This window comes from Paenibacillus sp. LHD-117, from assembly GCF_030929555.1.
Lineage (GTDB): Bacteria > Bacillota > Bacilli > Paenibacillales > Paenibacillaceae > Pristimantibacillus.
In genome coordinates, this window is record NZ_JAVFVT010000031.1 from 1 (window position 1) to 57,671 (window position 57,671).

Below are 57,671 nucleotides of genomic sequence, written 5' to 3' on the forward strand. Positions count from 1 at the left end.
GACGAGGTTGATAGGTTCGGGGTGGAAGCACAGCAATGTGTGGAGCTGACGAATACTAATCGGTCGAGGGCTTATCCTACACGCTTGATCCGCTCATACAAGCGACAAGCAACAGCTAACAAGGTTCAGCAAACCTTTCGTATCCAGTTTTCAGTGTGCAACCCTTGCATGCTACGTTTGGTGGCGATGGCGGAGGGGAACCACGCGTTCCCATACCGAACACGACCGTTAAGCCCTCCAGCGCCAATGGTACTTGGACCGCAGGGTCCTGGGAGAGTAGGACGTCGCCAAGCACAGATAACCTACCGTATTTGATACGGTAGGTTTTTTGTGCGTTCGGGGAACTTTAGGATTGACGTAGTCCTCCTTCCCAAAGTCCCCGGGCGACGTTCCTCTCCCGACTGGGAGAGTGTCTAACCCTTTTGATCGAAGCCATTCAACGAAGTGGGACCCGGCCTTTAGAGGTAGGGTTAGACGCCGACCGGGATGAACAGCTTCGAAGCTTAATCATCCCGGTGCGGAATGGACATCGCTACTCACGGAAGCCAAGATTCAAGAAAAGCTATACACAGAACAACGCTAAAGCAAACAGCAACGAGCCCTACGAATCAGTCGGTAGGGCTCGTTGATTTTTTCGCAGCTTAGTTTCACTCTCCCTTCGGGAGAGTATCTGACGCTCCGGCAGTTCTATTTTAACACCTAATAGGAGAGATTCTTCTACTATTTGGAATCGAAGTACTCCAGCAGGCGAATGATCAGCGTCAGAGCTTCGGCTCTTGTTGCCGTATCATTTGGCGCGAATCGATCATCTTTGCCTAGAATCAGGCCGGCTTTGACCGTGGCTGCGATTTCCTTCTGTGCCCAAGCCGGGATATCGGCCGAGTCGCTGAAGTCTACGGTTTCGCCTTCTGTGAGCTTCAAATTAGCGGCTCGCGCGATGATGACGGCGAGCTGCGCCCGGGTAAGCCTTTCGCCCGTACGGAAGGAGCTATCCTCGAATCCGGCCATCAAGCCGGCGGCGACCGTTCTTGCTATATGAGTTTCGGCCCAATCCGGAATGGCGTCGGCGTCGCTGAAGACGTAATCCGTATCCTCGCCTTCGAGCATAAGCGCGCGGCTAATCATTACCGCGAATTCGCCGCGCGATACGGTGTTGTCGGGACGGAAGCTGCCATCGGTGTAGCCATTGACAATCCCGAGCTTCACGGCGTTCTTGATAGCCGAATTTGCCCAATGATTGGCCGTGTCCGAAAATGAGATGGCTCCGTTCCCAGGAGACTGTTCATCATCGTCGGGATCACTGCCTTCCTCCGGTTGTTCGCTCTCCTCGTCCGTTTCACCAGGTTGTTCCGTATCCGGCACGTCATCCATGTCCATTCCCGGCGGCGCGCCTACGTTGCCGTTGCCCCCGGGTACAGACGGATTCTCGCCAGCATATGTAGCGGAGCTTTCGTTGAATTGGAATTGGATGTTGTAGTTGTGCACGTAGTTGATGGCCGGCCAGTTTACGTCCACCCATCCGGCGACTTTGGAGGAGAGGTCGGACAACGTAAAGGTGACGACGCGGGAATTGGCGCTCGGATTGCTGCTAGTGATGGAGCCGCTGCTTCCGTTTAAAGTTAGACTCACAATTTCTGTGCTTTGTTTGACTGTGAAGGAAACGGTCTTCGTCCCACCGGCGACTTTCACCAAAGCCGACGTCTCCACGTAGGAGTTCATAATGGAAGTCGTTTCCGTTCCGTCCTTCAGTACCCGGAACGACATGAGATAGTTGCCGTCCGCCGGATATTGGGGAGTCTGATTGCCGGGATTACCGGGATTGCCTGGGTTGCCCGGATTGCCCGGATTGCCTGGGTTACCAGCTACGGAAGAGGACTTAAACGTCACGAAAGAGCGCTCTAGAACCTGGTAAGCCGCAGATGTCGTCTCGTTCGTCGAAGGGAGACGAACCGCTTCTTTTTGAGCAGTGGTAATGGCCAGCAGAAACGCTGTTTTCGCGAATTCCGGATATTGCCCTTGGGCGGTGCCGACAACCGCCGCATCGTGCGCGGCTTTGGCCCCACGGATCAGCGCATACAGGCTGCTGTTATCGACGTTGTTGAAGTTCAGGCGAATAGTGTGCGTTCGGTCGTAATTTTGTTGCGGCACGACCGTTCGTACTTGGGCATCTACAAGCGCGGTTAAAGAATTGATTTCGAACGAAACGGTTCGCGTCTTGGCTGAGGCGTCTTCACTTACGACGTTAGCGGCTACGAATTGATCGCCCGACTTAATCTTAAACTCGGGTACGGAGGCGCTATTCAGAATCGTCAACGTGATTTGGCTGGTTGTTTCATTAACGTAAGTAATGACAGCCGGCTTCCGGAAGTAGCTTTCCATCGTCGAGAAAGCTTCGTCCGTCGCATGGGCGGCGCTAAAGTGGATCGTTCTCGTCACGCCGTTTTTGAAAGCGTTGATTGCGGCTTGCAGCGACGTCGTTGCCGTTAAAATCTTCGGCCTTGGCGCCGCCTTCCATCCCCCGGTCACTTCCGCGGAATCGATCGCGGCCTGGAGTTTATCGATGAGGGCTTGCGGGTATTGGCCGGTTTCGGTGCCCGCTGCTGCTCCGTCATGAAGCGCTTGAGCTTCCGCGATTAACGCGAGCAAAGCTTTATGCTGGGCCGCGTTGAAGCTGATGAAGATCTCTCTTGGCGCGACGCCTGGGATTTCTGTTAACATATTATTTTCGAATTTCATCGGATATTTAAGCTTCGTAATGCCTTGCCAGAGCATGTCGGTCTGCGGATAGGAGCTGTTATTGAGCCTGATTTTGGTTTGATACACTTTCTCGTTGTCCGTCGTACTTGACGTTACAGGTTTGGCAGGCGTGCTAGAATAACTTTTGTTGTAGAGTCCCGTGTTCGCGTTCAGCGAAGGCTGGGCAATGACCTGATCCGTGAAGATGATCGAGTCGTCGGGATTGTCGATGAACGTAATATTGGCGAAGGATTCGTAGTAGCCTGCTTGCTGCAGGACTTCCGCGGTGTCGCCGATTTCGCCGGCGTATACGGATTCCGTATCCGTGCCAGGAGCAACGGAATCCAGTACGTAAATTTCAACTTCGGAATGCAAGAATTGGCGTTTGGCAATTTCATTCCAATCATAGGCAGCCAATTGGTTAGCGTACATGGTATTGACTTGGCTCTGGGTCGCCAAAGGATCGGCTAACAAAGCTTCGGCGGCATCGATGTTTTTACGTACTTTGTCAGTGAGCCCCAGCAGCTTGCTGTTTTCATCATATTGAATCGTAGGGAAATCCGTGGGATACTCGCCTTCGGAGAAAGCGGCGCCGAAGGTAGCCGATGCAGCCGCTCCGCCCTCGGCAAAGCCAGCATCTTTGGGATCCGTGGCGAGCCATGCTTTGGCGCCCGAGATCCAAGTCGAGAGCGACGATCGGTTCACAATGATGCGAGACGCTTCGTATTTTTTGATCGCTTCATCCAAAATATGATAAGCCGCAATCAGCAGATTCTGGTTGCCGGGGTTACCCGCGACAATCGATTCGGCTAATGAGATCTGAGTTTGCAGCTCTTGTCTTGCGGCCGTGGGATAGGTACCGTCCGTGTCGCCTTCGGTCGTCGCGGCGTATACACTTTTGCCAACCGTCAGGCGTTCGTTAAACGCTTCGATCGTGACAGTGACATTGCCGCCATCGCCGCCACCGCCTGGAAGAGGCGTTAAGTCGATGCCATCCAGCTGGAGCTCCAGTTGAACGTTATACCAGTGGTTATAGTTGGTCGGCAAGCCGAAAATATTTTCCGTATCGTGAATATGCATCAAAATATCTTGTTTGGCGTAAACGTCTTCGATTTCTAGACGAAGAACGACGTTGTCTGTGTGAGGGGCTTCGGCGTCACGCGCGACCGCCGGCGTATATCCATCGATACCGCTAACGACTTCTTGATTGTTCACCGTCGAAATAACGGCTTTTGCCGCGCCCGGATTTCGCGCTCCGAAATAGGCGAAGGTCGCGTGATTGGCTTTGCTGACTTGATGCTCAAAAAAAACTTTGCCATTCTGGATGATCAACTTCGCGTTGTCTTTGACGACAAATTGATCTGCCGCGGATGATGAGGTCGATCCATCGGCCACGTAGCGGAACGGAATCGTGAATACGCCGTCGCGAACGGCGACAGCTGCCCCTGCAGGCACGATATGTACGCTGGCGAGCAGTAGCGCGAATGCGAGAAGCATCGCGAAGGTTTTTTTAATCGATACGTTCACTGAAATAACTCCCTTGGCTCAAATTTGAAAAGAGGAAGCGGCGATGAACAATCGACCGCTTCCTGCTTGATAAGAGATAGTGCGAGTTCTACTTAAATCCAGACCAGCGTCAGGTTATACCAGGCGGCATGAGGGCCGGCTACGACTTTCAACTCGAGCGGGATGTCCGCCGCCGCGCTGCCAGGGAATACGAACGTGGTCAGGTTCGTGCCGGAATTGTAGGAGCCGTAGTAGGACGTGCCGCCGACTTTGACTTCAGGGAAGTAGTTGCCCGTCAGCGTGATCGTCACTTGTCCTCCGTTTACGTCGGCTGGGCCGGCGATATAGGAGCTGGAATGCGAATGATAGCTGCCCGCGTAATGGAATTCATAGCTTTCGGAAGAAGCGAAGGCCGAAGCGGCCATAGCCATTACCAGCGTCATCACCAACAAAGTCAAGGTCAACGATTTTTTCAGAACTTTTGCCATCTTAAAGAACACTCCTTTTGGTTTGGTTTTTGGTTTCCCATTAACGGTCGAGCGAAATTGCGACATGCTATTGTGCCATCCATGATGTACGTACTCGTTATTTGCGGGCATTCGCCTCCTTCTCATCGGCCTGGCTGCTAATGTAAAAAGCGCTATATTAGTAAATGATTATCATTCTCAATGAACAATCAAAAAAATATAGCCTTTCGACCAAACCCAAAATTTGACTACGCCACGAATTGTACTCCCCGATTATGAACGGAGCATGAACTTTACATTACAAATTATTCGAAAAGGCGTCGAAGGAGAGCAGGAGGAAAACTGTAATCTGGAATTCATGCTCCGTTCACAATGGCGAAGTAAAATCCTCGTGAAGCAGTTATTGATAATCTCTCTCAGTAGTGGGGACACCGGAGGGTCAGCGTAGTGAAGGTTTCATTCCAACTAGAGTCATGGAAAAACGGGACAAACAAACGGCATATGGGGCTGTTGCTCGCGCTTGTCATTGCGGCATGCCTGGTGTCGGGCTGCGCGTCGGAAGAGGCAAGCGGAGGCGCGGGTATGGAGGCTGAGGCCGGGACAATCGTCATTACGGACTTTGCCGATCGGAAGGTAGCCTTCGCGGAAGCGCCGGAACGCATCGTGGCGCTTGGCAACGGCGAGGTCGATATCGTCTATGCGCTCGGGGGAACCGTCGCGGGAAGACCGGAGGATCATGGCGGACTTCTCGAAGACATAGTAAAGGACGTACCGGTCGTCGGCTCCGTCCATACGGTCGATCTGGAGAAAATCGCTTCGCTGAAGCCGGATGTCGTTCTGGGCAACAATCCGATCAATCGCAACGACGTTCCGCAGCTTGAGGCCATCGGGGCGAAGGTGGTGCTGACGCAGGCGAATTCCGTTGCGGACATCAAACGACAGATCGAGCTGTTCGGAAAGCTGCTGGAGAAGGAAGCGAAGGCGACCGAGCTGATCGCCAAGCTGGATGCCGACTTGGCTGCGCTAAACGCCAACATAGCGGAGAGCAAGCCGCGCGTCTTGATGGTATACGGGGCGCCCGGTAACTATCTCGCGGCGTTACCGAAATCGCTGGCGGGCAATCTGCTGGAGATGGCGGGAGGACTTAATATGGCCGCGGAGTTTCCTAGGCTGCAAAATTACCCGCATTATGCCCAGCTCAACACGGAACGCGTCGTAGAAGCGGATCCCGAAGCCATCCTGATCATGACGCACGGCAATTCGGATGAGGTCCAGCAAGGGTTCATCCGCGAGATGGAAGGCAATCCGGCCTGGAGCTCGCTTGAAGCCGTGCGCGATGGGCGCATTCATGTCCTTCCGGCGGAGCTGTTCGGAACGAATCCGGGCACCCGGGTCGCCGAAGCTGCGAAGCTGCTGGCGGAGCTGCTGAAGCCATGAGCGTGAAGACCCGAAACGCTCGCAGGCGATGGCTCGCCATCGCGGCCGCGCCGCTGCTGGTCGCGGCAATCCTTTATGGCATCGGCAGCGGTTCCGTATCGATCTCGGTCGCCGAGATATGGCATACCTTGTTCGGTACGGGGGATACGGCGCATGAAACGATCATTTGGGATTTGCGCCTGCCGCGGGTGTTGGTCGGATTGCTTGTCGGCGCCTGCCTGGCCGCATCCGGTGCGCTGCTGCAAGGCGTTATGCACAACCCTTTGGCCGATCCCGGCATCGTCGGCGTGTCGGCCGGAGGAGGCGTTGCGGCGGTCGTGGCGCTTATCTTATTCCCACAGTTTGCCTACTTGTTGCCGGGCTTCGCATTCGCGGGGGCGTTGCTGTCTTCCTTGGCCATCTATTTGCTAGCCTGGGACGGCAGCAGCTCGCCCGTGAAGATCGTGCTGGCGGGCATCGCGGTGAACGCGCTGCTCGGAGGCGTGATGAACGGCATCATGGTGCTGAACAGCGACCGGATCCAAAGCGTGCTGCCGTGGCTGGCAGGGGGGCTAAGCGGCAGAAGCTGGCCGCATCTGCAATTCATGCTGCCGTATGCGGCGATCGGACTACTGCTAGCGCCGTTCGCGGCAAAGACAACGAATGTGCTGATGCTGGGCGATCAGTCGGCTTCCTCGCTTGGCCAGCACGTGGAGCGCCAACGGTTTCTGATCGTCGCGCTAGCGTCCTTGCTTGCAGGAACGGCGGTCAGCGTAGCGGGCCTGGTAGGCTTCGTCGGTTTGATCGTGCCGCATGCCGTACGGCTGCTGATCGGGGAGGATTACCGCTATTTGCTCCCCTATTCGATCGTTGGCGGAGCCGCGCTAATGGTCGTCGCCGATACGGCGGCACGGAGCTGGTTCGATCCGCTCGAGCTGCCGGCCGGCATTTTGTTAGCGTGTCTGGGGGCGCCGTTTTTCCTAGTGCTGCTGAAGAGAAGGAGGCTGATCCGATAGATGGCTCATGCCAATACCACAAACCAGGGAGGAATCGACAATGGTAATTGTCACGAACGTATCGCAAATAACGAAGGGCAGCGGAGTGAAGCTGATCGAACGTTTCAACCGAGTAGGGAAAGTAGAGGGGATGAAAGGGTTTCTGGGCCTGGAGGTCATGCTGACTGAAAACACGAAGGAGTACGATGAGGTGACGGTCAGCACCCGCTGGGAGAGCAAGGAGGACTTCCAGGCTTGGACGCGCAGCGAAGCGTTCCGCGAATCCCATTCCCACCGGGAAACGCCGGAATACATCATTTCGAACAAAATCGCATTCTACGATGTCAAAATCGTTCGCCATCCGCTGCCTGAAGCCGAAGCACAAAGCGTATAAGGAAATTCCACGGGCTTTCGAGAGCCGGCTATCGGCTCTTGAAGCCCTTTTCCATGCAGGAAAGGCAGTTCGTTGGAAAAAAAGATTGACATCAAAAAGAAAATACTGGTAGGATACTGATGATAATAATTATCATTATCATATATAAGCGCGGATCGAAAGGATGGCATGGCATGAACATGAGAATAGGCGGCTTGATCGCCGCTTTGTGGATATGGATGATCGCATGGCCTGGAAGCGCGGAGGCGGCGGGGGAGCTCGCGGACGGAACGTATACCGCCGATTATTTGATCCTGAAGGCCGAGAACGACTCCGTCTCCATGGCGAACGACTATTGGGAGAAGCCGGCCACGGTTACGGTGAAGGGCGGCAAAGCCACGGTACGCGTCACGATCAACCACAGCTACTGGGTCACACAATTCAAGGTGCCGGGCGGCGGCGGGTACGTGGATACGAAAGTCATCAGCTCGAACAAAAAGGCGGATACCCGCCTGGTGGAGTTCGCAGCGGATATTACGAAGCCGATCGAGTCCAAAATTCACGTCACGGTCGAAGAGATCGACTACGACCACGACTATACGATACGATTCGTCTTCGATCCGGACAGCTTCAAGCTGGTGAAAGGGGCTGCGGCTACGACGAAGCCGACTGCCGCGCCTACACAGAAACCGACGAATGAATCGGCGTCGGCCGAGAATCCTAGCGCGAAGCCGGCGGAGACGACCAAGCCTTCGGCCGATGCGGCGGTGACCGAGAGGCCCGCAGCGTCCGTAGAAGCAGGAAGCGAGTCATCCGGAGGCGGCGCGGCAACGTCGAAACCTGCCGCGAACGGCGAAGCGGCGCCTCAGCCATCGGCGGCAAGCGCCGAGCCTTCCGCTTCGGCGACGGTCGGTCAAGCCGAGGAAGAAGCGAACGGCGATAGCGAAAGCAAGACGGGGGAGCATTCGGATGCAGGAGCGGTCGAATCCGGCTTTGGCGACGGCTCGGGCGGCGCCCAGCTCGCCGGCGCTTCCGGCCAAGCCGGCGAGGCGGCGGCAAGCGAAGGCGAGGCAGCGCCCGCATTGGCGGCCGGCGATACGGCCGAAATGCCGGCGGATAGCGGTAAGGGCAGCGGATTCGTATGGTGGACGCCGCTCGCCGCGCTGCTCATTCTAGCGATTGGCGGCGTTTATATCTGGAGAAGGAGAGCCGGCTAATCACGACGGACGGCCGGCTGCATGGGAGGATAGGGACGATGTGGAGAGGAAGCGTCAAGCTAGCGGTAGGGCTTGCGTTTGCCATGCTTGTTCTGACAGGCTGCGGCGATACGCCTGCCCCGGCGAATATGCAAGCGCCGTCTGAAACGGTCGGCACGAGCGGCGCGGAAAGCTCGGCTGGCATAAGCGGCGATGAAGCTGGAAAAGAGCCGTCCGCGGAGGAGACGGAGCGCCGCATCGTGTCGACGACGGTGGCCATAACGCAAATTATGGATAGGCTCGAGATCGATCTGGTCGGCATTCCGAAGAGCGTGAAGACGCTGCCGGAACGGTATGACAAGGTGACGAAGGTCGGCAATCCGATGAGCCCCGATATGGAGCTGGTCAAGTCGTTGAAACCGACCGAAGTGCTGTCCGTGACGACGCTCCAATACGATCTGGAACCCGTGTTCGAAAATGCGGGGATCGAGGCGACCTTCCTCGATTTGACCAGCTTGGAGAAGATGCAGGCGGAAATCGTGAAGCTCGGCGAGAAATACGGCAAGCAAAAGAAAGCGGCCGCGATCGTGAACGAATACGATGCGACGCTGGAACACATTCGCGAAGCTGCCGAAGGGAAGGAGAAGCCGACGGTGCTTATTTTGCTTGGCGTTCCCGGCAGCTATCTGGTCGCCACCGAACTCTCCTATATCGGGGATTTGGTGAGGCTGCTTGGCGGCATCAACATCGTGCAAGGCGAGAAGGTCGAGTTCCTCGCGTCGAACACGGAATATTTGCAGCAGGCGAACCCGGACGTCATCCTGCGCGCCGCGCACGGGATGCCGGAGGAAGTGGTCAAGATGTTCGACGAGGAGTTCAAGAAAAACGATATATGGCATCATTTCGATGCCGTGCAGGCGGGACGTGTCTACGACCTGGAAGAGAAGCTGTTCGGAACGACGAGCAATCTTGCCGTAGGGGAAGCGCTTGAAGCTTTGCTGCCCATGCTCTATCCGAATCAGCCATAAAGGATTGTGAACGATGACGAAGACAAAAGCGTACGGAATACTCCTCGTGACCGCAGCGCTGCTCGCGGCCCTCGCCTTGTTCTCCGCGATGACGGGAAGCATCAAGGTTTCGTTAGGGGAACTCGCGAACGGACTCATTAACGGCATGAACGAACAAGTTGATATCATTAAAGATTTGAGATTCCCGCGCATTCTGGTCTCGATGCTGTCCGGTGCGGCGTTAGCCGTGTCTGGGGCGCTCCTGCAGGCCGTCATGAAAAACGCGCTCGCCGAGCCCGGCATTATCGGGATTTCATCCGGAGCGGGACTCGTGTCCATCGCGGTCGTGACCGTATTCCCGATGCTCTACTTCTGGTCGCCGCTGTTCTCGGTGCTGGGCGGGGCGTTGGCATGTTACCTGGTCTATTCGATTTCTTGGCGAACGCAGCTGAATCCGCTTCGGCTAATTCTGGTCGGCATTGCCATTAACGCGACGTTCACCGGGCTCGGGCAATCGTTTAATTATCGCGGGAGCTACGCGGTGACGAGCGTAAATCAGGCTATTTCATCGATTTTTACCATGAAGACGTGGGAGGATGTCCATATTCTCGGCATTTTCGGCGGGATCGGCTTGCTCTTGGCGCTTACGCTCGGAGCCTGGTGCAATATGCTGGGCTTCCAAGACGAGACAGCTCGTAATCTCGGCCTGAGGGTCGTGCGGGTCAGGCTGCTCATCTCGGCGGTGGCCGTGCTGCTGGCGTCGGTTGCGACCGCGGTCGGCGGGCTTATCATGTTCGTCGGCTTGCTGGTACCCCATATCGGCCGAATGCTTATCGGCTCGAACTATAAGCTGCTTATTCCCTTCTCCGCATTGGGCGGCGCGCTTCTTATCCTGGCGGCGGACACGATCGGTAGAACGGTGCTCGCGCCGGCGGAAATTCCCGCGTCGATCATCATGGCGGTCATTGGGGGGCCGTTCCTCATTCTGATGTTGAAACGAAGCGATAAGTTCTACAAATAAAAGCGGTTGGCAGCGGGAACGGGAGGCGAGAGAGAAAACAATGAAACAATTGCTCATTACCGACGACGATTCCAACACCCGCACGTTGCTTGGCCATTACATGACCCGAGAAGGCTTCCGCGTATTGGAGGCGCAGAACGGACGTGAAGCGATGGCGGTGCTCGAGAAGCAGCCGGTCGATCTGGCGATCTTGGACGTCATGATGCCGGAAGTGGACGGATTGACTTTATGCGAATTCACCCGCAGAAATTACGACATTCCGATCATCCTGCTAACGGCCCGCGACCAGCTCAGCGACAAGGAGCAGGGGTATTTGAGCGGGACGGACGATTACGTGACGAAGCCGTTCGACTTGCCGGAGATCTTGTACCGGGTGAAGGCGTTGTTCCGTCGCTACTCCCTCGCCTCCAGCGACAAGATCAGGCTGAATCGGCTCGTCATCGACCGGAAGAATTACGAGATCGTCGACGGCGAAGAGGTGCTGCTTCTGCCGCTCAAGGAATTCGAGCTGCTTGCCCAGCTGGCGGAATATCCGGGGCGGGTATTCTCCAGAGACGAACTGATCCGCATGATCTGGGGCACGGACTACAACGGGGACGAAAGAACGGTGGACGTTCATATCAAAAGGCTGCGCAAAAGGTTCCCGGAGAGCGAGCGCGGCTTCGCGATCCATACGATTCGAGGGATCGGGTACAAGCTAGAGGTACCCACTACATGAGATCGCTGTACGTCCGCGTCCTGCTCGTGACCGTGTACTCCATCGCCATAAGCAGCTTCCTCGGGTATTACGTTGCGACAGCTTATTATCATGGATCCCAGAAGCCGGGCAACGATGCCAAGCTCATGCGTACGGCAGAGCAAATCCGCGATCATATCGAACAATATCCCGAGGCGATGGGCGATTATTTGTTCAGCACGGCTCAGCTCGGGTATCGAATCTATGTGTACGACGAAGAGGGCAACGATATTTATTTCGGCAGGCCGTTCGCGAAGAACGATCTGAGCGAGGATGCGAAGCGTCGGGTGCTTCGCGGAGAGGCGTACCACGGCGTCGCCGATTATCCGAACAAGGCGTTCGAGACCGGCTACTTCGATAATGCCCTCAGCAATACGGTAGGCGTATCCGTCTCGGCCGAAGCCGAAGGGTACGCCTTATTCCTGCGGCAAGACAGCCGGTTCCAGTTCGACGAGCTGCGGATGTTTTTCCTGGTTATGTTCGCGCTTACCGTACTGTTCAGCATACCGTATTTCCTGCTTAGTGCGCGTTATTTGGTTCAGCCCATTATCCGGCTGACGGAAGCGACCAAGAAAGTGGCGCAAGGACAATACAACTTCCGGATTCCGATGAAGCGCAAGGATGAGATCGGTCAGTTGGCCAACCATTTTCAGAAAATGAGCCTGGAGCTCGAGCGATCGGACCGGACGAAAAAAGAGTTCGTCGCGAACGTTTCCCACGAAATACAGTCGCCGCTCGCTTCCATCCAAGGATATGCGGATTCGCTTATCCGGGAAGACGCGGATCCCGAGCAAATTCGTTATTACGCCTCGATCATCGGTCAGGAAACGCGTCATCTTGCGGCGCTCAGCAGACAACTATTGCTTCTCTCGACGCTGGATCATTCCGGCTATACGCCGGGCAAGCAGTCCTTCCTGCTTCAGCCCCAGCTCCGCCAGGCGCTGCAGCTTCTGGAATGGCAGCTGGCCGAAAAGGAAGTGGCCGTCCGAATGCTCATTCCGGGGAAGCTTATGATTTACGGCGACGAAGTGCTGCTCATGCAAGTATGGTCGAATCTGCTTTCCAACGCGGTGAAACATATTCCCGCCGGCCGATCGATTCATGTACAGGCCGCGCAGGAAGAAGGGACATGCGTCGTCACGATCGCCGATACGGGACATGGCATCCCGGAGGAGCAGTTGCCTTACATCTATGACCGATTCTATCGCGGAGACAGCGCGAGAGACCGCCGGTCCGGCAGCACGGGACTCGGGCTGTCGATCGTGCAGAAGATCGTGCATTTGCACGGCGGCACGATCGAGGCGGAGAGCCGGCCGGGAGAGGGGACGACTTTTGCGGTGCGAATTCCGGACGAGACCGTTCGTTGAAGGGGTTCGATGATGCGGTTCGTTGATGATCGCTGCACATGTTGCTATAATGCCTACAAGAGTTGGCCGCTACGCTAGATGCGGCGATAGGGGAGGCAGGAGCATGTTGCGCAAATCATTATGGATCGACGGGCAATGGCGTGAGCCGGCTCACTACGTACAGCTGAGATCCCCGCATTCGAATGAGATGATCGCAGAAGTGCCGGCCGCTACGATCGAGGAAACTAACGATGCGATCGCGTCGGCATATGGGGCGCGTTCGCTTATGCGCGCGATGCCCGCTCATGAACGGGCGGCAATCTTGGAGCGTGTAGCCGCATTGCTGCATGGGCGCAGGGAAGAGGCGGCGAGGCTCATCGCGCTGGAAGCGGCGAAACCGCTCAAATACGCGCGGGCCGAAGTCGATCGGACCGTTCAAACCTACAAGTTCGCCGCGGAGGAGGCGAAGCGGCTATACGGCGAGACGATCCCGCTCGACGCGGCGCCGGGCGGCGAAGGCAGGCTGGCTTATACCGTCCGTGAACCGCTTGGCGTAATCGGCGCGATCACGCCGTTCAACTTCCCGATGAATCTCGTGGCGCATAAGGTAGGGCCGGCCGTCGCGGCAGGCAATACGGTCGTGCTGAAGCCGGCGGGTCAGACGCCGCTCTCCGCTTTTATGATCGCGGAGCTGTTCCATGAAGGGGGTCTTCCGCCCGGCGCGCTGAACGTGGTGACGGGAGCGGGAAGCATCGTCGGCGGAGGCATCGTGGAAGACGACCGCATCTCGATGGTGACGTTCACGGGCAGCCCGGAGGTCGGGAAAAGCCGGCGGGAGAGGGCCGGCCTAAAAAGAGTGACGCTCGAGCTAGGCTCCAATGCGGCGCTGATCGTCGACCGGGACGTGGAGCTGGAGAGGATCATTCCGCGCTGCGTCACGGGAGCGTTCTCGAATCAAGGCCAGGTATGCATCTCGCTGCAACGGATTTATGTGCATGAGGCCATATTCGATGACTTCGTGCGCCGATTCTGCCATGCCGCCGAACAATTGAAGGTTGGCGATCCGCTTGAACCGGATACCGACGTGTCCGCCATGATTGCGGTCTCCGAGACGGAGCGGGCATTAGCGTGGGTGCGGGAAGCGGCGGAAGGCGGCGCGAAGATCGTGACGGGAGGCAAGCTGAGCGGCGGCGCGCTTGCGCCGACGGTGCTGACCGACGCGGCTGCCCATATGAAGGTAAGCTGCATGGAGCTGTTCGCGCCGGTCGCGATGATCGGCAAGGTAAGTGGCTTGGAGGAGGCCATTGCGCTTGTGAACGATTCCAAATACGGGCTGCAGGCCGGCATTTATACGAACGACATTGGCAAAGCGCTTCAAGCGGCCGACGAGCTGCATGTCGGCGGCGTCATGATAAACGATATCCCGACCTTCCGCGTCGACCACATGCCTTATGGCGGAGTGAAGGAAAGCGGCACGGGCCGCGAAGGCGTAAAATACGCCGTGCAGGAGATGACGGAGCTTAAGCTGGTCGTCGTGAACCGAAGCATTTAAGGACAGGCCGGAAGGCGGGCCGCCATCACGCTCCGGGATCAAAAAACCGCGGCAAGAACGAACAGGCACGGGTATAAATAAAGCCGGAGCGCACCAAGCTAGAGGATATGGGGCGCTTCGGCTTTTTAAGTGCGGACTTCCAGTTATAACGGAGCTGGATTTGACGCCAAATCGAAATCGTCAGAAAATTTAAACTTTCCATCTTGACCCCCGGAATATTTTGAGTATAATGTAGTTAAAGTCAAAGAAAGTCAAAGTCAACAAGAGCTGCAACCTCGCTTGGGGTTTCCAGGCATTATGGCTTTCTGAAGGCGATACTCAGGGAGGTTGGTGATTTGCGTAACATTTCCGATCTCATTGAACAGTACCTCAAGCAAATGCTGGACGGCAGCGAAGAAGGCGCGGTGGAGATTCAGCGCAACGACTTGGCCGACCGCTTCTCCTGCGTTCCTTCCCAGATTAACTACGTGATCAGCACGAGGTTTACGCTGGAGAAGGGCTATATGGTCGAGAGCAAGCGGGGCGGGGGCGGATATATCCGCATTCAGCGCGTCGATCTTCCTGCATTGAAGACCCTTCAGTACCATATCGAGCGGACGGTAGGCAACAGCGTCGATCAAAGCGCCGCGGAAGGGCTGATCTATCAGCTTCAGGAAGCGGGCATGATTACGGCGCGCGAGTCCAATCTGCTGAGGGCGGCGATCCACCGGGATACGATCGCGCTCATGCTGCCGCTTCGGGACGAGATGCGCGCTAGGCTTTTGCGGTCCATGCTCATCTCGCTGCTCGTCAAATAGGGAATAGTGGAAGGAGGGACTGTGGCTTGTATTGCCAAGAATGCGGCAAGAAGCCGGCAACGCTTCATTTTACGAAAATCTTGAATGGCGAGAAGACGGAGTTCCACATCTGCGAAAGCTGCGCCCGAGAGCGGGGCGAGAGCATTCCGGGTTCTCCGAACAGCTTCTCCATCCACAGCCTGTTATCCGGCCTGCTGGACTTTAATGCCATAGGAAATTCCGCTTCGGCGCTGAACAATGCGCCTCAGCAGCCCGTGCGCTGCGAAGAATGCGGCTTGACGTACACGCAATTCAGCAAGATCGGCCGGTTCGGCTGCAGCTCCTGCTACCAAGCATTCGAAGGTAGGCTTGATCCGCTTCTGAAGCGCGTGCATAGCAGCACCATGCACAGCGGCAAAATTCCGAAACGTTCCGGCGGGCGAATCCAGTGCAGGAGAGAAATCGAACGATTGCGCAGAGACTTGCATACCCATATCGAACAAGAGGAATTCGAAAGCGCGGCCAAGCTTCGCGACGAAATCCGCGAACTCGAGCGCAAAATAGCGGAGCTATAAGAAATGGAAGTTCAAAACATTCGGTTGTCAGTACCGAGAAGGTTGAACGAAGACGAGGCACGAGTATCGGAGCGTAGCAGAGCTACGTGAGAAACGGAGGGACCGTCTGAGTTCAAGATTCGAAGTCGAATAAACATCTTGAGTAAGCATCGTAATGGCAAGCGGAGGTTTTGAATCTCCTCTTGAGGAAAGGAGTGATGGTGGTGTCAAAACATCGTTTCTCACAAGATGCGCTGAGCGATTGGATGAGGGGTCTCGGTCCAGATTCCGACGTCGTCATCAGCAGCCGTGTGCGGGTGGCCCGCAATTTGCGGCATCAGCCGTTCCCGATGCTGGCGACAGGCGCGCAAGCGACGGAAGTGCTGGATCAGCTTGCCGATGTGAGCAAGTCGGGGAAGCTGGACGAGATCGGATCATTCGAGACCATCCTCCTGTCCGAGCTTAGCGAGCTGGACAAACGGGTGCTGGTGGAGAAACATCTCATCAGTCCGAATCTGGCGAACGAGTCGCGAGGCGGCGCCGTCGTACTTAGCGAGAACGAAGCGGTTAGCATCATGATTAACGAAGAGGACCATTTGCGCATTCAATGTTTATATCCCGGTTTCCAAATCGGCGAAGCATGGGCATTGGCCAGCGGAATTGACGATATTTACGAAGAAGAGGCGGATTACGCGTTCGACGAGAAACGCGGGTACCTGACGACCTGTCCGACGAACGTCGGAACGGGCATCCGGGCATCAGTTATGATGCATTTGCCGGCACTCGTGTTAACGCAGCAAATCAACCGGATTTTGACGGCGGTCACGCAAGTTGGTCTGGCGGTCCGAGGCCTCTATGGGGAAGGCAGCGAAGCGCTCGGCAATCTGTTCCAAATTTCGAATCAGATTACGCTCGGCCAGTCCGAGACGGAAATCATCGATAACTTGCACGATGTCGCAAGACAAATTATCGAACATGAAAGAGCGGCGCGAAAGCGGCTCTTGGCGGATTCGAGATTGCGGACGGAAGACAGGGTGAAACGATCCTTCGGCATTCTGTCCCATGCGGTGATCATGGATTCGAAGGAAGCGGCGCAGCGCCTGTCGGACGTGCGGCTCGGCGTCGATCTGGACCTGCTGCCTGGCGTTACGCCTCAAGTGTTGAACGAGCTGCTTGTGATGACGCAGCCGGGATACCTGCAGCAAACGTTTAACGAGAAGATGAGTACCGAGCAACGCGACGTAAGGCGCGCGGAGCTCATTCGGGAGAAATTGAAGGTTGTTGAATCTGAATCCGAGATTGATCATGGGGGTGCAGGAATATGATGTTTGGAAGATTTACGGAACGTGCGCAGAAGGTGCTGGCACTTGCTCAAGAAGAAGCGGTACGCCTCGGCCATAACAATATCGGAACGGAGCATATCCTGCTCGGTTTGATCCGGGAAGGGGAAGGCATCGCGGCGAAAGCGCTGATCGGGCTCGGACTCGGTCTGGAGAAGATTCAAGACGAAGTCGAAGCGCTGATCGGACGCGGCCAAGAGCAGCCGAACAATATCGCATATACGCCACGGGCGAAAAAGGTCATCGAGCTGTCGATGGACGAAGCCCGGAAGCTCGGCCATACTTACGTCGGCACGGAGCATATCCTGCTTGGCCTGATCCGTGAAGGGGAAGGCGTGGCGGCACGCGTCTTGAACAACCTTGGCATCAGCCTGAACAAGGCGCGCCAGCAAGTGCTGCAGCTGCTGGGCAGCAGCGAAGCAGTGTCGAGCAACCACGGCACGCAGACGAACGTAAGCACGCCGACGCTGGACGGTCTCGCCAGGGACTTGACGGCTTACGCGAAGGAAGGGAACCTGGATCCGGTTATCGGCCGGAGCAAAGAAATCGAGCGCGTCATTCAAGTGCTCAGCCGCCGAACCAAAAACAATCCGGTGCTCATCGGGGAACCGGGCGTCGGCAAAACGGCGATCGCGGAAGGGCTCGCGCAAAAAATTATCGCGAACGAAATTCCGGAGACGCTTCGCGACAAACGCGTTATGACGCTGGATATGGGATCCGTCGTGGCCGGTACGAAGTACCGCGGCGAATTCGAGGACCGGCTGAAGAAGATCATGGATGAAATCCGCCAAGCGGGCAATATCATTCTGTTCATCGACGAGCTGCACACGCTCATCGGAGCGGGCGGCGCGGAAGGCGCGATCGACGCCTCCAACATTCTGAAGCCGGCGCTTGCTCGCGGCGAGCTGCAGTGCATAGGCGCGACGACGCTGGACGAATACCGTAAGTATATCGAGAAGGATGCCGCGCTGGAGCGCCGCTTCCAACCGATTACGGTCGACCAGCCTTCCGTCGACGAAGCGATTCAAATCCTGCACGGCCTGCGCGACCGTTACGAGGCGCATCACCGCGTGAAAATTACGGACGAATCGATCGAGCAAGCGGTGAAGCTGTCTGACCGTTACATTACGGACCGCTTCCTGCCGGACAAAGCGATCGACTTGATCGACGAGGCGAGCTCCAAGGTAAGGCTGAACTCCTATACGGTACCGCCGAATCTCAAGCAATTGGAGAACCGTCTGGAAGATATCCGCAAGGAGAAGGATGCCGCGGTTCAAAGCCAAGAGTTCGAGAAAGCGGCAGCGCTCCGCGATACGGAGCAGAAGATCCGCGAAGAGCTCGACGTAACCAAGAATCAATGGAAAGAGAAACAAGGCCGCACCGATTCCGAGGTGACGCCGGAGGATATCGCGCAGGTTGTTGCAAGCTGGACCGGCATTCCGGTCAGCAAGCTGGCCGAAGAAGAAACCGAGCGTCTTCTGAAAATGGAAGATATTCTGCATGACCGCGTCATCGGCCAGGAGGAAGCGGTCAAATCGGTCTCCCGCGCGATTCGTCGCGCAAGAGCGGGACTGAAGGATCCAAAACGTCCGATCGGCTCGTTCATCTTCCTTGGTCCTACCGGCGTCGGCAAAACCGAGCTGGCCCGCGCGCTCGCGGAAGCGATGTTCGGCGACGAAAACGCGGTTATCCGCATCGACATGTCGGAATACATGGAGAAACATTCGACATCCCGACTGGTCGGCGCTCCTCCGGGGTATGTCGGCTACGAAGAAGGCGGCCAACTGACCGAGAAGGTTCGCCGCAAGCCGTACTCTGTCGTCCTGCTAGACGAGATCGAGAAAGCCCATCCGGAAGTATTCAACATCCTGCTGCAAGTGCTGGAGGATGGACGACTGACCGATTCCAAAGGACGCGTCGTCGACTTCCGCAATACGCTGATCATCATGACGTCGAACGTCGGCGCGGATCAAATCAAGAAAAATTCGTCCCTCGGCTTCACGGCCGTGCAGGACGCGGGTCGCGACTTCGCCGTCATGAAGGATAAAGTCATGGCGGAGCTGAAGAAGAGCTTCCGTCCGGAGTTTCTGAACCGGATCGACGAGACGATCGTGTTCCATTCGCTCGGCGAAGAGCATATCGCCCAGATCGTCACTTTGATGTCCGACGAGCTGCGCAAACGCCTGAGAGAGCAGCAAGTCGACTTCACCTTGACGGATACGGCTAAGAGCTTCCTCGCGAAGGAAGGTTACGATCCGCAATACGGGGCACGTCCGCTGCGCCGCGCGATCCAGAAGCATATCGAGGACCGTCTTTCCGAAGACTTGCTGATGGGTCTGATCCAGAAGGGCGACTCCTTCGTCATCGACGAGAAGGACGGCACGCTCGTCGTCTCGAAGAACGTCAAGAAACCAACTGAAGCCGAGGAAGAATCGGCGGCGAAATAAAGGCGAGCAAAAGCAACGAATCGAGCAATAGAAAAAAAGCATCCTCCTGAGCGAGGATGCTTTTTTTTGCATAAATTAAACCTTCTGATTGAATAAAAACTGCTTTGTACTCGAATTTTAATCTCTTCATTTTGTCGATTTTCACTGAAAATCAATCCATTGGCAATCAAGTTGGATAGGAAGGAAATCATTCACAATTGAAGCCGATTCGACCGATAATGAATCTAACCGAAAGTCGGCATGCTAAAGCTACAATAATTTTCGTACAGGATACGCCTTTCTTGGATCGGCATATAATGGTAAACTTTGAAGACAAGTACCGTTATTGCGTGTTCAAAACGATCCGTTTTGAACAACCTCTGTTAGAAGGAGTTCGGCATGGCAAAGATAAAAACAAAGTTCGTATGCACCGAATGCGGCAACGAGTCGGCGAAGTGGCTGGGCAAGTGTCCGGGCTGCCACGCATGGAACACGATGGTGGAAGAGAAGGAAACCGTCGTAAAGACGAAAGGCGTCGGCTTATCGGGAATCCATACGAAAGAAAAACCCCAATCGATCATACATATAGAAAGCGGGCAAGAGCCGCGCATCGAAACGAGGATGGTAGAGCTTAACCGGGTGCTCGGAGGCGGCGTCGTGCCGGGTTCGCTCATTCTGGTCGGCGGAGATCCCGGCATCGGCAAGTCGACGCTTCTGCTGCAAACCTCCCATGCTTTGGCCGTCAAAGGACTCAAAGTGCTGTACATATCCGGCGAGGAATCCGTTCGCCAGACGAGACTGCGGGCGGACCGGCTGGGCGCGCTTACGGAAACGCTTTATGTACTGTGCGAGACGAATATGGAGCATATTAATGATGCGATTGAATCCATAGATCCGGATTTCCTGGTCATCGACTCCATCCAGACGGTATACGATCCAAGAGTCGAGTCTGCGCCGGGCAGCGTATCGCAGGTTCGCGAATGCACCGCGCACTTCATGCGGACGGCGAAGATCAAAGGCATCGCGACCGTGCTCGTCGGCCACGTGACGAAGGAAGGCGCGATTGCGGGTCCTCGCCTGCTTGAGCATATGGTCGACTGCGTGCTCTACTTCGAAGGAGAGCGTCACCATACATACCGGCTTCTGCGCGCGGTCAAGAACAGGTTCGGCTCGACGAACGAGATCGGCATTTTCGAAATGAACGAGGACGGCCTGCGCGAGGTATCCAATCCATCGGAGCTGTTCTTGTCCGAGCGGCCGCTCGGCGTATCCGGCTCTACCGTCGTCGCGAGCATGGAGGGCACAAGGCCCGTGCTCGTCGAGCTGCAGGCGCTCGTCGCCACGACCAACTTCCCGTCTCCGCGGCGGATGTCGACGGGCATCGATCATCACCGGATGGCGCTGATCATCGCGGTGCTGGAGAAACGCAACGGGATGTTTCTCCAGACGCAGGATGCCTACTTGAACGTAGCGGGAGGCGTCAAGCTTGATGAGCCAGCCGTAGATCTGGCGGCAGCGGTCAGTCTCGCGTCCAGCTTCAGGGATGCGCCGACGAAGCCTTACGACGTTATTTTCGGAGAAGTGGGGTTAACGGGCGAGGTTAGGGCGGTATCCAGGGCGGAGCAGCGCGTGAAGGAAGCGGAGAAGCTTGGCTTCAAGCGGGTCATCATGCCGGAGAAAAGCCTAAAGGGTTGGAAAGCGCCGGCGGGAATCGAAATCATCGGCGTGAATACGGTAGCGGAAGCGTTAAAGGCAGCGCTTGGATAGGGGGTATAGATTAGATGAAAGAACCGACGCATCAAGAAGTCATGAATCAGTTGCTGCAACTAGTGGCGCCAGGCACCCCATTTCGCGAAGGATTGGAGAACGTGCTGCGGGCGAAGACGGGCGCGCTGATCGTCGTGGGCTACAGCCCCGAGGTCATGGAAGTCGTCGATGGAGGTTTCTCCATTAATTGCGATTTCTCACCGAACTATCTCTATGAGCTGGCTAAGATGGACGGGGCCATCATCATGAGCGAGGATATGCGGCGCATTCTGTATGCGAACACGCAGCTGATTCCCAACAGCTCGATCCCGTCGATCGAGACGGGGATCCGGCACCGGACCGCGGAGCGCGTCGCGAAGCAAACCGGCAAGCTGGTCGTGTCGATCTCGCAGCGGCGCAACATAATCACCTTGTACCAAGGCAATTTGCGTTACTCGCTCAAGGATATGGGCGTCATCCTGACCAAGGCGAATCAAGCGATCCAGACGTTGGAGAAATACAAGGCCGTGCTTACCCAGTCGCTGACGAACTTGTCTGCGCTGGAGTTCGAGGAGCTTGTCACGCTCCAAGAGGTGGCGCATGTCATCCAACGGGCGGAGATGGTGCTTCGCGTCAAGCTGGAGATCAGCCGATATATTACCGAGCTTGGCACGGAAGGAAGGCTCGTCAGCATGCAGATGGATGAGCTCGTAGGAGGCGTCGAGGAAGATGCTTGGTACCTGCTCAAGGATTACGCGAAGGAAAATTCCGACGAGAAAATCCGAGAAATCCGTCTCGGCCTGAAGAAGCTGAGCTCCGACGAGCTGCTGGACGAATCGCCGATCGTACGGTTGATCGGATACCCGCATACGAATAATATGGCGGACGAATCCGTGCTACCGAGAGGTTACAGGCTGTTGAACAAGATCCCGCGTCTGCCTCTGATCATTATGAACAATTTGGTGGAACGGTTCGGGCGCCTGCCGCACATTCTAATGGCTACGATAGAAGAGCTGGACGAAGTTGACGGCATCGGCGAGGTTCGGGCGCGCGCAATCAAGGACGGACTGAAGCGGATTCAAGAGCAGATGTTCATTGACAGGCAAATCTAATTCCAATACAATGGATAGAATGTGTTCCAATTATTGATCGGCGGATAGGCGAAATTGTGGGGCATAGTAGAGAAGAGGTGGAATAGATGATCGCAAAATCGATACCGAGCCTTCTCACGGTGGGTAATTTATTTCTGGGCATTATAGCCATCATCATGGTGTTTAATGGAAAACCGGAGATGGCGGCGATGATGGTGTTGATCGCTATGCTGCTTGACGGCGTGGACGGTCGCGTCGCGCGCGCGCTGAACGCGCAGAGCGAATTCGGCAAGGAGTTGGATTCCTTATCCGACGTCATTTCGTTCGGGGTGGCGCCTGCTTTTATCATGTACGTGGTTGCATTCCAAGAGCTCAGTCCGGCCTTAGCCTGGATCGTGACTGCGCTGTTCCCGATATGCGGGGCGCTGCGCCTCGCGAGATTCAACGTCATTACAAGCTCCGTCGGCTACTTCATCGGACTTCCGATACCGGCGGCTGGCGGCGTGCTCGCTACGCTGGCTTTGTTTAAGGAAGATATTCCGGTGGGCGTTCTGCTCGCCAGCACGCTGCTGTTATCGTTCCTGATGGTCAGCACGATCCGGTACCCGAACTTCAAGAAGGTCGGCATTCCGCGTAGCGCAATCTGGGTCGTTCCGATCGTCGTTGCCGTATCCATCGCGCTGGGATTGCTATTCGAGAACCAGCTATCCAAAATCCTGTTCGTGCCGCTTCTGCTTTACGCGTTGTACGGCCTAAAAAAAAACGTTGATCGCAGACTTCCCAAGCTGCGCAAACGCCGCAAGCTGAAGGAAGAAGACGCCGAATCGGCGAAATCCGAGAAGCCTGCATAATGTCTAAAGTGGGCATGAATGAAGAAAGAGAGGGCGATCAGCCCTCTCTTTTTCGATTTTTGACACTATCGCGTAAAATAAGCTCTGTTTGCAGTTGGACATGATGTTCCGTCTCGCGATCTTCAAGCATTTCGATCAGAAGCTGCGCCGAATGAAAACCAAGCTCATATTTATGCTGATGAACAGTAGTGAGCGCGGGGCTACAATAGGCGGTCAGGTTTATATTGTCAAAGCCGATAATCGAAATATCGTCGGGCACGCTCGCTCCCGATTGCTTGACCGCGTTCAATGCGCCCAGCGCCATCAGATCGCTTGCGCAAAACAAAGCGGTCACATCGGGACGAGCTTTCAGAATAGCCATGGCTGCCTCGTAGCCGCCCTTTTCGGAAAACTGTCCGTCAAGGACAAGCGACTCGTCATAAGGAACGCCATGTTCACGCAACGCCTGTCGATAACCCGCAAGCCTCAACAAGCTTACATCAGCCTGTATATGACCGTTAATCATCGCGATATGGCGATGGCCGGATAAGATCAAATGGCTCACAGCGGAATATGCGCCGGCTGTATTGTCTGAAGTTACGTACCCTACGTTTGTCCCCTCCAGGGCAATATCAATCAGCACACAAGGAATATCCGACGATACGATCTCTTTCAGATAGGGATCGTCGAGACGTATCCCCATAATAATAACGCCGTCGACGCCTCTTTCCTGGCATAAGGTTTTGTACGATTTGAGCTTCTGTTTCTGAGGCGTTGTGCTGAACAGGACCAGATCGTAATCCAGTTCGCCCGCCCTGTCGTTAATGCCGCAAAGCACTTCGTATGCGATGTTGTCCTTGGAGCTGTCACGGGTTACGTTGGACAGCAGCAAGCCAAGCGTTTTTGTTTTTTTGGATATTAACGACCGAGCGGCCATATTCGGGCTATAGCCGAGCTGCTTCGCTATCGATTCGATCTTCCGACGCGTGTCTTCGTTGACGTCGAAATATCCGTTCAAGGCGCGAGATACGGTTGTGACGGACACTTGCGCAGCTTTGGCGATATCTTTAATCGTGACCATTAAAACGCTCCACCAATCCGAAAATTTATTTTTTTATTGGGTCTTGTAAATGCTTTCATGATGATCTATAATTCGATTATACCGCATCCGAAACGTTTTGGAAAGTTTGAGAATGCAGTTAAAAAGGCGAAAGCCATTTTTTTTATCCAATATCCAAAACGTTTCGGATATTGGAATGAAAGGAGCATGCGTCTTGAACGATTTAGTCATCAAAGAGAACGACCTATTCCTGACGACGGATAAGGGAGGGGATATTCCGGATGGAGATACGGCGGGGAGAGGCTTGTATACGAAGGATACCCGTTTCTTAAGCCGAATGGAAGCACGGATCAATGGAAAGAAGCCGGTGCTGCTGTCTTCTTCGGCAGATGAAAATTACATTTCGACGATTCGGATGACCAATCCTCATATGGAGGAAAACGGCGAGTTGATTCTGTGGAGGGAATCGGTAGAAATCGAACGGACGCGTTTTATTTATGACGGCGCTTTGTATGAAAGCTTCAAGCTGACCAGCTATTACCCGAAAACGATCCGTTTCGACTTTTCGCTTTTGCTGGACGCGGACTTTGCCGATATGTTCGTCGTCAGAGGCTTCCAGCATGGAGAGCTCGGAGCCAAGACGGGAGTACGAAGCTACCCTCAAAAAAGGATCATAGGCTATATTGGAGCGGACAATGTGCGACGGGAAACGATGATCCAGTGGGATTGTCCCGAGAGCAGGGTGGACGAAAGCGGCGAGCTTCATTTTGACCTGGAGCTCAGACATCGGGAGGAAGCGATTATCCGATTTTTCATCGCCCCGTGCATTGACGGGAACGAGCCGGTTAAGCACGAGACGGACTATGCCATGGGGAAACTGCGGGCATCCTATGAGGAATGGAACCAAGCATCGACGGCGGTTCGCAGCGACAATGAGCTGTTCAACCGGCTGTATCATCGCAGTGTGCAGGATCTGAGGGTACTGCTGACCGACCTTGGTTATGGGAGCTTCCCTGTAGCCGGTCTTCCCTGGTTCTCGGTGCCGTTCGGCCGAGACAGCCTGATCGCCGCATTGCAAATGCTATCTCTTAATCCCGGTATCGCGAAGGGTACGCTGTTGACGATGGCCGCCTATCAGGGTAAGCGTGTGGATGAATGGCGCGATGAGCAGCCTGGCAAAGTGATGCATGAAATCCGGTACGGCGAGCTTGCGGGCACGAATCAGGTGCCATTCACCCCCTATTACGGCACGATTGATGCTACGCCTCTGTTCCTGCTTCTGGCTGTGGAATATTATGCCTGGACAGGGGACGGCGATTTGATCGTCAGCCTAATGCCTCGTTTGGACGCGGCTCTGAATTGGGTGCGGGAGTATGGCGATCTGGACGGCGACTTCTTTGTGGAATATTATCAGCAATCTTCCAAAGGCATCGCCAATCAAGGCTGGAAGGATTCGGCCGATTCTATCGTTCATCGGGGAGGCGACTATGCCGAGGCGCCAATCGCCTTGGTTGAGGTGCAAGGATATGTGTATCAGGCGTTGACGAAGCTTGCGCCAATCTACAACAGGCTGGGGCGCGCGTCGGAGGCGCTTCAGATGGAGCAATATGCCGAAATACTGCGAGACCGGTTTGAAGACAGCTTCTGGATGGAGGATGAACAGTATTATGCCATCGCGCTCGACAAGGACAAGAAGATGGTACAATCGGTCACATCGAACGCGGGTCATATTCTGATGTCCGGAATCGCGTCGCCCGAGCGCGCCGCGGCTGTCGCAAGACGTCTCGTTGCGCCGGATATGTTCAGCGGATACGGCATTCGCACGATGAGCGCAAACGCTTCCGGTTATAACCCGATGAGCTACCATGACGGCAGCATCTGGCCGCATGACAATTCCTTGTCTCTGCTTGGATTAAGCCAATCCGGATTTATTGAGGAAGCGCTTTCGGTTATACAAGGGCTGTTGGCCGCCGCGGAGAAGTTCGAATATTACAGACTGCCGGAACTGTTCTGTGGTTATGACAGCGCGTTGCGTTCTCCTGTGCCTTATCCCGTCGCGTGCTCGCCGCAGGCATGGGCTGCGGGTACTCCGCTTGTATTCATACAGACACTTCTGGGCCTTCGACCGGATGCACTGTCCGGGAGCATTGCGCTTAGACCGTCGCTGCCGGACGGAATGAACCTTCTTGAAGTAACAGGACTTCAAATTGGAGGCGGAAGATTAAGCGTCCGCATAACAAGAAACGATGCATCTGATTTGAAGCTTGAGATCTTGTCCAACACAACGGGCTTTAAGTTGATTGTACCCTAGGCTTCACATTTTCTTTATCCATAGAGCAAAGAAAAATTTAGGGAGGTTGAATGAAAGATGCGACAAAAAAGCACGATGATTTTGGTTTTGTTAATGGCGATTGTATTGGTGCTGTCTGCTTGCAGCGGAGGTCAGAAAGGCAACTCGGGCGGTGACTCTGGAAATGCGAATGAAGGAACGGCCAATACGGGCAACGCGAATTCGGGGGAAGGAAAAAGCGGCGAGCAGGTAACCGTTACATTGGCAGGTTGGGGCGCGAGTCCCGAGGAGCAGGAGCTTCTAAGCCAAACGCTGCGTGAATTCGAAGAAAAATATCCAAATATTAAAGTCAAACATGAAGTAATAGCCGACCAGTACATGGACGTAATCAAGACGCGCCTGATCGGCGGAGAAGGTCCCGACGTTTTTTACCTTGACGCTTTTGAAGCTCCCGCGCTGATGGAGCTTAACGTGCTGGAGCCGCTTGACGGTTATGTAACGGCCGATTTCGACGTTGCGGATTTTGAGCAGCCTATGGTGGATGCGTTTAAGCTTAACGGCGCAACCTACGGATTTCCGAAAGATTTTTCGACGCTGGCTATGTTTTACAATAAAAAAGACTTTGCCGAGGCGGGCATTGCGTCGCCGCCGACGACTTGGGAAGAGCTGGAGGCAGCGGCGGCTAAGCTTACGAAAAAAGAAGGCGACAAAGTGGTTCGTTACGGCTTCGGCGTTGCGCCTGAGCTTGCCCGCCAAATGTTCATCGTTCAAGCTTACGGCGGTCAGGTGTCGGACGGCGAAGGAAAAGCGGCGTTTGCGTCGCCGGAAGCGCTGCAAGGCTTGCAACGCGTCGTAGATATGCATTTAAAAGCACAAACCTCCGGAGAGCCTAAAGATGTGGGAGCCGGCTGGGGCGGCGAGATGTTCGGCCAAGGCAAGGCGTCGATCGTTTTTGAAGGCAACTGGGCGATACCGTTCATCGACGGCACTTATCCAGATTTGGATTACGGCACGGCCGAGATTCCGACGATGAACGGCAAAAAAGGCACGATGGCGTTTACGGTTGCTTACGTCATGAATAAACAAGCCAAAAATAAAGAAGCCGCATGGCAATTGATCTCTTATTTGACAGGCAAGGAAGGGATGAAAACCTGGACGAGCAAAGGCTTTGCGCTTCCAACACGCAAATCGGTGGCGGCGGAGCTGGGCTTTGACAAGGATGAATTCCGCGGTGCTTTAGTAGCGGGCGCTTCGTATGCGACGCCTTGGCAGGCGGGAGCCACTTTGCCTACGATTATGAACAACTTCAACAATCAGTTTATCGATGCTTATATGGGCAATTCCTCGCTGGAAGACGCGATGCGAAAAGCGCAGGACACCGCGAATAAAGAAATTGAAGCGGCGAAGTAAGAGACGAAGAGGGAGGGGAGAGAGCTCTCCCCCCTCTTCCTTTTCTCTGTCGGGAAAGGAGAGGTGAAGCATGAATCGGGTTTCGCCGTGGAAGAGGAAGCTGAGAAACAATGTGACGGGCTACTTGTTTTTGCTTCCTACTATTTTGGTGCTGGGCACTTTTTTGTTTTTGCCGGTATTTTATTCGCTTTATTTATCCGGCCATCGAGTAAGCCTGCTTGGCGAGGTCAGCTACAATTGGGTCGGTATAAAAAATTTCGTTCGTCTTACGGGCGACGAACGCGCTTGGATCGCAGTCAAGAACACAGCGGAGTTCGCGCTGTTCGTCGTGCCGTTGCAGACGGCGTTCGCCATTCTGCTGGCTGTTATTTTGAACGCCAAGCTTCGATTCAAAAACTTTTTCCGGGTCGTATTTTTTATGCCCACCGTAACTTCTTCTGCGGTTTTATCGCTTATATTCATGTGGATTTACAATTCAAACGGGCTGTTGAACCGGATGCTGGAGCTGCTTGGCCTTCAGGGCTATAACTGGCTTGGCGATCCCGCGGTTGCCATGAAAGCGATCATGATCATGAATATCTGGTCGACGGCTCCGTTTTTTATGGTCGTATTTCTGGCGGCGCTTCAGGACATACCGGACTCCCTGTACGAATCGGCGATGCTGGACGGTGCGGGGGCGTGGCGGAGGTTCTTCTCGATTACTTTGCCGCTGATTAAGCCATCCATATTTTTTGCGGTGGTAATGGGCATTATCGGGACATTCCAGCTATTTGACCAATCCTATATATTCTCGGCCGGTTCAGGCGGACCGAACAATTCCACCTTGACCGTAGCGCTGCTGATTTATCAGTATGCATTTAAAAATCTGGATTTCGGATACGCTTCGGCTCTTGCGGTTATGCTGGCGGCGATCATTCTGATTGCTACGCTGATTCAAAGGAAGCTGTTTAAAGAAGAGAAGCTGAATTAGGGAGGGATAAGAGATGGTCATCAAACAAATCGGATGGGGCAGAGCTTTGCTTTATATTTTGCTATTCTCCTACGGCATTGTAACGCTAACTCCCTTCTTATGGGCGCTGTCGTCTTCATTTAAACCGTTAAGCGAAATTGTATCAGGGAGCATTAACTTCATTCCGCGGAGCTTTACGCTGCAGAACTATTACGACATCTTTGTCAGAGAGCCGTTATTCTTGAGATGGATGTTTAACAGCGTATTTATTGCGATCGTCTCGACAATATGCAACGTTCTGTTCAATTCGATGGCGGGATACGCTCTGGCGCGAATCGACTTTGCCGGCAGCAAATTTATGTTTATTCTCATTCTAGCGGTGCAGATGATACCAGGCCAATTGACGATTGTTCCCACCTATTTGATTATGCAGCATTTGGGACTGTTGAACAGTTATGCCGCATTGACTTTGCCGATGATGGCTAACGCAACGTTTATATTTATGATGCGCCAGTTTTTTCTGAGCTTCCCCAAAGAATTGGAAGAGGCGGCTTCAATGGACGGATTGACGAGATTCGGCACCTTTTTCAAAATAGCCCTGCCGCTAGCCGTTCCCGCGATGGCCGCGCAAACGATCTTTGTTTTCATGGGCGCATGGAACGAGTTTTTGAAGCCGCTTATGTTCATTTCCGATAAGTCGATGTTTACGTTAACGCTTGGCTTGAATACGTTTAAGGGACAATATATCAGCTACTGGAATTACATTATGGCGGCATCTATGGTGTTTACTTTGCCGGCGCTTATGATTTACGCGTTCTTTAATCGTTTTTTTATTAAAGGCATTACATTTACAGGGAGTAAATAATAGATGCCGCTTCGAGCGGTCGGGTCGCCGTAACGGGCAATCGAGAGCTGCAAACCAAAAAAGGGTTGAGGACATAGGTCCTCAACTCTTTTTGTTGTGTATGGCAACGGTCTCTCTTGGTGAGTTTAAGTCAGGTTGAATAGGCCAAGCGTCGAGCACTTGTCATATTCGTCGGCGACTACTTGATCAAGCTGGATTTGAAGCAGATTGCATAATGCGGTCATGTAAAACAAATTGCGTCCAAGCTCGCTCTTCAGCACTTCATTGCAATGCTCGCATAATGCGCCTGACAGATGGCTTTGCAACGTTTCTTTGGCATTCTCGAGACCGAGTTCGTCCGAATATTGCTGCTTCCTCGCGTTCAGTTCGATGCAGCCGCAATCCGTTACCGCCTTCGTGACGGCACGGTTCACCGATGCGCCGGATTGGCCGAGCTTGGACATGACGTCGAGCAAGCTGCGATGCCGGAGCAGAAGCTCCGATACCTGCTGCTGGAATTGATCCAATGTTGGAGCGTTCATGGATTCCACCTCAAATCACCCGCCTTAGTAGTAGTCATCACTGACTCCATTATAATCCTCCGAAGCAGCGTTTTCCACATGCCGGAAGATGCAGTATGCAAAAACGTAGGAGAGGCGAACCGGCGTTTCGGGAATCTTTTGCAAAAAAGGAAGGAGCCACGATTAGAGGACGAAAGATTGGAACATAATTGTAATGGAGGTGAACCATTATGGTTATTAGACGAATGATACAACTTATCGGATTATTGTTCGGGGCAATGGCCGGCGGCGAGGTATACGGATGGGCGAACGGTGCGGCTGTATGGTCCAGCCCGTCCTTCGGCATGCTGCAGCAATCCGGCACTTATTACATGAATGTGGCGCTAGGGGCTGTATTTGGCGTTATTGCGGCATCCGTGCTTGCGGGACCGATCGTACGCGCTTTGCAAAAAGGCGTGGATACGATGGCGGATATGCCGCTCAGACAGTTGATGATCGGAACCGGAGGCATGCTCGCAGGGCTGCTGCTGGCGGTGATGCTGTATCCGGTCGTAGCGGATTTGGACGGGCTCGGCAGCTTGCTGCCGGCGGTCATGGCGCTCGCGCTCGGTTTCGTCGGACTGCGGATCGGCGTATTGAAGCAGGAAGAGATCGCGGCGGGTTTTGCGGCGCTGCTGGAGAAGCCGAAAGCGACTCCGGCGGAGGATGAAGCAAGAGGTTTTGAGGAACATAAAATTTTGGATACGAGCGTCATTATCGACGGCAGAATCGCGGATATTTGCAAAACGGGCTTTATCGAGGGCACGCTTGTCATTCCTGAGTTCGTGCTGGAGGAGCTCCAACATATCGCGGATTCCTCGGATCTTCTGAAGCGAAACCGCGGACGCAGGGGACTCGATATTTTGAACAAAATCCAGAAGGAGCTCGACGTCAAGGTGCTGATCTACGAAGGGGACTTCGAGGAAATCGGCGAGGTGGATAGCAAGCTGGTCAAGCTGGCGAAGGCGCTGCGCGGGAAAGTCGTCACGAACGACTTCAACCTGAACAAGGTATGCGAGCTTCAAGGCGTATCGGTGCTGAATATTAACGATCTTGCCAATGCTGTCAAGCCGGTCGTACTGCCGGGTGAGGAAATTATCGTTCAAGTGATCAAGGACGGCAAGGAGCATGGGCAGGGCGTCGCGTATCTTGACGACGGTACCATGATCGTAGTAGAGGGCGGCCGCGACTATATCGGCACGACGATGGAAGTGCTTGTGACGAGCGTGCTGCAGACGTCTGCGGGAAGAATGATCTTTGCCAAGCCGAAGCTGTTGGAAAAAGCGTTGTAACAAGGTATGATAGTATTCAAGCGCTTAGAAGGGCCTCCGGATCGTCAGAAACGATGGAGCCGTTGGAGCATTGGGCGCGCTGAATAAGATGAACCTTATTGTACATAACGCTTAAGGCAGGTAGAAGGCATGGCGGAGAAGTGGGGCGTTGTCATCGTGGCGGCTGGTCGCGGCGCGCGCATGGGAACGAAGGAGAGCAAGCAATACTTGCGGCTTGCGGACAAGCCGATTCTGGTCCATACGCTGGAGCTGTTCCAGCGGATGGACCTTATTCGCGAGATTGCGCTTGTTGTGGGCAGCGGGGATGTGAATCGTTGCGGCGACTGGGTGCGGGAATACGGATTGTCGAAGGTTGCGCATGTCCTGGAAGGCGGCGCCGAGCGACAGCATTCCGTCTTATGCGGGCTGCGCGCTTTGGAGAGCAGCGAGTGGGTCATGGTGCATGACGGAGTACGCCCGCTCGTAACCGAGGCGTCCGTCCGCGCTTGCTGCGAAGCCGCGCTGGCGAGCGGCGCATCGGTCCTCGCCGTGCCGGTGAAAGACACGATCAAGCAGGTGGACGATGCCGGCATGATCGTGGCTACGCCCGACAGGCGAAGCTTATGGGCGATCCAAACGCCGCAAGCGTTCCGAAGGGAGCTGCTGCTGGAAGCGCATGAGCGCGCGCGGGAGGAGAACTTCCTCGGGACGGACGACGCCATGGTCGTCGAGCGGCTGGGCGTGCCGGTGACGGTAGCCGAAGGAGCATACACGAATATCAAAATAACGACGCCCGAGGACTTGCCGTATGCGGAGTTTCTGCTTGCAAGGCGCGGCGCGGAAAACGGACTCGGTACGTCGGATGGGGGAGAACGGTAACATGATACGGGTAGGTCAAGGGTTCGACGTCCATCAGCTGGTGGAAGGCAGGCCTTGCATTATCGGAGGCGTCACGATTCCGTACGAGAAAGGGCTGCTCGGCCATTCCGACGCGGATGTGCTGCTCCATGCGATCAGCGACGCGATTCTAGGCGCGCTCGGGCTTGGCGATATCGGCAAGCACTTCCCGGATACGGACGAAGCTTATAAGGACGCGGACAGTGTAAAGCTGCTGGAGCGGGTATGGGAGCTCGCGAAGGAGCGCGGCTACCGGCTCGGCAATATCGATTCGACGATCATCGCGCAGCGTCCGAAGATGCTGCCGTACATTCCGCGGATGGCGGAAGTGATCGCGCGGGCGCTTGAGGCCGATATCTCGCAGGTGAACGTGAAGGCGACGACGACGGAGCAGCTCGGGTTCGCCGGACGAGGCGAGGGGATAGCGGCGCAGTCCGTCGTATGTTTGGTGGCGGAGTAGGACAAGTTGACTAATGAATTTTAATAAGATTGTTTGCGAGGAGTGGTCATCATGACAGCAGAAGTACGCGTGCGTTACGCGCCGTCGCCGACGGGCCATCTGCATATCGGCAACGCGAGAACGGCCTTATTCAACTATTTATTCGCGAGAAACCTAGGCGGCAAATTCATTATCCGGATCGAGGACACGGACGTGAAGCGCAACGTGGCCGGCGGGGAAGAGAATCAGCTGACCTACCTGAAGTGGCTCGGCATCGACTGGGACGAGAGCATCGACGTCGGCGGGGGATACGGCCCGTACCGCCAAACCGAGCGTCTGGACATTTACAAGGAATATTGGCAGGAGCTGCTTGATAAAGATCTCGCTTATCGCTGCTATTGCACGGAGGAAGAGCTGGAGCAGGAGCGCGAGGAGCAGCAAGCGCGCGGCGAGACGCCGCGTTATTCCGGCCGTCATCGCAACCTGACGGCGGAGCAGCAGGCCGGGTTCGAAGCGGAAGGCCGCGTAGCGAGCATCCGGTTCCGGGTGCCGGAAGGCCGTTCCTATACGTTCGACGATATGGTGAAGGGCTCCATCACATTCGATACGGCGGAGATGGGCGATTTCGTCATCGTGAAAAAGGATGGCATCCCGACCTACAACTTTGCGGTCGTGCTCGACGACCATCTGATGAAGATCAGCCACGTGCTGCGCGGGGAAGACCATATCTCCAATACGCCGCGTCAATTGATGATCTACGAAGCATTCGGCTGGGAGCCCCCGGTGTTCGCGCATATGACGCTGATCGTCAATGAAAACCGGAAGAAGCTGAGCAAGCGGGACGAATCGATCATTCAGTTCATCGAGCAGTACGACGGCCTCGGCTACTTGCCGGAGGCGATGTTCAACTTCATCGCGCTGCTGGGCTGGTCGCCGGAAGGCGAGCAGGAGATGTTCACGCGCGAGGAGCTGGTGAACGTGTTCAACGCCGAGCGCCTGAGCAAGAGCCCCGCCGTGTTCGACACGCAGAAGCTGAGCTGGATGAATAACGAATATATTAAGAAAGCCGATCTGGAGCGCGTCGTGGACCTGTGCCTGCCGCATCTGCAGAAGGCCGGCTGCATTCCGGATACGCTGGACGGCACGGGACGCGAATGGGTGACGGCGCTTGTCGCGCTGCACCAGGACAAGCTGCGCTGCGCGTCCGACATCGTGCCGGTGACGGAATTGTTCTTCCGCGAAGGCGTTGCCGACGAGGAGGAAGCCGCAGCGGTACTCGCGGAGGAGCAAGTGCCTGCCGTGCTGGCCGCGTTCCTCGGTCTCGTGGAAAGCGATGCCGGACCGTTCACGGCGGACGGCATCAAGGACATGATCAAGTCGGTTCAGAAGGATACGGGACATAAAGGCAAAGCGTTGTTCATGCCCATCCGCGCTGCGCTGACCGGCCAGACGCACGGTCCGGATCTCAACCAATCCATCGTGCTGCTGGGCAAGCCGAAGGTGCTCGCACGTCTGCGTGAGCGGCTGGGGTAGAACGGCATAACAAGAACTTTGCTTGCACTTTCGCCCCGTTTCGGTATACTATGACTATTATCATTTATAGTTCGTGTTCAAACTCTTATATGATGTATCGGCCATGAACAGGAGAAGTACGTTAATCTGTGGATTCGCAGAGAGGGCAACCGTCATTCGAATCCGCGGGGCAGCATGAGGATCGCTGCGCGCGGAATGGGAGACGGCTGAAAGTTGCCTAGTCCGCCGGAACGGAACATGCACCTGGGAGCCTTGCTCCGAGCTGCTGCCAAACAAGCGAGCGGATGTACGTCCGCCAGTTTGTCAGGTAAGCAGGGTAGGCGGCAACGTTATGCCTGCGTTAAAGGCTTGAAGATGAACGAAGCGCGGCTGCCCATTGGGCTATGCGACCGTTCAAGCAGAGTGGAACCGCGATTTCGACGCCTCTGCAGCATTCATGCTGCAGGGGCTTTTTGTAATTCTAAGAATTTATAAGTGATCCGCATTGTCAGTCATCAGGCCTTTCGTCGCAGATCCTTCGGGCAGGCAAGTTTTGAGGGGAGAGATCGGTATGCTTCGCCATTTTCGCTCGGACGTGCAAACGGTGTTCGAGAACGATCCTGCGGCCCGCAGCAGGTTCGAGGTTATCTTCACGTATTCCGGCGTTCACGCGATCTGGGCGCATCGGGTTGCCCATACGTTGTACCGCAGGCGCTGGTTCACGCTGGCGCGCGTCATCTCGCAAGTGAGCCGGTTCTTTACCGGCATCGAAATCCATCCCGGAGCCACGATCGGACAGCGGCTGTTCATCGATCACGGCATGGGAGTCGTCATTGGGGAAACCTGCGAGATCGGCGACGATGTCGTGATCTATCAGGGCGTTACGCTCGGCGGGACGGGCAAGGAAAAGGGCAAGCGTCATCCGACCATCGGGAATAACGTGGTTATCGGCTCGGGCGCGAAAGTATTGGGATCGTTCCAGGTGGGCGATAATTCCAATATAGGCTCCAATGCGGTCGTGCTTCGCGAGGTCCCGGATAATTGCACGGTCGTCGGCAATCCGGGGCGAGTCGTCAGGCGAAACGGGGAAAGGGTCGGCGACCGTCTCGATCATACGCAGTTGCCGGACCCGGTCATCGAGATGTTCCGCGTGATGCAGAACGAGATTAACGGTTTGAAATCCGAGCTTCACGATTTGAAGGAATTACAAGAGGAGGGCAAGAGCAAAGTATGACTGTATCCATCTATAACTCGTTGACGCGCTCGAAGGAGTCGTTCAAACCGCTGGAAGCGGGCAGGGTCAAAATGTACGTATGCGGACCTACGGTCTATGACTATATTCATATCGGCAACGCCAGGCCGGTGATTTTCTTCGACGTTGTTCGCCGCTATTTGGAAGACGCGGGGTTTGCCGTCGACTATGTCGTGAATTTCACGGACGTGGACGATAAGCTGATCCGCAAAGCGGAAGAACTCGGCGCCGAGGTGCCACAAGTGGCCGACAAGTTCATCGAAGCCTACCATGCGGATATCGAAGCGCTGGGCGTGAGGAAGGCGACGCTTAATCCGCGCGTCATGGAACATATTCCGGACATCATTGCCTTCATCCAAGGACTGGTCGACAAAGGTTATGCCTACCCGAGCGAAGGGGATGTCTACTTCCGCACTTCGAAGTTCGAGGATTACGGCAAGCTGTCGCATCAGAATATCGACGAGCTTCAATTCGGCATTCGCGTCGAGATCGGCGAGCGCAAGGAAAATCAAGGCGACTTCGTCTTGTGGAAGGGCGCCAAGCCGGGCGAGATCAAGTGGGAAAGCCCATGGGGACCGGGTCGCCCGGGCTGGCATATCGAATGCTCCGCGATGGCGCGCAAGTACCTGGGCGATACGCTCGACATCCACGGCGGCGGACATGACTTGCAGTTCCCGCATCACGAGTGCGAGGTCGCTCAGTCGGAGTCGATGACGGGCAAGCCGCTCTCGAACTACTGGATGCATAACGGCTATATCCACATCAACAACGAGAAAATGTCGAAGTCGCTCGGCAACGGCATCACGGTGAACGAAATCGTAAAACGCGTAAAACCGGAGGCGATCCGATATTTCATGCTGTCGACGCATTACCGCAGTCCGTTGAACTTCAGCGAGGATTCGGTCACGCAAGCGTCGAACAGCGTGGAGCGCATCGCGAACAGCTACGCGAACCTGAAGCATAGGCTCGCTTCCGTGGATGGCGCGGACGGGGCGGCCGATTCGGCTGTCGACGATGCGCTGGAGCGGAAGCTTGCCCGGATCGCGGAGCAATTCGCGGCTAAGATGGAGGACGACTTTAATACGCCGGATGCGATTACGGCGCTGTTCGAGCTCGTTACGGAAACCAATCAATACGTGGCTCGGCCGGAAGCGTCCACAGAGGGATTGAAGGCGCTGATTGCCTTGATGGACAGATTCGACAACATCCTTGGCCTGCTCCCTCTTCAAGCGGAGAGCGATCCGCTTGCGGAAGAGGTCGAAGCGTTGATCGCGGAACGGACGGAAGCGCGCAAAGCCAAAAATTGGGCACGCGCAGACGAAATCCGCGACCGGCTGAACGAGATGAGCATCGTGCTGGAAGATACGCCGCAAGGCATCCGGTGGCGGCGCAAATGACGGATCGCCACGAGGATCGGCAAGCGGAGCGGATGTCCGGTCATCCGGAACGGACCGGGTTGGAACAGCAGACACGGACCGGGCGTCCGGCATTCGAGGAATCGATCGCGGGAGAGGCGCCGGTTCCCAATCCGCTGGCGCTTCACGCGCCAGGGAAGAAAACGGGGCTCATCAACCCCGTCGTGCTTGCGTATATGGGAGATGCGGTGTTCGAGCTGCTCGTCAGGCAATATTTGATATCGCTGCCGAACAACAAATCGCATCATCTGCACAGCGAAGCGACGAAGCGGGTGTCGGCCAAGGCGCAGCGGCTGCAGCTGGAGCGGCTGCAGCCCCTTCTCACGGAGGAGGAGGCCGACATCGTGCGCCGCGGACGCAACACGAAATCCGGCGCCCCGCCGAAGAACGCGGATCCGGCGGATTATCGCCAAGCGACCGCGCTGGAATGCCTCTTCGGGTACTTGTACTTCGAGGGGCGGATGGAGCGGATCGGCGAGCTGATGCGGGTTGCGCTCGAAGAGCGGGAGTAGTCCGGTATTCAGGCTAAGAAAAACGAAATAGAAGCCGAAGCTGCCATCCGCGCAGCTTGCGGCATAGACAGGCAAGAGCGAAGGAGGGCTACCATGTCCGAACAGAACCATAACGAAGAAGAGATGATCGCGGGGAAACATCCCGTGCTGGAGGCGCTCCGTTCCGGACGCGAGATCAATAAGATCTGGATCGCGGAAGGATCGCAGAAGAGCATGACGCAGCCGATTACGGCGGAAGCGAAAAAACTGGGCATCGTCGTCCAGTTTGTGGACAAGCGCAAGCTGGATGCCATGGCGTCCGGCGTCGCGCACCAAGGGGTCATCGCTCAAGCCGCGGCATTCGACTATGTCGAAGTCGAGGATATTCTGAAAATCGCGGGCGACCGCGGCGAAACGCCGTTCATCCTCGTGCTCGACGAGATCGAGGATCCGCATAACCTCGGCTCTATACTACGAACGGCGGAATGTACCGGCGCGCATGGCGTAATCATTCCGAAGCGCCGTTCCGCGAGCTTGACCGCGACCGTGCTGAAGACGTCGGCGGGCGCCGCGGAGCACGTCGCCGTAGCCCGCGTGACGAACCTGGCGCAGACGATCGAGAAGCTGAAGGAAGCCGGCGTTTGGGTGGCGGGAACGGACGTATCGGCAAAGCAGGATGTGTACAAGTCGAAATTCGACATGCCGCTGGCGATTGTGATCGGCAATGAAAGCAAAGGCATGGGCAGGCTGATCAAGGAGAAATGCGATTTTCTCGTGAAGCTGCCGATGCATGGCCGATTGAATTCGCTGAACGCATCGGTAGCGGCGGGCGTGCTCATGTACGAGGTTGTTAGGCAGAGACGGGGCGTTTAACGATGAACCGGCCGAATGATGTGCTCCTTGTCGACGGCTACAACATGATAGGGGCTTGGCCGGTTCTAGAGAGGCTCAAGGAAGCGGATCTGGAAGAAGCGCGGGACAAGCTCCTGGATATGCTGGCCGATTACCAGGGGTTCTCGGGTATGTCGATCTACGTGATTTTCGACGCGCATCAGGTACCCGGGCTAGGGGCGACGTACAAGCAGCATAAGCTGACCGTCGTGTACACGAAGGAGAAGGAAACGGCCGACGAGTGCATCGAACGGCTGTGCGGCGAGCTCATGGCCAGGAGACGCAACATCTATGTCGCCACCTCGGACCTTGTCGAGCAGCACGTCGCTTTCGGCAAAGGAGCGCTTCGGTTGTCCGCGCGCGAGCTGCTCATCGACATCAACCAGAACCGCAAGCTGATCGAGCAGAACATCCGCGAGCGCGAGGAGAAGCCGATCAAGCGGAACGCGCTGGACGAGAACGTGAGCCTCGACGTGAGGAGCAAGCTCGAGCGGCTTCGCCGAGGCGAGAAATAGGTCTGTTTTTGCTGCCGTATTTAAGCCATTTATTCGGTGTCATAAAGTTACAATTTTGCTATAAATACGATAGCTTTCGGGGGCGCGTTCTGTTGACGGTGTAAGGTTACATAATGTATACTGACTCTATGTTTCTAGCTAATGAAATCTAGCGCGGTGTACGCCTTGCAGGCCGGAGGGATAGTGTGTGAGTTACGACCTCAAAGAATGGAGTACGCTCGAGTATGAGTGCAGTACGGACGAGGATATCGTAGAGGCGGTCCGTAATGGCGACAGCATGGCGCTGGAATATTTGATAAACAAATATAAAAATTTCGTGCGAGCGAAAGCGCGTTCCTACTTCCTGATCGGCGCCGACCGCGAGGATATCGTCCAGGAAGGCATGATCGGCCTCTACAAAGCGATCCGCGATTTCAAGGGCGACAAGCTGGCCAGCTTCAAAGCTTTCGCCGAATTGTGCATTACCAGGCAGATCATTACCGCGATCAAGACGGCCACGAGGCAGAAGCACATTCCCCTCAACTCCTACGTTTCGCTGGACAAGCCCATCTACGACGAGGATTCAGACCGGACGCTGCTGGACGTCATCTGCGGCACCCGCGTATCCGACCCCGAAGAGCTGATCATCAACCAGGAAGAGTTCATCGGACTCGAAGACAAGATGTCGGAGATTCTGAGCGATCTGGAACGCAAAGTGCTGATGCTGTATCTGGACGGGAGATCCTATCAGGAGATAGCGGTCGATCTGGACCGTCACGTGAAGTCGATCGACAATGCGTTGCAGCGCGTGAAGCGAAAGCTGGAGAAATATTTGGAGATCCGCGATTTCGGAGGTTTATAGCTCTTCTAAAATACAAATGGGAAATAGCCGCGTCTCTAGGGACGAACAACGGACGTTTCCGATTGGACAACGGACTGTCTTTGCCGTCTGACGTTTTTCAGGGGGTGAAGACAGTCCATTGGTTTATTAGGAGAGTTACTTGGGCCATACTGGTAGAAATCAGAGAACGATGCCAATATTTCGCAAGCCAGATGCGGACCCAATGCGTTGACACGGAATATGCCATGTGATAAAGTGTTTAGGTAGGCCTGAAAAACGAGGGTTTTTTTTCGTTTGGCCGCGGTATTGAGATTGGAATCAATAAACTTTACCATAGAGTTTCGTGATTCGTATTTTTTAGCAGTTCGGGAGGTGTAATTCAATGCGGGTAATCATCACGTTGGCATGCACAAACTGCAAACAAAGAAACTATGCGACTACCAAGAACAAGCGTAACCACCCCGACCGCATCGAGTTGAAGAAGTTTTGCAAGTTCTGTAACGAGCAGACTCCTCATCGCGAGACGAGATAGTCCATTGGAGGTGTAACCGTGACATTTTTGGCTAAACTGAAGCAGGGCTTCGGGACGACGTTTAGTTTTTTTGCCGACAGCTGGGCGGAACTGAAGAAGGTTCGCTGGCCAAGTCGTAAGGAGTTGACGAGCTATTCCATCGTCGTCTTGCTGACAGTTGTCGCTGTGACGATTTACTTCTGGCTTCTTGACATCGGAATCTCTGAATTGGTTCAACTCATTGTCTAATAAGGGACCAAAGGTGGATTTGTGATGGAAAAAAGATGGTACGTCGTGCACACTTACTCCGGCTACGAGAACAAGGTGAAAACCAATCTGGAGCGCCGGGTTGAATCGATGGGCATGGAAGACAAAATCTTCCGAGTGCTCGTTCCGATGGAGGACGAAGTGGTAGAGAAGGACGGCAAGAAGAAAACCGTCCAACGCAAGGTCTACCCTGGTTACGTTCTCGTGGAGATGGTTCAGACCGACGATTCATGGTACGTTGTTCGCAATACGCCGGGCGTAACGGGATTTGTAGGATCGACGGGATCGGGTTCCAAGCCGACTCCTCTGTTGCCTGACGAAGTGGATCAGATTCTGAAACACATGGGCATGGAAGAGCCGAAGCCGAAGATCGAGTTCGATCTGAAGGAAACCGTACGCGTCAAGGTAGGCCCTTTCGCAGACTTTGTCGGATCGGTAGAAGAAATTTTGCTGGACAAGGCGAAGCTGAAGGTTCATGTCAACATGTTTGGCAGGGAAACCCCGCTTGAGCTGGACTATACTCAAGTGGAGAAGATATAACATCCGGTTTCCGGAGCAAGCGCGCCCCGTGCGTGCATGTATATCAGGGCAAGGAGGTGTGAATCATGGCAAAAAAGGTCATCAAGATGGTCAAACTGCAAGTTCCTGCAGGTAAAGCGAATCCGGCGCCGCCAATCGGTCCAGCACTGGGTCAAGCAGGCGTTAACATCATGGCGTTCTGTAAAGAGTTCAACGCTCGTACCGCGGATCAAGCAGGTCTGATTATTCCAGTCGTGATCACGGTATTCGAGGACCGTTCCTTCACTTTCGAGACGAAGACTCCGCCGGCAGCAGTATTGCTTCGCGTGGCAGCTGGTATCGAGAAGGGTTCCGGTGAACCGAACAAGAAGAAAGTCGCTACTGTGAAACGTGACAAAGTTCGCGAAATCGCAGAATCCAAAATGCAGGACCTGAACGCAGCTTCCGTTGAGGCGGCTATGCGTATGGTTGAAGGTACTGCTCGCAGCATGGGCATCACCATCGCTGACTAATCGGCCCATCGCCCATCGGGGCGAACAAGCCGAAGATGCTTTCGAGGCATCGCGCTTGGCGAAGCTTAGGCTTCGCGAGGTGGGAGGAGCGGTCCTAGGCGGCTGTTCCGTTACAACCACATAAGGAGGACATTTACAATGGCTAAACACGGCAAGAAATATGTAGAAGCAGCTAAGCTGATCGACAGCGAAGCAACTTACGAGCCAGCAGAAGCGATCGAGCTTGTGAAGAAGGCTGCGACAGCTAAATTCGACGAATCCGTTGAAGTAGCGGTTCGCCTGGGCGTTGACCCACGTAAACAAGACCAAGCGGTGCGCGGCGTTGTCGTACTTCCGCATGGAACAGGCAAAACAAAACGCGTTCTCGTTTTCGCAAAAGGCGAAAAAGTGAAAGAAGCGGAAGCTGCTGGCGCTGACTATGTCGGCGACGCAGACATGATCAACAAAATCCAACAAGGCTGGTTCGACTTCGACGTTTGCGTAGCAACGCCGGACATGATGGCTGAAGTTGGTAAGCTCGGCCGTATCCTGGGCGGTAAAGGCCTTATGCCAAACCCGAAAGCAGGTACCGTAACGTTCGACGTTGCGAAAGCCGTTCAAGAAATCAAAGCAGGTAAGATCGAGTACCGTCTGGACAAAGCGGGTCAAATCCACGCTCCAATCGGCAAAGTATCGTTCGACGCTGAGAAGCTGAACGAGAACCTGAAAGCTCTGATCGACGCTCTGGTACGCGCTAAACCAGCTGCTGCCAAAGGCATTTACCTGAAAAACATCGCCATTTCCTCCACGATGGGCCCTGGCGCTCGCGTATCGACTGCAAGCTATCGCTAAGTCGAAGGGAAACGACTCTAACATTCGAATACGCATACCGTAGACAGTAGGTGCCCACCGGGCTTAATTTCCTACCGAGGTGTTATGATAATACGTTTATGAAGTTGCGGCTTGCCCGCATTGACTTGATAACGACATCATGGCCTTCGCATCGTCTGCGAAGGCCTTTCTCATGCACCCTAGGCGAGGGAAATCCATCGTATTCACGGCATGTATAATATTACGGGAGGTGTACGGTTTGGCTAACGCAAAGATCATCCAAGAGAAACAAGAAGCGGTTGCGGTTATCGCGTCGAAGCTTACTTCGAGCTCCAGCACGGTTATCGCTGACTATCGCGGATTGAACGTTGCGCAAGTGACTGAACTGCGTAAGCAGCTCCGCGAAGCGGGTGTTGACTTCCAAGTTCTGAAAAACTCGCTCGTTCGCCGCGCTACAGAAGGTACTGAATTGTCGTCGCTAAACGACATTCTTACAGGTCCTACGGCAGTTGCATTCAGCGGCGAAGACGCTATTGCTCCAGCTAAGATTCTGAACAACTTCGCTAAGAAAAACGATGCCTTGAAATTGAAAGGCGGCGTTGTCGAAGGTAAAGTTGTCGGCGCTGAAGAAATCAAGGCGCTTGCAGAGCTTCCTTCCCGCGAAGGTTTGCTCTCCATGCTCCTCAGCGTGCTTCAAGCTCCAGTTCGCAACTTCGCGCTTGCGGTTAAAGCGGTTGGAGAGAAACAAGAAGCTAGCGCTTAAGATTAGCTTCGTTACAAGCAAGACGGATGTCGGCCGCTACAGGCTGACATCGTAATAAGCAACAAAACAACCAAAAAAATAAACCACTTTCGGAGGTATAACCATGTCTAACGAGCAAATCTTGGAAGCCATTAAAGGTATGACTGTTCTTGAACTGAACGATCTTGTAAAAGCAATTGAAGAAGAATTCGGCGTAACTGCTGCAGCTCCAGTAGCAGTAGTAGCTGGCGGCGGCGCTGCTGAAGCTGAAGCACAAACAGAATTCGACGTTATTTTGAACAGCGCTGGCGCTTCCAAAATCAACGTAATCAAAGTCGTTCGCGAAATCACAGGTCTTGGCCTGAAAGAAGCGAAAGAACTGGTTGACAGCGCACCAAAAGCAATCAAAGAAAAAATCGCTGAAGACGAAGCTAACGGCATCAAAGCTAAGCTTGAAGAAGCTGGCGCTTCCGTTGAAGTTAAGTAATTCGACTTCGATAACTTGCAGCAGGGCTTGCGCGTAAAGCGCTGCTTGCTGGCGAACCCCTTGATACCGAAAGGTAACAAGGGGTTCCTTGCATGTTATCGGCTTACGAAGATTAGGAGGCGGCGGACCATGTCGAATCATTATTATTCCAAGGCACCGGAAATGAAACATAATCGCCAGACCGTAGAGACGTTGCTCAAGGGACAGAAGCTGAAATTCGTCACGGATGCGGGCGTATTCTCGAAAGCCGGCGTCGATTACGGCAGCAAAGTGCTGATCGATGCGATGGAGCTGGGCGAAGCGGATCGCGTGTTGGACGTTGGTTGCGGTTACGGACCGATCGGTTTAACGGCAGCAAAGCTTGTTACGCAAGGCCGCGTGACGATGATCGATATTAATGAGAGAGCGGTCGAGCTGGCGAAGGAGAATGCCGGTCTCAACGGAATTCGAAACGTAAACATTTTGCAGAGCGATCTGTTCAGTGCCGTAACGGAGAAAGAATATGACGTCATCTTAACCAATCCTCCTATCCGAGCGGGTAAGGCCGTCGTTCATCGGATTTTCGAGGAAGGATATGCCCATCTTCGGGAAGGCGGCTACATGTGGGTCGTCATTCAAAAGAAACAAGGCGCGCCGTCGGCGAAAGAAAAGCTGGAGTTGTTGTTCGGAGAAGTAACGGAAGTGACCAAAGACAAAGGCTACCGGATCTTCCGAGCCAAAAAATAGAAATAACCGATAAATCGTCAATTGTCAATCTTTTTTTAATTGAAAGGTTGGAAATGAATTGACTTGACAATTTGAATATGGTAGTATTATAAAATGTCAGCATAAAATTGCTCGAGTTCTCTTTAGTTAACTAAAATGTCAAGTGCGAATTTTCAAGGGTAAATGCATACTTTTGGGGCATTTGACGTATAATGTTTACATTTTGGGCAAAATTACTTGATATGAGACCTGCGCGTTAGCTGCGCTAGGTAAACTGCCGGAAACATGCTCTTTTTTCGAACCTATTCGATAAGGGCTTTTCTTTATTTATCTATATAGGCGGCTGCCGTCGTCTAAGGTAACGCAGGAAGTATCGATGCTGTGAGACAGACACGAGGGGTGAGGTTAAGTTGGCAGGACAACTTGTTCAGTATGGTCGGCGTGCGAGGAGAAGCTACGCTAGGATCAACGAGGTGCTGGAAGTCCCGAACCTGATTGAAATCCAACAAAAATCGTACGAGAAGTTTTTGGACAGCGATTTGATCGAATTGTTCCAGGATATTTCTCCGATTTCGGACTTTACGGGCAATCTTTCACTGGAGTTTATCGACTATAGCTTAGGCGAGCCGAAGTATTCGGTGGATGAGTCGAAGGAACGCGACGTGACATACGCAGCTCCTTTACGCGTGAAGGTAAGGCTGTTCAATAAGGAAACGGGCGAGGTTAAGGAACAAGAAGTTTTCATGGGCGATTTCCCGCTTATGACCGAGACCGGCACATTTATTATTAACGGCGCAGAACGCGTTATCGTCAGCCAATTGGTTCGTTCCCCGAGTGTGTACTTCAGCACGAAGGTAGATAAGAACGGTAAGAAGACGTATACGGCAACGGTGATCCCGAACCGCGGCGCTTGGCTGGAGCTTGAGACGGATGCCAAGGACATCATCTACGTTCGTATCGACCGGACCCGGAAGATTCCGGTAACGGTGCTTTTGCGTGCGCTTGGATTCGGCACAGACGCTGAAATTCTGGATCTGCTCGGACATGACGAGTATATCCGCAACACGCTGGACAAAGATAGCACGGATTCCACGGAGAAAGCGCTGATCGAGATTTACGAGCGTCTTCGTCCGGGCGAGCCTCCTACTTTGGACAACGCGAAGAGCTTGCTTGTTGCACGTTTCTTCGATCCGAAACGATATGACCTGGCTAATGTAGGCCGTTATAAAATAAACAAGAAACTGCATATCAAGAATCGGTTGTTCAATCAGCGCCTGGCTGAGAATCTGGTTGATCCGTCCACGGGCGAGATCATCGCGGAATCCGGTCAGATGATCGACCGCCGTCTTCTTGACGAAATTCTCGAAAAGCTCGAGAAGGACGTAGGTTTCAAGACATACCACGTCGCTAACGGGGTTCTGGATGCGGATAGTATTCCTCTCCAAGCCATTAGCGTATTCTCGCCGCTCGATGAGAATAAAGTGATCAAGGTAATCGCGAACGGCATTATCGATAAATCCGTGAAGCATATTACGCCTGCGGATATTATCTCTTCGATTAATTATTTCATTAACTTGCTTCATGGCGTTGGCAGCACGGACGACATCGACCACTTGGGCAACCGTCGTCTGCGTTCCGTAGGCGAGCTGCTGCAGAACCAATTCCGTATCGGTCTTTCCCGTATGGAACGCGTCGTGCGCGAGAGAATGTCGATTCAGGACGCGAACGCGATTACGCCTCAGGCGCTGATCAACATTCGTCCAGTAATCGCATCGATCAAGGAGTTCTTCGGTTCGTCCCAGCTGTCCCAGTTCATGGACCAAACGAACCCGCTTGCCGAGCTCACGCATAAGCGTCGTCTATCCGCGCTTGGACCAGGCGGTCTGACGCGTGAACGCGCAGGCTTCGAAGTTCGCGACGTCCATCACTCTCACTATGGCCGTATGTGTCCGATCGAGACGCCGGAGGGACCGAACATCGGTTTGATTAACTCCTTGTCAACGTTCGCTCGTATCAACGAATACGGTTTTATCGAAGCGCCTTACCGTTGGGTCGATCCGAAAACGGGTGCCGTCACGTCTCAGATCGCTTACGTAACCGCGGACGAAGAAGACAACTACGTCATTGCCCAAGCGAACGCGAAGCTGGCAGCAGATAACACGTTCGCCGAAACGCAAACGATTGTCCGTTACAATAAACAAGCAGACAATATCCTGACGATGCCAAGCGATCGCGTCGACTACATGGACGTATCGCCGAAGCAGGTCGTATCGGTTGCGACGGCTCTCATTCCGTTCCTTGAGAATGACGACTCCAACCGTGCGCTCATGGGATCCAACATGCAACGCCAAGCTGTTCCGCTGCTCATTCCGAAGGCGCCTTTCGTAGGCACGGGCATGGAGCACAAAGCGGCAAAGGACTCCGGCGTATGTATCGTATCCAAGTACGACGGCGTTATCGAACGCGCCTCCGCCAACGAAATTTGGCTGCGCCGCGTCGAGATGATCGACGGGAAGCCGGTAAACGGCGACTTGGTGAAACATAAGCTTCACAAGTTCATGCGTTCCAACCAAGGAACGTGCATCAACCAGCGTCCGCTTGTCCGCAAGGGCGATATCATCAAGAAAGGCGATATCATGGCGGATGGTCCTTCGACGGAGATGGGCGAACTCGCGCTCGGACGCAACGTAGTCGTTGCGTTTATGACGTGGGAAGGCTACAACTACGAGGATGCGATCTTGCTCAGCGAGAAGCTGGTGAAGGAAGACGTGTACACTTCGATCCACATCGAGGAGTACGAGTCCGAAGCCCGCGATACGAAGCTGGGACCGGAAGAGATTACGCGCGACATCCCGAACGTCGGCGAAGAAGCGCTTCGCAATCTTGACGAGCGCGGCATTATCCGCGTCGGCGCGGAGATTGGCGCAGGCGATATCCTCGTCGGTAAAGTAACGCCGAAGGGCGTAACGGAGCTGACGGCCGAAGAGAGATTGCTGCACGCGATCTTCGGCGAGAAGGCGCGCGAGGTTCGCGATACTTCGCTCCGCGTACCGCATGGTACGGACGGCATCGTCGTAGACGTGAAGGTATTCACACGCGAGAACGGCGACGAGCTGCCTCCTGGCGTGAATCAACTCGTGCGTGCCTACATCGCTCAGAAGCGTAAAATTTCCGAAGGTGACAAAATGGCCGGACGTCACGGTAACAAGGGTGTTATCGCGCGTATCATGCCGGAAGAGGATATGCCGTTCCTGCCGGACGGAACGCCTGTCGAAGTCGTTCTGAATCCGCTCGGCGTACCGTCCCGGATGAACATCGGTCAGGCGCTTGAGGTTCACCTTGGCATGGCGTGCAAACATCTCGGCATTCATGCCGCTACTCCTGTATTCGATGGCGCTCGCGAGAACGACGTCTTCGATACGATGGAAGAAGCAGGCATGCAGCGTAACGGGAAGACGGTTCTGTACGATGGACGTACGGGCGAATCGTTCGAACGTGAAGTTACGGTCGGCGTCATGTACATGATCAAACTGGCGCACATGGTAGACGACAAAATCCATGCCCGTTCCACGGGCCCATACTCGCTCGTTACGCAGCAGCCGCTGGGTGGTAAAGCTCAGTTCGGCGGACAGCGCTTCGGCGAGATGGAGGTTTGGGCGCTCGAGGCTTACGGCGCCGCATATACGCTTCAAGAGATCCTTACGGTCAAGTCCGATGACGTGGTCGGCCGCGTGAAGACGTACGAGTCCATCGTCAAAGGCGAGAACGTGCCGGAACCGGGCGTTCCGGAATCGTTTAAGGTATTGATCAAAGAGCTTCAAAGCTTGGGCATGGACGTGAAAATCCTGACCGAGAACGAAGAAGAGATCGAAATGAAAGAGATCGACGATGACGAAGAGGGAACGGGCGATAAGCTCAACCTCAACATGGAAGGCGCGGAAGCAGGCGCTGAATAAGCTTTATTTGTGGTAAATGGAGGACTGAGCTTCAATCCGGGATTGCCTCACGGGCGTCCCGTATTGGAGTTCAATCTCTGAAAAGACACAGTCATACATGACGAAGGAGGGTTGCTCCTTGTTGGACGTGAACAACTTCGAGTATATGAAAATTGGTCTGGCTTCGCCGGATAAAATTCGCTCGTGGTCCCGCGGAGAAGTCAAGAAGCCGGAAACCATTAACTACAGAACGCTTAAACCAGAGAAGGAAGGTCTTTTCTGCGAAAAGATCTTCGGACCTACCAAGGACTGGGAATGTCATTGCGGCAAATACAAACGCGTACGTTACAAAGGCGTAGTCTGCGATCGTTGCGGAGTTGAAGTTACCCGCGCGAAGGTTCGCCGCGAACGGATGGGCCATATTGAATTGGCTGCTCCCGTATCCCATATTTGGTACTTCAAAGGAATTCCTAGCCGCATGGGTCTTGCGCTCGATATGTCCCCTCGTTCCCTTGAGGAGATTATCTATTTTGCATCTTATGTCGTGACGGATCCAGGCGATACGCCGCTCGAGAAGAAACAGCTTTTGTCCGAGAAGGAATATCGCAGCTACCGCGAGAAATACGGCTACGGCTTCCAAGCCGGCATGGGTGCCGAAGCGGTGAAGAAGCTGCTTCAGGATATCGATGTGGAGCGCGAGCTCGAGCAACTGAAGGAAGAGCTGCGCACGGCTCAAGGCCAACGCCGTAACCGCGCGATTAAGCGTCTGGAAGTCATCGAGGCTTTCCGTAACTCCGGCAATGCGCCCGAGTGGATGATTCTCGACGTGCTGCCGGTTATCCCGCCGGAACTTCGTCCAATGGTACAGCTGGACGGCGGCCGCTTCGCGACTTCCGACCTGAACGACTTGTACCGCCGCGTTATTAACCGGAATAACCGTCTGAAGCGTCTGCTTGATCTCGGCGCTCCCGACATTATCGTACAGAACGAGAAACGTATGCTGCAGGAAGCGGTCGACGCCCTGATCGACAACGGCCGTCGCGGCCGTCCGGTAACGGGTCCAGGCAACCGTCCATTAAAATCCCTCAGCCACATGCTGAAAGGTAAACAAGGACGTTTCCGTCAGAACTTGCTCGGCAAACGGGTTGACTACTCCGGTCGTTCCGTTATCGTCGTAGGCCCGAACCTGAAGATTTTCCAATGCGGACTTCCGAAGGAAATGGCGCTTGAGCTGTTCAAGCCGTTCGTGATGAAGGAGCTTGTGAACAAGGGACTCGCCCATAACATCAAGAGCGCAAAACGCAAGGTAGAACGCGTCAGCCCCGAAGTATGGGACGTTCTCGAAGAAGTCATTAAAGAACATCCGGTACTCTTGAACCGTGCCCCGACGCTGCATAGACTCGGTATCCAAGCTTTCGAACCGATTCTGGTCGAAGGACGCGCGATCAAGCTGCATCCGCTCGTATGTACGGCTTACAACGCCGACTTCGACGGCGACCAAATGGCCGTTCACGTGCCGTTGTCCGCGGAAGCGCAAGCGGAAGCTCGCTTGCTGATGCTGGCATCCGGCAACATTCTTAACCCTAAGGACGGCAAGCCGGTCGTTACGCCTTCCCAGGATATGGTTCTCGGCAGTTACTACCTGACGATGGACAACAAGGAAGCCAAAGGCTCCGGTTCCGTGTTCGCAACGGTAAACGAAGCGATCTCGTCGTACCAACGCGGCATCGTTTCGCTGCACGCTCGTATTTTCATCCCGGTGAAAGTACTGAAGAAAACGATTTTCACGGAACAACAGCAAGCTTCCCTGATGGCTACGACGGTAGGCAAAGTTATCTTCAACGAAATCTTCCCTGAAGATTTCCCTTATATCAACGAAGCGACGAAAGTAAACCTTCTGCAAGGCACGCCTGACAAGTACTTCGTGTACGAGAAGGGCGGGGACTTGACCAAGTTTGTCGATGAGCTTCCGACGGCAGGCGCCGTAGGCAAAGACTACCTTGGTACAATCATCGCGGAATGTTTCCGTCAATACCATACGACGCTGACAGCGATCATCCTTGACCGCATCAAGCAGCTCGGCTTCACTTATTCCACCAAAGCGGGTATTACGATCGGCGTTTCCGACGTTATTATTCCGAAGGAAAAAGCGGAGATCATGAAGGCATCCGACGAGAAGGTCGCCACCGTTATGAATCAGTACCGTCGCGGTCTGATCACGAACGAAGAACGTTACGACCGGATCATCGGCATCTGGAGCAAGTGCAAAGACGAAATTACGGAAGTTCTCATGAAATCGATGGATCGCTACAACAACATCATGCTCATGGTCGACTCCAAAGCGCGGGGTAACAAATCCCAGATCACGCAGCTTGGCGGCATGCGCGGTCTGATGGCGAATCCATCGGGCCGTATCATCGAGTTGCCGATCAAATCGAACTTCCGGGAAGGTCTGACCGTCCTCGAGTACTTCATCTCGACGCACGGCGCGCGTAAAGGTCTTGCCGATACGGCGCTTCGTACCGCCGACTCCGGATACCTGACTCGCCGTCTCGTAGACGTCGCGCAGGACGTTATCGTCCGCGAAGACGATTGCGGCACGGATAAAGGTTTTGCCGTCAGCAAGATCCAAGACGGCAAGGAAGTCATCGAGGATCTGTACGACCGTATCGAAGGCCGCTATGCGTTCGAGACGATTCGCCATCCGAAAACCGGCGAAGTTATCGTGAATCGCAGCGAACTGATCGACTCGGGCAAAGCGGATGCGATTATCGACGCTGGCGTCGAGAAGCTTCAAATTCGTTCCGTACTGAGCTGCCGCGCGCGTCATGGCGTTTGCAAAATCTGTTACGGCCGCAACCTGGCAACCGGCAAGCACGTCGAGATCGGCGAAGCGGTAGGCATTATCGCGGCGCAATCGATCGGCGAACCGGGAACGCAGTTGACGATGCGTACGTTCCATACGGGCGGCGTAGCCGGCGACGATATTACGCAAGGTCTTCCGCGTATTCAAGAGCTCTTCGAGGCGCGTAATCCGAAAGGCCAAGCGATCATCTCCGAGCTTGACGGCGTCATCAAGGAAATTCGCGAAGCGAAGGACCGCAGGGAGATCGAAGTACAAGGCGAAGCCGAAACAAAAGTATATGCTGTGACGTACGGCTCGCGTATCCGCGTGACGGAAGGCCAGCAAATCGAAGCAGGCGACGAGCTGACGGACGGTTCCATCGATCCGAAGGAAATGCTTCGAATCAAAGGCATTCGCGGCGTACAGAACTATATCCTGCAAGAAGTACAGCGCGTTTACCGGAATCAGGGCGTTGAGATCAACGACAAACACGTCGAGGTTATGATCAAGCAGATGTTGCGCAAAATCCGTATCGTAGATGCGGGCGACACGACGCTGCTCCCTGGCGCTTTCGTAGACATTCACGAATACGAATCCGCTAACCGCACGGCAATCTTCGCGGGCAAAGAGCCTGCAGTCGCGAAGCCGGTCCTTCTCGGTATTACGAAAGCGTCCCTCGAGACGGATTCGTTCTTGTCCGCGGCGTCGTTCCAAGAAACGACTCGCGTTCTTACCGACGCGGCGATCAAAGGCAAGGTCGACCAACTTCTCGGCCTGAAGGAGAATGTTATCATCGGCAAGCTGATCCCGGCTGGTACGGGCATGCAGCGTTACCGCAACATTCGCTTCGCGGGCTTGGAAGACGAAGTGGTCGAAGGCGCCGTGCTGGAAGCAGCTACGGAAGCCGTAGTGGTCGAATAATTGCATACAGCCGCGGCTTCGGCCGCGGCTCGAATAGAAACGATGCTTGTTCCCCCCAAGGGAGCGGTATCGTTTCTTTTTTTGTTTATCGAGAAACTTCTACATCTTATCCGGTGTTCATACAATATACGAGAAAGCGGACAGGGGAGCGGATCGAATTATTAGTCGATCCCTATTTTAGAAAAAAAGTTTTAGAGAATCGACAACTTCTATAGGGAATCATGTGTTTATAGGGTAATAGGAACTTTCGAACAGGAGATGAAGGGATGTCAATGGATCGCGAGATTGACGATGTGCTTGATTTTATTAGGGGGAAGTTCGGTATTCCCGATGGAGACGCGGAACTGGAGTCGGAGCTTGCGGGCATTCGGATGGAACTTGAGAAACTGCAGCAGAAATTTGTTGTCATTCAAACGGGGAATGGCGGATCATAAACCCAGAATTGGAGCTGAAGAGCATGTCGCAAGGGAGCAGCGTTGAGGAAGTCATGGATTTTATAAACCTCGCTCTTCGGCTGCCTGAAGGCGACGAAACATTCGACGAGGAACTAAACGGGATTCGTACCGAGTTGGAACGATTGAAGGAGAGCAAGGTGCAGTTTCATACCTGTCATATCGATAGCGGCAACTTCTGGACGGTCGTCAATCAAAGGATCGAAATCAGTTTGTTATTAATGGAAGCGGAGGAGAAAACGGCGGTGCCTGTTTACGGATTTGATTGGGTATTGAAGGTATTTAAATCTCGATATGAGATCGAGGATGAAAGTGATCGGTTCAAGTTAACCTTTGATGGGGAAACGGTTGAATTAGAGAGACTAGACGAGAATCGAATACGCATTGCATCCAATAAAGATAAGGTAGAAATCATCGCAGGGTCGTTCGAGAATTATTTGGATGGACGAGAGCCTTTCGAGAAAGAGTTTTATTATGAGCACTATGGGTGGTTCGTGCCGAGCAGAGTGACGCTCGTGGAGAGTGTTAGTCTGGACGCAGACGCGAAACAACCTTTTCTTGCGGTGATAAGACTATTGTTAACTTACTTTCATGTCATCGCAATCCGCTGCAGCGACGTTTCTCCGCAGATTCAAGCATGGCTGGAGGAGTTGGCTTATCTGAAGGAAGTCCAAATCGGCGATGAGACGCTAATCGTCTTTCAGGATCCAGCTACGATGTAGAACCGAGAAATAGGCGCATGTGAAGCAGCCTCCATCTATCTTTTCATGTTGATCGTACTTTTATGGTACGGTCTTATTCGCGTTAAACGGGAGTCACGCATATTAAATTGTTGCAAATCGCCGCTTGCGACAAAAAGTACCATGAATCTCGCTTGACATGCATATAGGCGAAGTGATAATATATCGAAGTGTGCCTGATGACCGGGCTTACGGAATCGTTTCGTATAATAATGATCCGCCTGGGTCTGTGGGCTTAAACTTTGGGTGAAATGTCTACCATTATAAAGACATGATTTAGGGGAAGGGGGTGGCAACATGCCAACTATTAACCAGCTCGTTCGTAAAGGTCGTCAAGCGAAAGTCGTTAAATCGAAATCGCCAGCCTTGCAAAGAGGCTTTAACGCTCTGAAACGTGAAGCAACTGACATCAGCGCTCCACAAAAACGCGGTGTGTGCACTCGTGTAGGTACAATGACTCCGAAAAAACCGAACTCCGCGCTTCGTAAATACGCGCGCGTACGCTTGACTAACCGTGTTGAGGTTACTGCGTACATCCCAGGTATCGGTCATAACCTGCAAGAGCACAGCGTTGTTTTGATCCGTGGCGGTCGTGTTAAGGACCTTCCGGGCGTACGTTACCATATCGTTCGCGGCGCGCTTGATACTGCGGGTGTTAACAACCGTAACCAATCGCGTTCTAAGTACGGTACGAAACGTCCTAAAGTTAAGAAGTAAGAAGTATAACCCAAGCGGGTTAATACCATGCTAGAACAAGTTACTATTAGAAGAAAGGGGGACTTTACATGCCACGCAAAGGTCCTGTAACAAAACGCGATGTGCTTCCGGATCCGGTTTACAATAGCAAACTGGTTACGCGCCTAATCAACCGTATTATGATCGACGGTAAGAGAGGCACTGCACAAACACTGTTATACGATGCTTTCAAGCTGATCCAAGAGCGTTCCGGTAAAGATCCAATGGAAGTGTTCGAAGCAGCATTGAAAAACATCATGCCGGTTCTTGAGGTTAAAGCTCGCCGTGTAGGCGGCGCTAACTACCAAGTACCAATCGAGGTTAAACCTGAGCGCCGTACGGCTCTTGGTCTTCGTTGGCTCGTGAACTACTCGCGCAACCGCGGCGAGAAAACGATGACGGAACGTTTGGCTGCTGAAATTCTGGATGCTTCCAACAACACTGGCGCATCCGTTAAGAAGCGTGAAGACACGCACAAAATGGCTGAAGCAAACAAAGCGTTTGCTCACTACCGTTGGTAGGATAACCATAAACGAGAGGAGACATATTCATGGCAAGAGAGTTCTCCTTGAAAAATACGCGTAATATCGGTATTATGGCGCATATTGACGCTGGTAAAACCACGACAACTGAACGGATTTTGTTCTACACGGGCCGTACCCACAAAATCGGCGAGGTGCACGAAGGTGCAGCTACGATGGACTGGATGGAACAAGAACAAGAGCGCGGCATTACGATTACGTCTGCCGCGACTACCGCTCAATGGGATGGACACCGCATCAATATCATCGATACTCCGGGTCACGTTGACTTCACGGTTGAAGTTGAACGTTCCCTACGCGTATTGGACGGGGCCGTTGGTGTTTTCAGTGCGAAGGAAGGCGTTGAGCCGCAGTCCGAGACTGTATGGCGTCAAGCTGACCGTTACGGCGTTCCACGGATCGCTTACATTAACAAAATGGACATCATTGGCGCGGACTTCCTGAATGTCGTCAAAGACATGCGCGAGCGTCTGCAAGCTAATGCCGTCGCGATCCAAATTCCGATTGGTGCCGAGAGCGATTTCTTGGGCGTCATCGATATTATCGATCGCGTAGCTTACAAATACAAAGATGATCTCGGCAAAGATCCCGAGAAAATCGAAATTCCTGCCGAATATGCCGACCAAGTCGAAGAGCTCCGCAGCGAGCTTGTAGAGAAAGTAGCAGAGCTGGACGAAGAGCTGATGATGAAGTATCTGGAAGGCGAAGAAATTACGACTCCAGAACTCAAAGCAGCGCTCCGCAAAGGCGTTTGCGAAGTGAAAATCTTCCCGGTTATCGCAGGTTCCTCTTACCGTAACAAAGGCGTTCAAATGATGCTTGACGCTGTCGTTGCTTACCTTCCTTCCCCGCTTGACGTACCGGCAATCAAAGGTACGCTTGAAGACGGCGAAGAAGCGATTCGTCATTCTTCGGATGAAGAGCCATTCGCAGCGCTTGCGTTCAAAATCATGACGGACCCTTACGTTGGTAAGCTGACGTTCTTCCGTGTATACTCCGGCGTCCTGAAATCCGGCTCCTATGTTCTGAATGCAACGAAGAACAAACGCGAGCGTATCGGACGGATCCTGCAGATGCATGCGAACTCCCGTCAAGAGATCTCGGAAGTTTACGCGGGCGACATCGCTGCCGCGGTCGGTCTGAAAGATACGATCACCGGTGACACGCTTTGCGACGAGAAGCACACAATCGTGCTCGAGTCGATGAACTTCCCTGATCCGGTTATCTCGGTTGCCATCGAACCAAAAACGAAGGCTGACCAAGACAAGCTGGGTATCGCGATCTCCAAGCTGGCTGAAGAAGATCCTACCTTCCGTGCTCACACGGACGAAGAAACGAACCAAACGATCATCTCCGGTATGGGTGAGCTTCACCTTGAGATCCTCGTTGACCGTATGCTTCGCGAGTTCAAAGTTGAGACAAACGTTGGTAAGCCGCAAGTTGCTTACCGTGAGACGTTCCGTCAAGCGGCGAAAGTCGAAGGTAAATTCGTTCGTCAATCCGGCGGTAAAGGTCAGTTCGGTCATTGCTGGGTCGAGTTCGAACCACAAGAGGCTGGCGCAGGCTTCAAATTCGAAAGCAAAGTCGTGGGCGGTTCGATTCCTCGCGAATTTATCGCTCCGATCCAAGCTGGTATCGAAGAGTCGATGAAGAACGGCGTAGTTGCCGGCTTCCCGCTCGTTGATATTAAAGCAACCGTAGTCGATGGTTCCTACCATGACGTCGACTCCTCCGAGATGGCGTTTAAGATCGCCGGTTCCTTGGCGCTTAAAGCAGCAAAAGAGAAATGTAAGCCTGTTTTGCTCGAGCCAATCATGAAGGTCGAAGTTACGGTTCCTGAAGAGTACATGGGCGACGTTATGGGCATGCTGAACTCCCGCCGCGGTCGCATCGAAGGTATGGATACTCGCGCAGGCGCGCAAATCATCCGTGCTAAGGTGCCTCTCTCCGAGATGTTCGGTTACTCCACGACTCTTCGTTCCGGTACCCAAGGACGCGGCGTATTCTCGATGGAGCTTTCTCACTATGAAGAAGTTCCGAAGTCGATCGCCGAAGAGATCATCGCGAAACACAAAGGTTCGGCTGAGTAAGGGCAACCAAGCTCTGTCCGCTTGAACAAGTTGTATTTTGGCCGACAACGGGCGTAATCTTACGATCGGTGCCGGCCTACACATAAAATAAAAAGTGATATTGAGGAGGATTCAGTTCAATGGCTAAGGCAAAATTTGAACGTAATAAACCGCATGTTAACATCGGTACAATCGGTCACGTCGACCATGGTAAAACAACTCTGACTGCTGCTATCACAACTGTACTTTCCAAAAAATACGGCGGTGTAGCTACAGCATTCGACCAAATCGACAAAGCTCCAGAAGAGCGCGAGCGCGGTATCACGATCTCGACAGCTCACGTTGAGTACGAGACGCCTAACCGTCACTACGCTCACGTTGACTGCCCAGGTCACGCCGACTACGTTAAAAACATGATCACTGGCGCTGCCCAAATGGACGGAGCTATCCTGGTAGTATCCGCTACTGACGGCCCAATGCCGCAAACGCGCGAGCACATCCTGCTCTCCCGCCAAGTAGGCGTTCCTTACATCGTTGTATTCCTGAACAAATGCGACATGGTTGAAGACGAAGAGCTTCTTGAGTTGGTTGAAATGGAAGTTCGCGACCTTCTGTCCGAGTATGATTTCCCAGGCGACGACACGCCAATCATCCGCGGTTCCGCTCGTGAAGCTTTGCAGAACCCAGAAGGAGAATGGGCTGGCAAAATTATCGAATTGTTCGACCAAATCGATACATTCATCCCAACTCCAGAGCGCGACACGGCTAAGCCTTTCCTTATGCCTGTCGAGGACGTATTCACAATCACAGGCCGTGGTACAGTTGCTACAGGTCGTGTAGAGCGTGGTATTATCAAAGTGGGCGACGAGATCGAAATCATCGGTCTTCAAGAAGAAACTCGCAAATCAATTGTTACGGGCGTTGAGATGTTCCGTAAATTGCTTGACTCCGCTCAAGCAGGCGACAACGTAGGCGCACTTCTTCGCGGTGTAGACCGTAAAGACATCGAGCGCGGTCAAGTTCTGGCTAAACCGGGTTCCGTTAAGCCACACACGAACTTCACAGCTCAAATCTACGTTCTGACTAAAGAAGAGGGTGGCCGTCACAAGCCTTTCTTCACTGGCTACCGTCCACAGTTCTACTTCCGTA

The 57,671-nt window shown here is 54.1% G+C and carries 50 protein-coding genes, 1 rRNA gene and 1 other annotated feature (1 of these 52 running past the window's edge); of the genes, 47 read left to right on the forward strand and 4 right to left on the reverse strand.

Translation table 11 applies throughout. The features are described from left to right. Nucleotides 1-176 precede the first annotated feature (176 nt). Nucleotides 177-293, forward strand: a 5S ribosomal RNA gene (gene rrf, locus RB620_RS21630). Nucleotides 294-720: 427 nt separating this feature from the next. On the opposite strand, the gene RB620_RS21635 is transcribed toward rrf, so the two are convergent. Both RB620_RS21635 and RB620_RS21640 read right to left on the reverse strand, forming a co-directional pair. After that, entirely contained in the window at nucleotides 721-4,263 is a 3,543-nt protein-coding gene (locus tag RB620_RS21635) for an NEAT domain-containing protein (protein ID WP_308097965.1), read from the reverse strand. 92 nt (nucleotides 4,264-4,355) lie between these two features. Beyond that, nucleotides 4,356-4,730 carry a hypothetical protein gene (locus tag RB620_RS21640; RefSeq protein WP_308097967.1) on the reverse strand — a complete coding sequence of 125 codons (375 nt, stop codon included), beginning with the start codon at nucleotides 4,728-4,730 and terminating at the stop codon, nucleotides 4,356-4,358. A 480-nt stretch (nucleotides 4,731-5,210) separates the two neighbouring features. On the opposite strand from RB620_RS21640, the gene RB620_RS21645 reads away from it, so the two are divergent. From RB620_RS21645 to pssA, 16 genes are all read left to right on the forward strand, one after another. Then, entirely contained in the window at nucleotides 5,211-6,146 is a 936-nt protein-coding gene (locus tag RB620_RS21645; protein ID WP_374121448.1) for an ABC transporter substrate-binding protein, read from the forward strand. After that, nucleotides 6,143-7,141: a FecCD family ABC transporter permease gene (locus RB620_RS21650; RefSeq protein ID WP_308097970.1), complete on the forward strand. Its 999-nt coding sequence runs from the start codon at nucleotides 6,143-6,145 to the stop codon at nucleotides 7,139-7,141. Before RB620_RS21645 ends, RB620_RS21650 begins: the two co-directional genes overlap by 4 nt. 40 nt (nucleotides 7,142-7,181) lie before the next feature. After that, nucleotides 7,182-7,514 (forward strand): heme oxygenase, encoded by a 333-nt coding sequence (gene isdG / locus RB620_RS21655; protein ID WP_308097971.1) that lies wholly within the window; start codon nucleotides 7,182-7,184, stop codon nucleotides 7,512-7,514. A 173-nt stretch (nucleotides 7,515-7,687) separates the two neighbouring features. Further along, a complete protein-coding gene (gene isdC, locus RB620_RS21660) occupies nucleotides 7,688-8,710 on the forward strand; it encodes a heme uptake protein IsdC (RefSeq protein WP_308097973.1) in 1,023 nt (340 codons plus the stop codon). A 38-nt stretch (nucleotides 8,711-8,748) separates the two neighbouring features. Continuing rightward, nucleotides 8,749-9,717, forward strand: a complete 969-nt coding sequence (gene isdE / locus RB620_RS21665) for a heme ABC transporter substrate-binding protein IsdE (RefSeq protein WP_308097975.1) — start codon at nucleotides 8,749-8,751, stop codon at nucleotides 9,715-9,717. A gap of 13 nt (nucleotides 9,718-9,730) precedes the next feature. Next, nucleotides 9,731-10,717 (forward strand): FecCD family ABC transporter permease, encoded by a 987-nt coding sequence (locus tag RB620_RS21670; protein WP_308097978.1) that lies wholly within the window; start codon nucleotides 9,731-9,733, stop codon nucleotides 10,715-10,717. A 40-nt stretch (nucleotides 10,718-10,757) separates the two neighbouring features. Further along, the gene (locus RB620_RS21675) at nucleotides 10,758-11,435 is read left to right on the forward strand and encodes a response regulator transcription factor (protein WP_308097980.1); all 678 of its coding nucleotides are present in this window, start codon (nucleotides 10,758-10,760) and stop codon (nucleotides 11,433-11,435) included. Continuing rightward, complete coding sequence (locus RB620_RS21680) at nucleotides 11,432-12,820, forward strand: sensor histidine kinase (protein WP_308097981.1); 1,389 nt, start codon at nucleotides 11,432-11,434, stop codon at nucleotides 12,818-12,820. Before RB620_RS21675 ends, RB620_RS21680 begins: the two co-directional genes overlap by 4 nt. Nucleotides 12,821-12,923: 103 nt before the next feature. Next, nucleotides 12,924-14,351 carry an aldehyde dehydrogenase family protein gene (locus RB620_RS21685; RefSeq protein ID WP_308097982.1) on the forward strand — a complete coding sequence of 476 codons (1,428 nt, stop codon included), beginning with the start codon at nucleotides 12,924-12,926 and terminating at the stop codon, nucleotides 14,349-14,351. A gap of 335 nt (nucleotides 14,352-14,686) precedes the next feature. Next, nucleotides 14,687-15,148, forward strand: coding sequence for a CtsR family transcriptional regulator (locus RB620_RS21690; RefSeq protein WP_308097984.1), 462 nt, complete (start codon nucleotides 14,687-14,689; stop codon nucleotides 15,146-15,148). Nucleotides 15,149-15,174: 26 nt separating this feature from the next. Continuing rightward, a complete protein-coding gene (mcsA, locus tag RB620_RS21695; RefSeq protein WP_308097986.1) occupies nucleotides 15,175-15,702 on the forward strand; it encodes a protein-arginine kinase activator protein McsA in 528 nt (175 codons plus the stop codon). Between the two features lie 203 nt (nucleotides 15,703-15,905). Continuing rightward, nucleotides 15,906-17,006: a protein-arginine kinase McsB gene (gene mcsB / locus RB620_RS21700; RefSeq protein WP_308097988.1), complete on the forward strand. Its 1,101-nt coding sequence runs from the start codon at nucleotides 15,906-15,908 to the stop codon at nucleotides 17,004-17,006. Continuing rightward, nucleotides 17,003-19,468 (forward strand): ATP-dependent protease ATP-binding subunit ClpC, encoded by a 2,466-nt coding sequence (clpC, locus tag RB620_RS21705; protein WP_308097989.1) that lies wholly within the window; start codon nucleotides 17,003-17,005, stop codon nucleotides 19,466-19,468. Before mcsB ends, clpC begins: the two co-directional genes overlap by 4 nt. Nucleotides 19,469-19,846: 378 nt before the next feature. Next, complete coding sequence (radA, locus tag RB620_RS21710; protein WP_308097990.1) at nucleotides 19,847-21,214, forward strand: DNA repair protein RadA; 1,368 nt, start codon at nucleotides 19,847-19,849, stop codon at nucleotides 21,212-21,214. A gap of 14 nt (nucleotides 21,215-21,228) precedes the next feature. Beyond that, nucleotides 21,229-22,305, forward strand: a complete 1,077-nt coding sequence (gene disA, locus RB620_RS21715; RefSeq protein ID WP_308097992.1) for a DNA integrity scanning diadenylate cyclase DisA — start codon at nucleotides 21,229-21,231, stop codon at nucleotides 22,303-22,305. A gap of 86 nt (nucleotides 22,306-22,391) precedes the next feature. Then, nucleotides 22,392-23,135, forward strand: a complete 744-nt coding sequence (gene pssA, locus RB620_RS21720) for a CDP-diacylglycerol--serine O-phosphatidyltransferase (RefSeq protein ID WP_308097994.1) — start codon at nucleotides 22,392-22,394, stop codon at nucleotides 23,133-23,135. Nucleotides 23,136-23,172: 37 nt separating this feature from the next. On the opposite strand, the gene RB620_RS21725 is transcribed toward pssA, so the two are convergent. Further along, the gene (locus RB620_RS21725) at nucleotides 23,173-24,195 is read right to left on the reverse strand and encodes a LacI family DNA-binding transcriptional regulator (protein WP_308097997.1); all 1,023 of its coding nucleotides are present in this window, start codon (nucleotides 24,193-24,195) and stop codon (nucleotides 23,173-23,175) included. Nucleotides 24,196-24,388: 193 nt separating this feature from the next. Between RB620_RS21725 and RB620_RS21730 the strand changes: the two genes are divergently transcribed. From RB620_RS21730 to RB620_RS21745, 4 genes are all read left to right on the forward strand, one after another. Further along, nucleotides 24,389-26,485 (forward strand): amylo-alpha-1,6-glucosidase, encoded by a 2,097-nt coding sequence (locus RB620_RS21730; protein WP_308097999.1) that lies wholly within the window; start codon nucleotides 24,389-24,391, stop codon nucleotides 26,483-26,485. A 57-nt stretch (nucleotides 26,486-26,542) separates the two neighbouring features. Further along, on the forward strand, nucleotides 26,543-27,874 hold the full coding sequence (locus RB620_RS21735) for an ABC transporter substrate-binding protein (RefSeq protein WP_308098001.1): 1,332 nt from the start codon (nucleotides 26,543-26,545) through the stop codon (nucleotides 27,872-27,874). Between the two features lie 70 nt (nucleotides 27,875-27,944). Then, nucleotides 27,945-28,844: a carbohydrate ABC transporter permease gene (locus RB620_RS21740; protein WP_308098003.1), complete on the forward strand. Its 900-nt coding sequence runs from the start codon at nucleotides 27,945-27,947 to the stop codon at nucleotides 28,842-28,844. Nucleotides 28,845-28,857: 13 nt separating this feature from the next. Then, entirely contained in the window at nucleotides 28,858-29,688 is an 831-nt protein-coding gene (locus tag RB620_RS21745) for a carbohydrate ABC transporter permease (protein WP_308098004.1), read from the forward strand. A gap of 125 nt (nucleotides 29,689-29,813) precedes the next feature. Here RB620_RS21745 and RB620_RS21750 read toward each other — a convergent pair whose 3' ends face one another. Beyond that, on the reverse strand, nucleotides 29,814-30,209 hold the full coding sequence (locus RB620_RS21750) for a DUF1573 domain-containing protein (protein WP_308098005.1): 396 nt from the start codon (nucleotides 30,207-30,209) through the stop codon (nucleotides 29,814-29,816). A 209-nt stretch (nucleotides 30,210-30,418) separates the two neighbouring features. Here RB620_RS21750 and RB620_RS21755 point away from each other — a divergent pair, with 209 nt between their 5' ends. The 26 genes from RB620_RS21755 to tuf all read left to right on the forward strand — a co-directional run. Continuing rightward, on the forward strand, nucleotides 30,419-31,519 hold the full coding sequence (locus RB620_RS21755; RefSeq protein ID WP_308098007.1) for a PIN/TRAM domain-containing protein: 1,101 nt from the start codon (nucleotides 30,419-30,421) through the stop codon (nucleotides 31,517-31,519). A 129-nt stretch (nucleotides 31,520-31,648) separates the two neighbouring features. After that, the gene (gene ispD, locus RB620_RS21760) at nucleotides 31,649-32,377 is read left to right on the forward strand and encodes a 2-C-methyl-D-erythritol 4-phosphate cytidylyltransferase (protein WP_308098008.1); all 729 of its coding nucleotides are present in this window, start codon (nucleotides 31,649-31,651) and stop codon (nucleotides 32,375-32,377) included. 1 nt (nucleotide 32,378) lies between these two features. Continuing rightward, nucleotides 32,379-32,855: a 2-C-methyl-D-erythritol 2,4-cyclodiphosphate synthase gene (ispF, locus tag RB620_RS21765; RefSeq protein ID WP_308098010.1), complete on the forward strand. Its 477-nt coding sequence runs from the start codon at nucleotides 32,379-32,381 to the stop codon at nucleotides 32,853-32,855. A gap of 51 nt (nucleotides 32,856-32,906) precedes the next feature. Continuing rightward, complete coding sequence (gltX, locus tag RB620_RS21770) at nucleotides 32,907-34,367, forward strand: glutamate--tRNA ligase (RefSeq protein WP_308098012.1); 1,461 nt, start codon at nucleotides 32,907-32,909, stop codon at nucleotides 34,365-34,367. Between the two features lie 550 nt (nucleotides 34,368-34,917). Then, nucleotides 34,918-35,580: a serine O-acetyltransferase gene (gene cysE, locus RB620_RS21775; RefSeq protein WP_308098014.1), complete on the forward strand. Its 663-nt coding sequence runs from the start codon at nucleotides 34,918-34,920 to the stop codon at nucleotides 35,578-35,580. Beyond that, nucleotides 35,577-36,995 (forward strand): cysteine--tRNA ligase, encoded by a 1,419-nt coding sequence (cysS, locus tag RB620_RS21780; protein WP_308098016.1) that lies wholly within the window; start codon nucleotides 35,577-35,579, stop codon nucleotides 36,993-36,995. The genes cysE and cysS overlap by 4 nt, the downstream gene beginning before the upstream one ends. After that, complete coding sequence (locus RB620_RS30415) at nucleotides 36,992-37,525, forward strand: Mini-ribonuclease 3 (RefSeq protein ID WP_374121447.1); 534 nt, start codon at nucleotides 36,992-36,994, stop codon at nucleotides 37,523-37,525. Before cysS ends, RB620_RS30415 begins: the two co-directional genes overlap by 4 nt. 93 nt (nucleotides 37,526-37,618) lie before the next feature. Beyond that, nucleotides 37,619-38,377, forward strand: coding sequence for a 23S rRNA (guanosine(2251)-2'-O)-methyltransferase RlmB (rlmB, locus tag RB620_RS21790; protein ID WP_308098017.1), 759 nt, complete (start codon nucleotides 37,619-37,621; stop codon nucleotides 38,375-38,377). 2 nt (nucleotides 38,378-38,379) lie between these two features. Continuing rightward, complete coding sequence (locus RB620_RS21795; protein WP_308098019.1) at nucleotides 38,380-38,910, forward strand: NYN domain-containing protein; 531 nt, start codon at nucleotides 38,380-38,382, stop codon at nucleotides 38,908-38,910. Between the two features lie 187 nt (nucleotides 38,911-39,097). Continuing rightward, nucleotides 39,098-39,751, forward strand: a complete 654-nt coding sequence (sigH, locus tag RB620_RS21800; protein WP_308098021.1) for an RNA polymerase sporulation sigma factor SigH — start codon at nucleotides 39,098-39,100, stop codon at nucleotides 39,749-39,751. A 361-nt stretch (nucleotides 39,752-40,112) separates the two neighbouring features. After that, on the forward strand, nucleotides 40,113-40,262 hold the full coding sequence (gene rpmG / locus RB620_RS21805) for a 50S ribosomal protein L33 (RefSeq protein ID WP_082967189.1): 150 nt from the start codon (nucleotides 40,113-40,115) through the stop codon (nucleotides 40,260-40,262). 18 nt (nucleotides 40,263-40,280) lie between these two features. Next, nucleotides 40,281-40,490: a preprotein translocase subunit SecE gene (gene secE, locus RB620_RS21810; RefSeq protein WP_087570293.1), complete on the forward strand. Its 210-nt coding sequence runs from the start codon at nucleotides 40,281-40,283 to the stop codon at nucleotides 40,488-40,490. A 24-nt stretch (nucleotides 40,491-40,514) separates the two neighbouring features. Then, complete coding sequence (gene nusG / locus RB620_RS21815) at nucleotides 40,515-41,048, forward strand: transcription termination/antitermination protein NusG (protein WP_308098030.1); 534 nt, start codon at nucleotides 40,515-40,517, stop codon at nucleotides 41,046-41,048. A gap of 65 nt (nucleotides 41,049-41,113) precedes the next feature. Then, nucleotides 41,114-41,539, forward strand: coding sequence for a 50S ribosomal protein L11 (gene rplK, locus RB620_RS21820; RefSeq protein ID WP_120114510.1), 426 nt, complete (start codon nucleotides 41,114-41,116; stop codon nucleotides 41,537-41,539). 138 nt (nucleotides 41,540-41,677) lie between these two features. Then, nucleotides 41,678-42,370: a 50S ribosomal protein L1 gene (gene rplA / locus RB620_RS21825; protein ID WP_308098033.1), complete on the forward strand. Its 693-nt coding sequence runs from the start codon at nucleotides 41,678-41,680 to the stop codon at nucleotides 42,368-42,370. Nucleotides 42,371-42,389: 19 nt separating this feature from the next. After that, nucleotides 42,390-42,551 (forward strand) — a sequence feature (ribosomal protein L10 leader region). Between the two features lie 57 nt (nucleotides 42,552-42,608). Beyond that, nucleotides 42,609-43,112, forward strand: coding sequence for a 50S ribosomal protein L10 (rplJ, locus tag RB620_RS21830; RefSeq protein WP_308098036.1), 504 nt, complete (start codon nucleotides 42,609-42,611; stop codon nucleotides 43,110-43,112). Between the two features lie 103 nt (nucleotides 43,113-43,215). Continuing rightward, entirely contained in the window at nucleotides 43,216-43,578 is a 363-nt protein-coding gene (gene rplL / locus RB620_RS21835; RefSeq protein WP_308098038.1) for a 50S ribosomal protein L7/L12, read from the forward strand. A gap of 129 nt (nucleotides 43,579-43,707) precedes the next feature. Continuing rightward, entirely contained in the window at nucleotides 43,708-44,304 is a 597-nt protein-coding gene (locus tag RB620_RS21840) for a class I SAM-dependent methyltransferase (RefSeq protein WP_308098040.1), read from the forward strand. A gap of 389 nt (nucleotides 44,305-44,693) precedes the next feature. Further along, complete coding sequence (rpoB, locus tag RB620_RS21845) at nucleotides 44,694-48,239, forward strand: DNA-directed RNA polymerase subunit beta (RefSeq protein ID WP_308098042.1); 3,546 nt, start codon at nucleotides 44,694-44,696, stop codon at nucleotides 48,237-48,239. A gap of 145 nt (nucleotides 48,240-48,384) precedes the next feature. Beyond that, nucleotides 48,385-51,984 carry a DNA-directed RNA polymerase subunit beta' gene (rpoC, locus tag RB620_RS21850; RefSeq protein ID WP_483874753.1) on the forward strand — a complete coding sequence of 1,200 codons (3,600 nt, stop codon included), beginning with the start codon at nucleotides 48,385-48,387 and terminating at the stop codon, nucleotides 51,982-51,984. 266 nt (nucleotides 51,985-52,250) lie between these two features. After that, nucleotides 52,251-52,418, forward strand: coding sequence for a hypothetical protein (locus tag RB620_RS21855; RefSeq protein WP_308098047.1), 168 nt, complete (start codon nucleotides 52,251-52,253; stop codon nucleotides 52,416-52,418). 23 nt (nucleotides 52,419-52,441) lie between these two features. Continuing rightward, complete coding sequence (locus RB620_RS21860; RefSeq protein WP_308098049.1) at nucleotides 52,442-53,158, forward strand: hypothetical protein; 717 nt, start codon at nucleotides 52,442-52,444, stop codon at nucleotides 53,156-53,158. Between the two features lie 315 nt (nucleotides 53,159-53,473). Continuing rightward, nucleotides 53,474-53,893 (forward strand): 30S ribosomal protein S12, encoded by a 420-nt coding sequence (gene rpsL / locus RB620_RS21865; RefSeq protein ID WP_257451653.1) that lies wholly within the window; start codon nucleotides 53,474-53,476, stop codon nucleotides 53,891-53,893. Between the two features lie 68 nt (nucleotides 53,894-53,961). Further along, on the forward strand, nucleotides 53,962-54,432 hold the full coding sequence (gene rpsG, locus RB620_RS21870; RefSeq protein WP_087570303.1) for a 30S ribosomal protein S7: 471 nt from the start codon (nucleotides 53,962-53,964) through the stop codon (nucleotides 54,430-54,432). Nucleotides 54,433-54,461: 29 nt separating this feature from the next. Continuing rightward, nucleotides 54,462-56,543, forward strand: a complete 2,082-nt coding sequence (gene fusA / locus RB620_RS21875; protein WP_308098051.1) for an elongation factor G — start codon at nucleotides 54,462-54,464, stop codon at nucleotides 56,541-56,543. Between the two features lie 119 nt (nucleotides 56,544-56,662). Continuing rightward, nucleotides 56,663-57,671: the 5' portion of an elongation factor Tu gene (tuf, locus tag RB620_RS21880; RefSeq protein ID WP_308098053.1), read on the forward strand. Its footprint extends 182 nt past the window's final position; 1,009 of the gene's 1,191 nt are visible here — the first part of the coding sequence; it begins with the start codon at nucleotides 56,663-56,665; the stop codon falls past the right edge of the window.

What these genes read in the sequence shown, in the direction of transcription:
- RB620_RS21640 (WP_308097967.1), bottom strand. Translation starts at nt 4,730, where the DNA reads ATGGCAAAAGTTCTGAAAAAATCGTTGACCTTGACTTTGTTGGTGATG.
- RB620_RS21645 (WP_374121448.1), top strand. Translation starts at nt 5,211, where the DNA reads ATGGGGCTGTTGCTCGCGCTTGTCATTGCGGCATGCCTGGTGTCGGGC.
- RB620_RS21650 (WP_308097970.1), top strand. Translation starts at nt 6,143, where the DNA reads ATGAGCGTGAAGACCCGAAACGCTCGCAGGCGATGGCTCGCCATCGCG.
- isdG (WP_308097971.1), top strand. Translation starts at nt 7,182, where the DNA reads ATGGTAATTGTCACGAACGTATCGCAAATAACGAAGGGCAGCGGAGTG.
- isdC (WP_308097973.1), top strand. Translation starts at nt 7,688, where the DNA reads ATGAACATGAGAATAGGCGGCTTGATCGCCGCTTTGTGGATATGGATG.
- isdE (WP_308097975.1), top strand. Translation starts at nt 8,749, where the DNA reads ATGTGGAGAGGAAGCGTCAAGCTAGCGGTAGGGCTTGCGTTTGCCATG.
- RB620_RS21670 (WP_308097978.1), top strand. Translation starts at nt 9,731, where the DNA reads ATGACGAAGACAAAAGCGTACGGAATACTCCTCGTGACCGCAGCGCTG.
- RB620_RS21675 (WP_308097980.1), top strand. Translation starts at nt 10,758, where the DNA reads ATGAAACAATTGCTCATTACCGACGACGATTCCAACACCCGCACGTTG.
- RB620_RS21680 (WP_308097981.1), top strand. Translation starts at nt 11,432, where the DNA reads ATGAGATCGCTGTACGTCCGCGTCCTGCTCGTGACCGTGTACTCCATC.
- RB620_RS21685 (WP_308097982.1), top strand. Translation starts at nt 12,924, where the DNA reads ATGTTGCGCAAATCATTATGGATCGACGGGCAATGGCGTGAGCCGGCT.
- clpC (WP_308097989.1), top strand. Translation starts at nt 17,003, where the DNA reads ATGATGTTTGGAAGATTTACGGAACGTGCGCAGAAGGTGCTGGCACTT.
- radA (WP_308097990.1), top strand. Translation starts at nt 19,847, where the DNA reads ATGGCAAAGATAAAAACAAAGTTCGTATGCACCGAATGCGGCAACGAG.
- disA (WP_308097992.1), top strand. Translation starts at nt 21,229, where the DNA reads ATGAAAGAACCGACGCATCAAGAAGTCATGAATCAGTTGCTGCAACTA.
- pssA (WP_308097994.1), top strand. Translation starts at nt 22,392, where the DNA reads ATGATCGCAAAATCGATACCGAGCCTTCTCACGGTGGGTAATTTATTT.
- RB620_RS21725 (WP_308097997.1), bottom strand. Translation starts at nt 24,195, where the DNA reads ATGGTCACGATTAAAGATATCGCCAAAGCTGCGCAAGTGTCCGTCACA.
- RB620_RS21735 (WP_308098001.1), top strand. Translation starts at nt 26,543, where the DNA reads ATGCGACAAAAAAGCACGATGATTTTGGTTTTGTTAATGGCGATTGTA.
- RB620_RS21740 (WP_308098003.1), top strand. Translation starts at nt 27,945, where the DNA reads ATGAATCGGGTTTCGCCGTGGAAGAGGAAGCTGAGAAACAATGTGACG.
- RB620_RS21745 (WP_308098004.1), top strand. Translation starts at nt 28,858, where the DNA reads ATGGTCATCAAACAAATCGGATGGGGCAGAGCTTTGCTTTATATTTTG.
- RB620_RS21750 (WP_308098005.1), bottom strand. Translation starts at nt 30,209, where the DNA reads ATGAACGCTCCAACATTGGATCAATTCCAGCAGCAGGTATCGGAGCTT.
- RB620_RS21755 (WP_308098007.1), top strand. Translation starts at nt 30,419, where the DNA reads ATGGTTATTAGACGAATGATACAACTTATCGGATTATTGTTCGGGGCA.
- ispD (WP_308098008.1), top strand. Translation starts at nt 31,649, where the DNA reads ATGGCGGAGAAGTGGGGCGTTGTCATCGTGGCGGCTGGTCGCGGCGCG.
- ispF (WP_308098010.1), top strand. Translation starts at nt 32,379, where the DNA reads ATGATACGGGTAGGTCAAGGGTTCGACGTCCATCAGCTGGTGGAAGGC.
- gltX (WP_308098012.1), top strand. Translation starts at nt 32,907, where the DNA reads ATGACAGCAGAAGTACGCGTGCGTTACGCGCCGTCGCCGACGGGCCAT.
- cysE (WP_308098014.1), top strand. Translation starts at nt 34,918, where the DNA reads ATGCTTCGCCATTTTCGCTCGGACGTGCAAACGGTGTTCGAGAACGAT.
- cysS (WP_308098016.1), top strand. Translation starts at nt 35,577, where the DNA reads ATGACTGTATCCATCTATAACTCGTTGACGCGCTCGAAGGAGTCGTTC.
- RB620_RS30415 (WP_374121447.1), top strand. Translation starts at nt 36,992, where the DNA reads ATGACGGATCGCCACGAGGATCGGCAAGCGGAGCGGATGTCCGGTCAT.
- rlmB (WP_308098017.1), top strand. Translation starts at nt 37,619, where the DNA reads ATGTCCGAACAGAACCATAACGAAGAAGAGATGATCGCGGGGAAACAT.
- RB620_RS21795 (WP_308098019.1), top strand. Translation starts at nt 38,380, where the DNA reads ATGAACCGGCCGAATGATGTGCTCCTTGTCGACGGCTACAACATGATA.
- rpmG (WP_082967189.1), top strand. Translation starts at nt 40,113, where the DNA reads ATGCGGGTAATCATCACGTTGGCATGCACAAACTGCAAACAAAGAAAC.
- nusG (WP_308098030.1), top strand. Translation starts at nt 40,515, where the DNA reads ATGGAAAAAAGATGGTACGTCGTGCACACTTACTCCGGCTACGAGAAC.
- rplK (WP_120114510.1), top strand. Translation starts at nt 41,114, where the DNA reads ATGGCAAAAAAGGTCATCAAGATGGTCAAACTGCAAGTTCCTGCAGGT.
- rplA (WP_308098033.1), top strand. Translation starts at nt 41,678, where the DNA reads ATGGCTAAACACGGCAAGAAATATGTAGAAGCAGCTAAGCTGATCGAC.
- rplL (WP_308098038.1), top strand. Translation starts at nt 43,216, where the DNA reads ATGTCTAACGAGCAAATCTTGGAAGCCATTAAAGGTATGACTGTTCTT.
- RB620_RS21840 (WP_308098040.1), top strand. Translation starts at nt 43,708, where the DNA reads ATGTCGAATCATTATTATTCCAAGGCACCGGAAATGAAACATAATCGC.
- rpoC (WP_483874753.1), top strand. Translation starts at nt 48,385, where the DNA reads ATGAAAATTGGTCTGGCTTCGCCGGATAAAATTCGCTCGTGGTCCCGC.
- RB620_RS21855 (WP_308098047.1), top strand. Translation starts at nt 52,251, where the DNA reads ATGTCAATGGATCGCGAGATTGACGATGTGCTTGATTTTATTAGGGGG.
- RB620_RS21860 (WP_308098049.1), top strand. Translation starts at nt 52,442, where the DNA reads ATGTCGCAAGGGAGCAGCGTTGAGGAAGTCATGGATTTTATAAACCTC.
- rpsL (WP_257451653.1), top strand. Translation starts at nt 53,474, where the DNA reads ATGCCAACTATTAACCAGCTCGTTCGTAAAGGTCGTCAAGCGAAAGTC.
- rpsG (WP_087570303.1), top strand. Translation starts at nt 53,962, where the DNA reads ATGCCACGCAAAGGTCCTGTAACAAAACGCGATGTGCTTCCGGATCCG.
- fusA (WP_308098051.1), top strand. Translation starts at nt 54,462, where the DNA reads ATGGCAAGAGAGTTCTCCTTGAAAAATACGCGTAATATCGGTATTATG.